This is a genomic window from Pseudomonas fluorescens, from assembly GCF_018614775.1.
GTDB classification, from domain to species: domain Bacteria; phylum Pseudomonadota; class Gammaproteobacteria; order Pseudomonadales; family Pseudomonadaceae; genus Aquipseudomonas; species Aquipseudomonas fluorescens_BY.
The window spans coordinates 1-44,861 of the sequence record NZ_JAGGOF010000060.1 but is presented as its reverse complement, the minus strand read 5'-3'; the positions used below and the strand labels follow the sequence as shown (position 1 = coordinate 44,861).

Here is a 44,861-nt window from a genome sequence, read left to right as displayed (position 1 = left end):
TATCCTGACACCGGGGGACATCGTCGATACATATCTGCGGCTAAATAAGCCTTACCCGAATAAGGTCGCCCTTTCGAAGTGGAAGACGCTTGCGCGCATAAGCCCTGTAATTCCAGCCTTTTTCCACTTCGCCTAGAGCTTCTTTTCGGGTTTATTCGCCCTGTAGCATGAACCGCGGCCTGGCCGCGCAAAGCATCTGGAGAATCACCATGTACCGTAAATCATTTTCGAACAAAACAAGTCTCGGTCTGGCAGCTATTGCTTTGGCCGGTGGCATGAGCCTGGCATCGTCTGCGGCTTTTGCTGTTGAGCCATTGCCCAAAGGCTATCAACTGGCATCGGCAGATAAAGCCGGCGAAGGCAAGTGTGGTGAAGGCAAATGCGGTTCCAGCCAAGCCAGCGACAAGTCTGCTACTGCCGAAGGCAAGTGCGGTGAAGGCAAGTGTGGTGACGACTCTTTCGCCCGCACAGATACCGACCATGATGGCCTCGTCTCTCTTAAAGAACTGCTGGCGGTAGCGCCTCAGGGGGGTGAAGAATTTAAAGCGATGGACACCAACCACGATGGTTTTCTTTCGGAAGGTGAGGTTTACAAGTTCAGAAGCAACCAGTACATCTCTAACGGCAAAAAAGTGCCAGCCGAGCTATTTACCCGCATGAGCAAAGCGCAGAACTGATTCCTCCCGTCGTAGCATTCGCCCTCCCCCGCGCCTGCAGCCAGGGAGGGCGATTTGCTTTCTGCGAAGCGCCCATGTTAGATGCGGATTGATTACACAGCGTTATAAGTAATGTTCTCCGCCCCTGATTTATCCACTGAACGCGACACTCTAAAGTTCATCCCACTGCTCACCTCATCATGTCGATGGGGCGCCAACAGGAGACTTTCCCATGCCTTTCATCAGCGTTCGTATCACTCGCGATGGCGTCACTAAGGAACAGAAATCTCAAGTCATCGCCGAGATAACCAAAACCATGCAAACAGTGCTCAACAAGACCCCGCACCTCACTCATATCGTCATTGAAGAGGTCGACACCGATAACTGGGGCTATGCCGGAATTACCACCACTGAGTACCGCCATCAACTGACGGAGTCTAAAAAATGACTCTTCCCGTCAGTATCGATTTTGTGTCGGATGTGGCGTGCCCCTGGTGCGCACTCGGCGCCACAGCGCTGGAACAAGCCATCGCGAATCTTGCCGGCGAAGTTGACGTGGAGCTGACCTTCAAACCTTTCGAACTGAACCCGGACATGCCGGCCGAGGGCGAGCACGCCATCAAGCACATGATGCGCAAATACGGTCGCAGCGCCGAAGAAGTCGCTTCCCGCAATGGAATGATCATCGCGCGTGGCAAAGCCATCGGTTTTCAGTTCGACCTGGAAAAGCGCAGCCATTTCTACAACACCTTCGATGCCCATCGCCTATTGCTCTGGGCCGTCCAAGAAGGCCGTCAGCTCGCGCTGAAGAAAATCCAGCTCCAGGCATATTTCACCAATGGTGAGAACCCCAGCGACCACGAAACACTGGTACGCCTGGCCGGTGAAGCAGGACTTTCAACCACCCGCGCCCGCGAAATTCTGGCTAGCGACGCGTTCGCTATCGAAGTCCGTGAACTTGAAAGTTTTTACCTTGAACGCGGAATAAACTCGGTCCCGGCCATGGTGCTGAACGGTCGTCAGTTGGTCTCCGGATCGCTTTCAGTCAAGGAATACGAACAAATCCTCAGGCAAGTAGCACGAGAGTGCGCCACAGCCTGACAAAGCGACTTACCAACACGATGCCCGGGCAAGCCCCACGGCACCGGTCACTCAACTTGTGTGGAGTACATTGTCATGTCGAACGCCCACTGTCCGCTGAACCGCACCGCTTATCTGCTGGTTGATCCGTACAACGACTTCCTCTCGGAAAACGGTAAGGTCTTCCCTTTGATCAAGCCGATTGCCGAGCAGGTCGGGCTGCTCGACAACTTGCGGGCCCTCGATCGCGCCGTTCGGGCGCAGCACATTCCGGTGGTCATCGTACCGCACCACCGCTGGGAACCCGGCGACTACGAAGGCTGGGATCATCCGACACCAACCCAATGCAAAATCATGCACATGCAGCACTTCGCACGCGGTGAATGGGGCGGCGAATGGCATCCCGATTTCGCGCCAAAGGACGGCGACATTGTTGTGCAGGAACATTGGGGCGCCAGCGGCTTTGCCAATACCGATCTTGATTTTCGCCTGAAGCAGAAAGGCATCACCCACGTCATCATCGTCGGCCTGCTCGCCAACACCTGCATCGAAGCGACCGCCCGCTACGCCTCGGAATTGGGCTACCACGTCACCTTGGTGCGTGATGCGACCGCCGCTTTCCGTGCGGAAATGATGCACGCCGCCCACCACTTGAACGGCCCGACTTTCGCTCATTCAATCGTGACCACCCAAGAACTGATTGCTGCGCTGACAGCGCAGGAGTAATGGCAGATGAACCTCACCGATTTCGCCAGTTTGCCGAGGTGGTGCGTCAAGGCCGCTTTCTGCAACTGGCGATCGACCCAGCGCAACCTTAACGTCAGCCGCGCCCGTGCATGGACCATCGGCTGCAGAAAATCGCCATTGGCCCGGTGGCAATTTTCGGCGCAAATAACTTTCCGATTTCCTACTCGGTGGCCGGTGGTGCCACCGCGTCGGCACTGGCCGCCGGCGCAACCGTGATCGTCAAGGCGCACAAGCGCTGCGCAGTGCCATGGTGAAACGTGTAAGCGAAGCTGCCGCGCGGACGATGCTGACACCGGGCATTATGGCCGGTGAGCTGATCAACATATCCCATCCGGCGTAACGCTCCATTTAGAGTGTTCTCACTGATGCGCTTGCTCAGGTCGCTTCGATGCGCAAACAAGTAGCGTTGCGCCGGGACAACCTGGTCGAGCAAGTGACGCACAATCTCCAGCGCCTGAACCGACAGCGGGACAATGTAAGGCGGTACATTTTGGTTCTGTTTACCTGGCTTTCGCATCGCTAACTGTAGTTGCTTAACCACCTCCGCCGGTATGCCCCATAACCTCTGCTCCAGATCGAACTGATCGGGTGTCGCCAAGCGCAGCTCGCCTGTGCGGACACCGGTCAGCAACAACAATCGAAGGCCAAGACGCGTTTGGTCTGCGCCGCCGTAGCTTCGAAGAGCAGCCATCAATGCCGGGAGCTCGTCCATTCGGAGAAACGGATTATGCGTCACAGGAGGTTTGGGAAGCGCGACAACATCAAGGTCTGAAGCCGGGTTGTGTTCCAGCCCCTCGATCTTCACCAGCGCATAGCGGAACAATTGGTTGAACCAGGTCCGACATTTTTCGGCCGTCGTTAAAGCCTTGCGCTGTTCGATTTTGCTCAACAAATTCAGCAGATCGTGACGAGTGACGTCGTAGATTGAGCGCCCAGTTAGTATGGGCAAAACGTCTTTATCGAAGATCCGCAAGATTTGTGAAAGCGTACTCTGGCGCCCCTCCTTCAGGCTCAGCTTGCGGAACTCTACCCACTGATTGAACACAGCCTCGAAGGTATGCTCTGTGGCGAAACGAACAGCACGGCGCTGCTGCTTACGGTGCTGGTAGGGATTGATGCCTTGGGCCACCAAGGCACGCGCCTCGTCACGCCGGTTACGCGCTTCTTTGAGGGAGATTTGTGGGTAGCAACCCAAGGACATGCGCTTCTGCTTGCCTGTCCAGTAGTAGCGGAAGAGCCAGATTTTTCCGCCGCAGGCCGTCACATTGAGCGTGAGACCGTCGCTGTCACCGAGGGTATAGTCATTGCCGGTAATTCGGGCATGCCGAACTGTCATTTCTGAGAGTGCCATCGCGAGCTCCTGAACAGAGTCAGGGCCAGATACTCATCCCGCTGTGCAAACTGCTCCAGCATTAAACCGATTCAGTGCTCGTCAGAATCCTGGACTCAATTCTGGACTTAGACGCACCGGATACTGCTGGATTTCAGTGGTTTCCACCAGAACGAAAAAAAAGCCTTTCGGCCCTTATTTCAATCACTTACAGAACTCAGTGGAACTCTGTAGCGCAATATTTGGAGCGGGAAACGAGACTCGCATCTGGCGTCCGACTCATTGAAATCTAAGGGGTTTCTTTTCTTGCTCGTGCAGGAAAAGACTTAATTCTGGACTTGTTTTCTGAGGGTATCAAGATACATCGCCGTCAGTTAATCGTGATGGCAGCGGCGGACCCGACATTAGCAACGGGCAGACGCTGGGCGGAGTTAAGAGCGGGGATTGGAAGGATATTTCTGGGCCACCGTCCAAGGCCTTAAGGGCCAAGGACGGTGAAGACTTCAAAGACCCGGTTTCCGGCGGATCATAAGGCTGCTCCGCTTAAGTGACCCGCATTACACCGATACGGGGCTTTTTGTGGACAGGCTCAATCTTGGGTGATCGCCGCACTCAAGCTGTATCTGCCCCAGCGTCATCAAACAGTTGCTTGTCGAGATTCAAGACCTTGTCCATTACGTCCTGAGGACTGCCCTTACCCTCAACGGTATGGGTCTTGTAGTTGAAATCGAGTGCTATCCAACCCTGCAACTTCGCCTCATAACTATTAGGATACTGTGCCTGCTCAATAGCGGGCAAATCCTTATATTGTTCAAGTGCTGCAGTAAAGAATTTCGTCAGCTTTCCAGTTTCATTGTATTCCGCGATCGAATTAGCAACAACCTTCTGCCGCCAAGCATATTCCTGATCGGACGATTCACTCCACGCCGCGCGACGCTCGTTAGTCGTAAAACTTCCACTCTCATCATAGATAATCAATGAGAGCTGATCGCTCGACATACCCGCAAATGGATTTCTACCACTGCCATTGACAAACTGCGTTGCATTTTTCGCACGAGCCAATAACACAGAATCCTGAGTGTCAGGCACTTCAGCATCATTGGATTTTTTGTTGATAAAATAACCATCACCGGAAATCTTGCTCAAAAGCTCACTCGCTTTCGCGCCAAGCTCTTTCCTACTCAAACTTGAATCTCTAGCCGCCGCACGCGCAGCACTCTCACTCAATTGTAGAGAGAGTGAAGAAAGGCGACTGGTATCCTTATGATTACCGACATCAGCGCTTTCAGTTGCCACCTGAGTCTTCGTTAGCGATTCATTTTGGCTCGCCGTCACATTGGAAACCTGCGAACCAGAAAACCCATTTGAATTAATTGAACCGACCAAGATAATATCCTCCCTGTTATTAGCCATTCCTGAAAACGTGGCTAGTAAATTCATTATCGGCAGCACTCAAAAAAACTGTAATGATTCACGATGAATGGACGAACAAAACCGGTGCAGGCCCAGCGGCACGGGCAGTCTTTGCGCAAGCAGCCACACCGCTAGGCCCGGCTTGGGCCTTACTTCATGGTAAATTCAACAGACCAGGCGTATGTGGAGATATTGGTCGACGTTACTTTCGCCGTACACACTGCGCCACCGCTAGGTGTTGCCGTATTGTTCCATTTTGGAATAGTCGAACCTCCTGGACCAACTGTTCCAACGTAGGTTGCCAGGAACGTGCAAGTCTTCCCGCCAATGGTGTAGCGCAGGTTCGCATAGTTAGCAATAGGCGAAAGATTGCTCTGAACGGTATAGGTATCAGCACCACCCGCCTTGACAGTAGTCACTGGTTTCGGGATCGAATTTACATTAGTCGTGGCTTCATTATTTGTAATAATCGTATACGTAGCATCGGCTGTTCCAAGATTCTTGAAAGTAACAGCTACCGGAGGACCTGCCAGAGCTGAACCTGCCGCCAACATACCAACAGTCAGTACCGACAAAACAGATTTCGACATTTTCATGCACTTATTCCTTTTGATTTAAATTCCATACCTGCATTTTTCATGGAGCAGCGAAGCCTCTCCACACCACAACAACTCGATAAAGAGCAGACCTCACACGTCATGAAAACGTGAAAGTCCAGGCACACCCTTCCCACCGAAAAATCAGCACTGACATCTAGTTGATTAGAGGAATAATGCTTAAGGCGTATGACGTGCTTATTGCATCCCGCACACACGACAAATCCAAGTGACACACACTACGATATCCCTATCAACAGCTGGACTGTACCATGAACCTTTACACTTCAACCACCAACTCCTGCACCTTTGTCAGAACGGCGCGGGCCTCAACTCAACATATCCTGGCGCCAGATTGTCTACCTCAACACCGCCAGGCATGGCCCGCCCTGTGGTTACCACCACCTGGCTTGTTTTGTCAGACAAGGTAGGGCGATAGTTCACAACCGACTGCCCATGATTGTCGCTAGACAGCGCCTCAAGCGGCAACACCAGACCGCGATCACGGTGATAGGTGACAATCTGCAGCCTTGCACTCATTCCAAGTCGCAATCGCCGCAATTGCTCGCTCTCGATATTCTGAATAGAGGCAATCACCTCATAAAATGCCCCACCGGACACGGCCTGCGCGTCGACACCCTGCACACCGACGCTGTCAATCTGACCATGCAGCACCACGCCATCGAAACCATCACCAGTGATTTCCACCGGCAGTCTCTCATGGAGTTGGTGAACGTCGCTTTCCTCAACCCGTGCAACAACCTGCACCTGCTCGAGATTGATCAGTTCGAACAAGGGGACGCCTTGTCCAACACGCTGGCCTTTTTGTACAAATGGTAGATTAGCGCCACTTCCCTGAGGCGTACGAGAACGAATCACCACGCCGGCGAATGGTGCGAGCACGTCTCGCTGTGCCTGCTGCTCAAGCAGTGATTGATAACGTGACTGGGCGTTGGCCCATTGCATCCGGACTATCTGAAGGTGTTCTTCGCCACCTTTTTTCAAGACTTCGCCGAGTTCCGACTGGGCAGCCGACAGATCTAGCCGTTGCGACCTGACCTGCTGCTCAACTGCCTCCAACTCCATCCGCGGCACAATCCCTTGGTCGAGAAGAACTTTGGTTTCTGCCAATCGGCGTTCGTTATCTGCCAAGGTGGACTGGACGCTGGAAAGCGTCCGTTTTGCCCGAGCGACATCCTGCCCCTGGGACCAGCTCTCGACTTCCAACACATTGCGCCTGGCGATCAACTGCTCGGTCAAGGCGGAACGCAACTGGATGTCCAGTTGTGTCGTGTCCAGGCTCAGCAAGCGTTGTCCACGCTCAACACGCTGACCTTCCTTTACCGCAACGTCCGCGACAATCCCCTCGAAAGGCGACGACATGATTTGTTGCATCGCAGCCTCGATACGTCCGACAAGCCCCAGTCGACTTTCCAAGGGCTGATAGCCCACCTTGAACCAACTGGCCGCCGCGACCTGCTCCCGAGGAAGTAGAGGTATTACAACCAACACCGCAACGACCACAACCGCCATACAAGCCGCCACCAGGAGCAATCGCATATTGTGCCGACAAGCCAATCCGACTTCTTTAATCATTAAGGGCAATATCCCAGCTCGACAATGTGGTGCCCAATGCCTGATCCAGCAGAGTTCTTGCATTCAAGTAGGCGATGAGCGCATCAAGGCTCGTATTTTGTGCGTTACGAAAATCAGTCTCATAGCTGATAACTTGAAAATTGCTGGAGCGACCCACCTGTAACTTCTGTCGTTCGATATCAAGCTTTCGGCGCGATAGATCCCGCGCACGCAACGAGATTTCATACTGGCGCCAGCGCGTGTCGACCGTGCGAACCGCGTTCGTGACATCTCGCTCCAGGGTCTGTCGAGCCTCAACTGCATCAATCCCTTGGTTCTCCAGATTCACCTGAGCACGGACCACCTCCTGCCGACGATTGAGATCGCCAATCGGAATTTCAACCTGAATCCCCGCATACCCCTCCCAGCGACGATCCGAACGCTGCCCCTCTCTATCAGGGTAACGATCACTGACCTGGCTTGCTCCGCCGACCAATGAGACATCCCATAACTGGTTATTGCGGGCAACCGCCAGGTTGATGCCGGCCTGTTCATGCGCGATCAACTGTCCTAGGTATGCAGGCTGCTGCTCCAATGCTGTATCAAGTGCCTGCACTCGACTGAGCTGAACAGGCGTTGCATCCAGTGCTTCTACCGCCTGAATACGCGACTCCAGATCTAATGCCAAAAGCTGAAGCAACTCCAGACGATAGGCATCCAATTGATTTTGGGCCTCTTGTACACCCAGCTCCTGAGTAGCGTAATCGGCCTCGGTTTGCACAATCTCAAATTCAGCCATACGGCCGGCAGTAATCATGGCTTTGTTGACGTTCAGTAACTGCTGCGAACGACTCAATGCCTCTGTCGCGATACGCAACTGCTCTTGAGCGCGAAGTACATCACGGTAAGAGGTGATGATTTGCGTGACGGTTTGCGCCACCGTCGCTTTCAAGGCAAGACGGTTCGTCAGCTCGGAAAGCCTTGCTGAACGCATCGGCGCTGTCGTGATCTCCACTCCAGCCCCCCGAAGCAAGGGCTGTATGAGCGTAAACGTCGCACCATCGCTGCGGGTACGCCCGTCATTATTGCTATCGGTCAACTGATTGGCCCAAGAGAGACCGAGCCGTGTACCGAACTCCCCCAACAGCGTGGTCGTAGGCGATAGCTGCCGATAGCGTGAACCATCGCTTTCATTGCGCTCACCCCGATAGTCGCCCCTCAATACCAACTTGGGCGTGAACAGGTCCTCAGCGACGCGCAGATCGAACTTCTGCGCGACACGCTCAAGGTAGGCACTACGGATGGAGCGGTTACTTCGCAACCCCAGATAGACAGCATCGGCCAACGTCAGATTGATCGTTTCGGCCCGCAACGACACCGCGACACCTGGCATCGACGCCTGAGACGGCGTGAGCGCGGCGAACACCGTCGACGCAGATAGCATCCACAGCAGCCCCAGCAAAAACGAAAATCGCTTGTGCTCAATCATCTCGCAAGGCCTGAACCGGTTGCAGGCGAGACGCAGTCACGGCGGGATAGAGGCCGAAGAATAGGCCGATCAATAGGGAGCTCCCCACCCCCAGCGGCAGAGATTCAATGGCCAAGGTAAATGGCCACCCTGAAAACCATACGAACAAAAAAGCTGAAAGCAGTCCGACGGCCGCCCCGGCCAGTGAGCCCGTCACTGACAAACAGGCCGCCTCCAGAAGGAACAACATCCGAATGTCGCGTGCCCGAGCACCGAGGGCCATTCGCACGCCAATCTCGCGACGACGCTCAGAGACATTCATGAGCATCACATTCATCACGCCAGCCCCTCCGACCAGGAGGGAAATCCCCCCAAGGCCGGCCAACAGATAGGAAAATGTGTTGGATTGATGTGTAAGGCTGTCGATCAGCTGTTGCGGCACAAGAACCTCAACGTCATGCCCCTTGAGCACCCCTTCCAGATAAGCACGTAAGTCCTGTGCACTTTTCGCGATCAGTCCACCATCGTGCACCTTGGCAATCACACTACTGATTTGTGGAGAAGGCTGAAGTCGTCTCATGCTCTCTATCGGTATAAACAGTGCTTCATCTACCTGAATCGGGATCAAGGGGTTCGGAGCCTGAGGTCGTGCAATACCTATCACTTCAAACAGATACCCTTCGATCTGAAGCTGCATACCCGCGACCAGCGGCCTGCCCGATCCACCGATTCCCAGTTCATGAGCAACCTTGGCCCCTGCGACGATGTAGGTGGTCTGGTGATCGAAATCGGAGATAAAGCGTCCTTGAGCAAGTTTGAGATCCAGGGTTTCGGCCAATCCTCCGGTCGTCCCCAAAACCACCGCGTCGACTGTTCGCCCTGCGTAACGAACTTGACCTGAATGGAATGTCGTTGGGGCCACTTGGGCGATGGCAGGAAGTTTTTTTAGAAGCGACTGAGTATCAAGCGTGGGCGGCATCGTTTGACTGTTGAGCGGAGAGAATGGAAACGACGCCACAATGCTCTGAGCCCCCATCCCCTTGAAAGCCGTCATCGCTTCGTTCGCGGCGTTCTGACCGATGTTGAGCAGCGCAACAATCGCCGCGCAGCCAACTGCAATACCCAGCATCGCCAACCACGAACGCCGCCCCAAGAGACGCAGGCTGTCCAGGGACTCAATCAACGCGTGCAGAAGACCCGGACCTTGACGATGAGGCGAACTTTCAAGCATCCGTCATTGCTCGCCTGTTTGCAGTTTCTTTCAGAATCCCACCCTCTACCTGCAAACAGCGCTCAAGGCGTTCGGCCAACTGCGCATCGTGAGTCACCATGACTAATGTCACCGCCTTCTCATCGTTGAGACCGAGCAGCAGTTTTATCACGTCATGGGCCGTTGAGCGGTCCAAATTACCTGTCGGCTCGTCGGCAAGAATCAATGAAGGATTTCCCACTAAGGCTCGCGCAATCGCCACACGCTGACGTTGCCCACCGGATAGGTCGGCGGGCCGATGATCTGCTCGATCACCCAACCCCACACGCCCAATCTGGATCCGCGCGCATTCACGCGCTTCGCTGCGCGTAAAGCCCCGGTAGAAAAGAGGCAGGGCAACGTTATCGAGCGCAGTCAGGCGAGGAAGCAGATTGAAACTCTGGAACACGAAACCGATCTCACGGTTGCGTAGCTGAGCACGCTCGTCAGCCGTCGCCTCGACCATGTTGCGGCCAGCGAACCAGAACTGGCCAGATGCCGGACGGTCAAGGAGTCCTAAGATGTTCAGCAGCGTGCTTTTGCCGGAACCGGATGTACCGAGAATCGCGCACGTTTGCCCACGCTGAATATTGAGCGTCACATCACGCAGAACGGGCATGTTTTGCCCCGCCATAGGATAAGACTGGCAGACATCGCTCATGGCGATGAGCGAATGTGTCGACTGTGTCGACTGTGGCTCCATGCCGGACCTCTTTTCTCCATTGATCCAGCCGTCTGGCCAGAGTTTTCGCGAAGCGACACATCAGGGGGAGGTGCTTCTTGAGGCGAGAGTATTTACCACAAAAATCGGAAAGAAGGAAAAAGCATATCAACGTACTGGCAAGGCACCCACTCGCTTCGATATCCCATCGCCATGAGTGAAGGCATTCCTAAGCACAAAAAAAAAGCCACTCATCTGAGTGGCTTTTTTGTGAATCTTGGAGCGGGAAACGAGACTCGAACTCGCGACCCCGACCTTGGCAAGGTCGTGCTCTACCAACTGAGCTATTCCCGCGTCTTGGTGTGGCGCATTCTATAGATTCAGATTACGCCGTCAACCCTTTGATTCAAAAAAGTTTATTTGGGGTCTACGTCCGTCCGCAGATGCGGCCAGGCGGCGCGCAGGTACTGGACCATCGACCACAACGTCAGGCCTGCCGAAACCAGCAGCAACGCATAGCCCAACAGGACCCAGAAGCTGAAGTCCGACGGGTTGGCCAGCAGGACCACCAGCGCCATCATCTGCGCGGCGGTTTTCCATTTGCCCAGGTTGGACACCGCCACCTGGGCGCGGGCGCCCAGTTCGGCCATCCACTCACGCAGCGCCGAGACGACGATTTCGCGGCCGATGATCACCGCCGCTGGCAAGGTCAGCCAGAGGTTGCCATGTTCCTGCACCAGCAGCACCAGGGCCACCGCGACCATCAGCTTGTCGGCCACCGGATCGAGGAACGCGCCGAACGGCGTGCTCTGCTCCAGGCGTCGGGCCAGGTAGCCGTCCAGCCAGTCGGTTGCGGCGGCGAAGGCGAAGACCGAGGCCGAAGCCGCGTAGCTCCAGTGGTACGGCAAATAGAACAGCAATATGAAGATCGGGATCAGCAGGACACGTAGGACGGTAATCAGATTTGGGATATTCATCGGCACAACTGGCTGCAAAGTTAACGGGCATTCTACTCGCTGTGCAGGTTTGCATAAATCGACTCAGCGAGCTTTTTACTGATACCGGGTGCTTTGGCTATCTCTTCGATGCTGGCACGAGACAGCTCCTGCAATCCACCAAAATGTTTCAACAGGTCGCGACGCCGCGTCGGGCCGACCCCCGCCACGCCTTCCAGGGTAGAGGTACGGCGGGTCTTGCCACGGCGGGCGCGGTGTCCGGTGATGGCGAAACGGTGCGCTTCGTCGCGGATCTGCTGGATCAGGTGCAACGCCGGAGAATCGCCTTTCAGGGTGAATTCATGGGCCGCATCGTTCAGGTACAGGGTTTCGAAGCCGGCCTTGCGCGTCGCGCCCTTGGCCACGCCCAGCAGGATCAGGTCGGGGACCATCAGCTCATTGAGCACGTCGCGGGCCATGGACAGTTGGCCTTTGCCACCGTCCACCAGCAGGATATCCGGCAGCTTGCCCTCCCCGTCCTTCAGCTTGCCGAAGCGCCGCATCAGCGCCTGGTGCATCGCCGCGTAGTCATCCCCCGGCGTAACGCCTTCGATGTTGTAGCGGCGGTAATCGGACTTGATCGGGCCTTCCGGGCCGAACACCACGCAGGAGGCCACCGTCGCCTCGCCGCTGGAATGGCTGATGTCGTAGCACTCCAACCGTTGCGGTGGCTCCGCCAGATTGAGCACCTCGGCGAGGGCATCGAACCGCGCGGCCACGTGCTGGCGGTTGGCCAAGCGCGCACCCAGGGCCTGTTCGGCGTTGGTTACGGCCAGTTGTTGCCAGCGCGCGCGAGTGCCGCGAACGCGGTGGCTGATGGTCAGTTCACGACCGCGAAGCGTATCAATGGCTTCGATCAGCGCCGGGAAGTCTTCATGGACCACGTTGACGATCAATTCGGCAGGCAGGTCGCGTTCCGGGCTGCTGACGTAATACTGGCCCAGAAAAGCCGCCATCACCTCGGACACGTCTTCCTCGATACCCACCTGCGGAAAGAAGTTCTTGCTGCCGAGCACGCGACCGCCGCGCACGCTGATCAAGTGGACGCAAGCGCCACCCGGGTTGATGAACGACGCGATCACGTCGACATCGCCGCTGCCGCCCTCCATGCTCTGCTGGTCCTGCACGCGGCGCAGCAACCCGATCTGATCGCGCAACTCGGCAGCCCGCTCGAACTCCAGGTTGACCGCCGCGTCTTCCATCGCCGCCGACAGCTCGTCGGTCAATGCGTTGCTACGGCCTTCCAGGAACATCACCGAGTGACGCACGTCCTCGGCGTAGACTTCAGGCTCGACCAGCCCCACGCAAGGCGCCTTGCACCGCTTGATCTGGTATTGCAGGCAGGGTCGGGTACGGTTCTTGTAGTAGCTGTCTTCACACTGGCGAACAAAGAAGGTCTTCTGCAACAGGCTCAGGCTTTCACGAATCGCCCCGGCGCTGGGATAAGGTCCGAAGTATCGGCCCTTGGCCTTCTTCGCCCCTCGATGGATGCTCAGGCGCGGAAACGCCCCGTCGGACAGGAACACGTACGGGTAGGATTTGTCGTCGCGCAACAGGATGTTGTACGGCGGCCGCCATTCCTTGATCAGCGTCTGCTCAAGCAGCAGCGCTTCGGTTTCGTTGGCGGTGATGGTGGTTTCGATCTGCGCGATGCGTCCCACCAGGGCAGCGGTCTTCGGCGCCAGGCCAGTCTTGCGGAAATAACTCGCCAGGCGTTTCTTGAGGTTCTTGGCCTTGCCGACATAGAGCAGGCGCGCGTCGCTGTCGAACATGCGGTACACGCCCGGGCGGCCGCTGCAGGTAGACAGGAAAGCGCTTGGATCAAACAGTTCGGTCATTGTCAGGCGCTGGCATCGACCATGCCGTGGCGCACCGCCAGCAGCGTCAACTCGACATCACTGCTGATCGAAAGCTTCTCGAAGATACGGTAACGGTAGGTATTGACGGTCTTGGGCGACAGGCACAGCTTGTCGGAGATGATCTGCACCTTCTGGCAACCGACAATCATCAGGGCAATCTGGATTTCCCGTTCCGACAACGCGTCGAAGGGCGAGTCGTTGGTCGGCTGGAACGACTTGATTGCCAACTGCTGGGCGATCTGCGGGCTGATGTAGCGCTGCCCGGCAAAAACCAGACGAATGGCCTGGACCATTTCGTTCAGGCCGGCGCCCTTGGTGAGATAGCCCGCCGCGCCCGCCTGCAACAACCGGGTGGGGAACGGATCTTCTTCACAGACAGTCACCGCGACCACCTTGATGTCCGGGTGGCTGCGCAACAGTTTGCGCGTGGCTTCCAGACCGCCGATGCCAGGCATCTTGACGTCCATCAACACCACGTCGGGCTTGAGTTCACGCGCCTTGATCAGGGACTCTTCCTCGGACTCGGCCTGGCCTACGACCTGCAGACCATCGATATCAGCCAGCATTCGTGTAATGCCCGTACGGACGAGATCATGGTCATCGACCACTAACACCCTAATCAAGCAGACACCTCACGATTTGGTCTTATTTGGGTTGGTCAACACCTTAGCAAAAAGCATCCGGCAGACCTAGCGCAAAGGGGCATATAAAAATTACAACAAGTCTTATAGACACCTGAGCCGGAGCGTCAAGCGCTGGCGTCTCGCTCCATCCTCAGGAAACACTCGTCCTCGCCGACGACCCGCAGCCCCATGCGTTCATACAGCGCCCTGGCGGGGTTGTTCTTGAACACCGTCAGACGCAACGCCGGGCGTCGCTCCAGCGTCACCAGGTCCCAGACCTGTCCGATCGCCCAGGTTCCGGCGCCCTGCCCCCTACACGTCTCGGCTATCTGTAGCTCCCGGATATACAACGCCCGGGCATCGCGACTGAGGCTGACAAAACCCATGTCCTGATCGTCGCGACAGATAATCCAGCTCTGGCGAATGATCCACGCCAGGTCGAACGCCTCGTCCTGCCACAGCAATTGATGCTGCAAATAATAAGGGAGCATATTGACGCAGGTCAGTTGCCGGGCGAAACCGATGTCTGCGGCCGTTGCCGCACGCCATTGGAAACTCATGAGTACCTCGTCAAGACATTGCCACCGGAACGACTTGCCCGGCCCAGCCCTCAACGGTGCGGCGGGCGATCACCAACAGATCGCCCGTGCCCGGCGCTGCCGCGATCTGCGAACCGTCCGGCGCCCAGATGGCGCTGCGACCGGCCGACTCCCAGCCTCCGGTGGCGCCACCATGATTAGCCATCAGCACCGTCATGGCATGTTGCCTGGCATAACCTTGCAACAAGGTCGTATCGGGCACGTAGCCACCTTCGGTGATCAACACGCCTGCTGCATACAGCGTAGCGCCTCGCCCGGCTGCCGCTGCGGCATGGCTGGCGTGGGAAAAGTCCGCGCACACGGCCAGCGCGATGCGGTCCTGATCCATTTCCAATAATGAGCCGCCATGGCCCGGGGCGAAGGCAATTTCTTCTCCCGGGTGCAAGTGCTGCTTGCTGTACACCCCAAGGGAACCGTCAGCGCCCAGTACCAGGGCGCCAATCAATGCCGGTGCATCGACCGACAACCGAATCGGCATGCCAACCACAGCGGTCAAGCCAAGCGCCTGCGCCAGCTCACGCAACGGTTGCAACAGCGCATCCTCCGGCAGGATCGCCAGATCCACAGCCAGGCCAAGCTCGTACCCGGTCAGTGACAGCTCGGGAAACACCAACAACTGCACATTCCGTTCGGCGGCCGCCTGCATGAAGCGCTGATGGCGGATAACGTTTGCCCGGACATCCCCCGCGATGGAGATCGACTGGGCCGCGGCAAAAACTGGAACGGTCATGGTGCTTCCCTGAAAGATGGCTTAAACCAAAGTTTGTCATAACGCCCGACGGACTCAAGCCAGATGAACAATCCCATGGCGTCGATAGCATTTTCTGATTGAACCGGCGCACCGGCCTCGAGTAAGCTCGGGACCATTCAACGGAGACAGACCATGTTCAACGCCCCTTCACCGCTTCAAACCACCGGCGCCCCGCGCTCGGTAGCGGCTGCCTGGGCGAACAGTGTCCAGGCTCCGGTCAGCTTTTATTTTGGGTATTGGTTTAGCCACTGGCGCGCCTGATACCCAACCGGCGCCCACTTTAAACGGGTCGCCCTCCAGAGTTCTCAAAACCCCCGGTCGGCTTCCCGACCGGGGGTTTTGTTTTTCAGCGCCACACACATTCGCACCACCCGACGCCTTTGAGGATTGAACCATGAACTACGCCACTTATTACCGTTACGACTTTTGCGCCTGGCGATTTAGCAACCCCCGTTCGGGACAGCCTGCCGCCTCCGATCGGTCACCTATCGGTGGCATGCCAACACTCCGGGCCCCTAAGGCCAACTGTCGAACACCCCACTAGGGCCGGCGCGGGAACGAACCCGCAGCTCGCCCAGGAAGCCAGATCATGAATTCGTCCGTATCCGCTTTGCCGCTGTCCACGCTCAACCCGGCCAATGAAGCCCTGACCCTGCGTCTGCCCAGCTCATTGCAGCTCAAACACCAGTTGCCGCTCAGCCATGCGTTGAGCCAACAAGTCGACACCCATCGCCAGGCCATTCGCGCGATCCTCGACGGCGAGGACAGCCGCCTGCTGGTCATCGTCGGCCCCTGCTCCATCCACGACCCGAAATCCGCTCTCGAATACGCCGCCAACCTCGCTCGCATGGCTCACGAAGTGAGCGACAGCCTGTTGCTGGTGATGCGCGCCTACGTGGAAAAACCCCGCACCACCGTCGGCTGGAAAGGTCTGGCCTACGACCCCGGCCTGGATGGCAGCGATGACATGGCCGCCGGCCTGACGCTGTCCCGGGAGCTGATGCGCGAGATGCTGCAGCTCGGCCTGCCGGTCGCCACCGAGCTGTTGCAACCCATGGCCGCCAGCTACTTCGACGACTTGCTCAGTTGGGTCGCCATCGGCGCCCGCACCACCGAATCGCAGATCCACCGGGAAATGGCCAGCGGTCTGGGCCTGCCGGTCGGTTTCAAGAACGGCACGGACGGCGGCGTCGGCATTGCCTGCGATGCCATGCGCTCTGCGGCCCATCCCCATCGGCATTTCGGCGTCGACAGCCAGGGGCATCCGGCGATCATCCAGACCCAGGGCAACCCCGACACTCACATGGTGCTGCGCGGCGGCCATCGCGGGCCGAACTATGACCGACAGAGTGTCGCGCAGGTCCACAGCGACCTGACCCGCCTGAAGATTCCGACACGGATCATGGTCGACTGCAGCCACGCCAACAGCGGCAAGGACCCGTTGCGTCAGCCGCAGGTATTCAACGACGTGCTGGACCAACGGCTGCAAGGAAACCACTCGCTGATCGGCATGATGCTGGAAAGTCACCTGTTCGAGGGCTGCCAGCCGGTAGGCCCGTCGATGCGCTACGGCGTATCGGTCACCGATGGCTGCCTGGGCTGGGAATCCACCGAGCAGCTGTTACGCGAGGCCCATCGTAAATTGCAGTCGGCCGTCTGAGATCCTGGCTGGCGCCAGTCGGCTCAGTCACAGACCTGTGGGAGCAAAGCTTGNNCGAGCAAGCTTTGCTCCCACGGGGTTTATGTCCAAGCCAGGGTTATTCTCAGCCTTGCGCCCCGGAACGAACCTGCACCGTCACCTCCCCCGAACGCTGGCTGACGTCGTCCAGCCGTTCGATCTGATAGAACAGCTGCACCGAGCGCCCACGCTGAACCTGCCAGAACGCCGCCGGCACGACAAAGGTCACCGGCTGACCTGCCGTGGCCTCGGTGATCTCCCGCTCATCGACGTAAGCATGGCTGCCATTGCACTGCAGCCAGATCAGCTCTCCGGGCTCAAGTCCGGCGCCATAGATAACCACCGTCACACCCTTCGAAAAATCATCGACCTCCAGCAGGCCATCGTTCAACGCCTCGATCCGCGGCAGCTCCAGCGCCGGACGTACCAAGGGACCGATGTGCAGCGCCAGGGCCTCGGCGCGGCGCACCGAATGACCGCGCCTGACGACATACGTCAAGGCCAGTTCATGGCCGACATGGCCGGCGAATTGCGAATGGTCCAGCCAGAACGACACCTCACCACCAACGGCATGGGCTTCTATTTCCAACATGTCCCGCCAAAGTGGTTTGTCATCCCGGCTGGCAATCAGGATCAGCCGATCTCCGACCGCCATTCGGGAATAGGGTCGAACGGTCATGCGCGTCCCTTCCGGTACCCGCCCGGGATCCAGCGCGCCACCCACTGCATCATCGGCGACGACAGGCAGCAACTGCGGCGAGGCATCGCCAATCTCCAGTTGCAAGGGTTCCGAGACCAGCGTGGTCGGTAGCCGCCTGCCCGTCACCCGGCAGGACACTTCCAGTGAACCGCCATCCAGCTCGGCGATATGCGGTTCGCGTACGACAAACACGACGTGTCGTCCGACCTGCCGCTCGGTCACGAACCCTCGCACTTCGTGTCGGTAGGGCTCGGCGTCCGAGTTGAGTCCGTGCCAGCACAGCAGCACTTCATCCCCGCAGGTCATCAGTGGATAGGCCCGCAGGGTAATGACCACCTTGCGCCAGGCAGGGTTGATCACCCCGCCCTTGGCCGCAGCCACGGAAGGCGCCGGAAGTTTCGCAGACGATGCAAGCAGGGCTCGCTGGGGAGATCGGTAGGTGTTCATGTAAAGCTCCAGTCCTTGGATAGAGGCAGCGTTTTCACATAACGGCGCCCGATGCCCCATTAAAACCCCATCGGCGCAAACGTTCAGTCAGGCAAAAACGACGCTGAGCGTCGTCCTCGGCGCCCAGGGCTGTAGCTGCAAACGCCATGAGTTATCGGAAGCATCCGACGACTTCGTACGCCAGCGGTGGAATAGCCGATTCTTCCCGCTTCTTTTAATCCGCTTTCCGTAATTCAGCGCGGTTTCTTCCTACACCGCCCAACAAACGCCTGGATTAGAGTGAGGACGCAAACTCAACGTGAACCTCCTCGAAAAGGGTACGAACATGCAACGGAATGCAACCACACGATTTCCCATCCTGCTGGTCCATGGGTTGTTCGGGTTTGACCGGATCGGCGGTTTTGAACTGTTCCATGGCATCAAGCAGGCATTGCGTATTGCCGGTGCCCGGGTCTTCATCCCCTGCTTGTCGGCCACTCACTCCAATGAGGCCCGCGGCGAACAATTGCTGGCACAGGTCGAGCGGATCCTCAGTGGTACCGGCGCGACCAAGGTCAACCTGATCGGGCACTGCCAGGGCGCACTCGCCGCACGCTATGCCGCCGCGCTGACACCCGAACGGGTGGCTTCGGTGACCTCGGTCAGCGGCCCCAACCAGGGTTCCGAACTGGCCGACTTCCTGCACAAAGCCCTCACCCCAGGACGGTTGCCGGGACATGTGGCCGGCCATATCGCTACGTTGTTCGCCGACTTTCTCTCATTGCTCGGTGGCGAGAGGCAGCTCCCCGGCGCGGCCATCGCAACCCTGGGTGCGCTGACCACCGAAGGCGTCGGCGCTTTCAATGATAAATACCCTCAAGGTCTGCCCAGGCACTGGGGAGATCAGGGTCCGGAAAAGGTCAACGGCGTGCGCTACTACTCGTGGAGCGGCACGTTACCCGTCACTAACGATGGGGGCCCCGATGCGGAGCTGCCCTTGCATGGGTTCTGCCGGGCCTTCTCCGAATATTTCATTACCGAAGCCGGGCAGAACGATGGCATGGTCGGGCGCTTCAGCTCGCACCTGGGCAAGGTCATTCGCTCCGACTATCCCATGGACCACCTGGACGCCATCAATCAGGCGGTGGGCAAATACCGCAGCGGTACCGACCCGATTGCGCTGTACCTGCGGCATGCCGAGCGCCTGCGCAAAGCCGGCCTTTGATCGACAGGCCCAAGGTTTTGACGCATTTTTGACAACACCCGCTTAACGAATCCGGTAGGCTCAACACCTTTAAAATATCGAAAGGAGATTTTCCCCATGGCCAAAGCCACTGCCCGTCACATCCTGGTGTCCAGCGAAGAAAAGTGCAACGAACTGAAAACCCAGATCGAAGACGGCGCCGACTTCGCCGAAGTCGCCAAGGCCAACTCTTCCTGCCCGTCCAGCCGTCAGGGCGGCGACCTGGGTTCGTTCGGTCCAGGCCAGATGGTCAAGGAATTCGACACCGTGGTGTTCAGCGCCCCGATCAATGTGGTCCAGGGTCCGGTTAAGACCCAGTTCGGCTACCACCTGCTGGAAGTCACCAGCCGCCAGGACTGATCCCGGTTTGTCGATATGACGGCCCGCCCTTCGGTGGGCCGTTGTGTTTACGTCACATGAAGGGGCTGGCGATCAGCGCCCCGCTCGCGTACAAATCGTGCGTATCGATCACCCGGCTCTAAGGCTGACAATGCGACTGGCGTTCCCTTCACTGCTGCTGACTGCCGTGGCCCTGCTGACAGGTGCCGCCGCTGTGGATGCCGCACCGCAACATGCCTTGACCGTCTATGGCGAACCGGCCAGATATGCCGAAGGCTTCGGCCACTTCGCCTATGCCAACCCCCAGGCGCCCAAGGGCGGCACAATGCGCCGTTCGGCCGTTGAAATCGGCCACTTCGATCATGTCCTGCCCTACATCGACAAAGGCATCGGCGTCAGCCAGATCGACGGCATGCTGTATTCGCCACTGGCCCAGCGCTCGCTGGACGAGCCCTACACCGTCTATGGCCTGGTGGCCGAGAAGATGGAGCGCTCGGACGACGGCCTGTCCCTGCGTTTCTACCTGAACCCCAAGGCCCGCTTCGCCGATGGCAAACCCATCACCGCCGCGGACGTGCGCTACAGCTTCGAGCTGTTGATGAGCCAGGGCAGCCTGCGCTATCGCACCCAGTTCGCCGCCGTCAAAGGCGTCGACATCGAAGACGAACGCACCGTGCGCTTCGACTTCAAGAACAACGAAAGCCGCACCCTGCCCCTGGACATCGCCACCTTGCCGGTGCTTCCCGAACACTGGTGGAAGACCCGTGACTTCGGCAACGGCGGGGGCTATGAGCCGCCGCTGGGCAGTGGTCCGTATCGGGTGAGCAAGGTCGATTCCGGCCGCAGCATCACTTTTGAGCGCAACGCCGATTGGTGGGGCAAGGACCTGCCGGTCAGCCGCGGGCTCTACAATTTCGACCATTTCAGCATCGAGTATTTCGGCGACACCGACGTGGCCCGGCAGGTGCTGCGCGGCGGCGCCTACGACTACAACCGCGAGTTCTCCGCCACCGCCTACTCAATTGGCTACGACAGCCCGGCCCTGCACGACGGTCGCCTGCAAAAAGCCCACCTCGCCACCGAAGCACCACAGACGGCCCAGGGTTTCGTCTTCAACCTGCAACGCCCGCAGTTCCAGGATCGACGTGTGCGCCAGGCCCTGGCGCTGCTCTGGGACTTCGAGTGGAGCAACCGCCAGATGATGCGCAACCTCTATGTGCGTCAGCAGAGCTTCTTCTCCAACACCGACCTTGCTGCGCGGCAACTGCCTGATGCGGCCGAGCGGGCGATCCTCGAACCGTTGCGTGGCCAGGTCCCCGACGAGGTCTTCAGCCAAGTGTTCGAAGCACCGAAAACCGACGGCAGCGGCGTGATCCGCGACAAGCAACTGCAAGCCCTGGCCCTGCTCGAACAAGCCGGTTGGAAGCCCGACGGCGACCGCCTGGTCAATGCCGACGGCGAACCGTTGAGCTTCACGTTCCTGAATACCCAGAACGGTATGGACCGCCTGTTGCTGCCCTACAAGCGCAACCTGGCGCAGATCGGCATCGACATGAGCATCCGCCGCATCGACTCGTCCCAGTACGTCAATCGGCTGATGAGCCGCGACTACGACATGATCGTCACCGGCTACCCCGTCAGCACTTCGCCGGGCATTGAACTCTACAATTACTTCGGTTCGGCAGCGGCCAACGACCCGGGCGCCAACAATTACATGGCCTTGAAGAATCCGGCGGTGGACAGCCTGATCGACGGACTGGTCAAGGCCACCACCCAAAGCGACATGCTCCGCCATGCCCACGCGCTGGACCGGGTGCTGCAATGGAATTATTACTGGATCCCCAACTATTACCCGCCGGGCAGCTCGACCGTGTGGTGGAACCGCTTCGGTATTCCGAAGGTCCAGGCCAGTAATGACGAAGCCATCGAAAGCTGGTGGGAAATCAGCACCACGCCGCTGACCAACGAGCAGATGACCGCCGAGCGGATCAAGCGTGGCGCACCCGGAGGACGGCACTGATGTGGGCTTATATCGCGCGGCGCCTGCTGCTGATCATTCCGACGCTGGTGATCATCCTGCTGGTCAATTTTGCCATCGTCCAGGCCGCGCCAGGCGGGCCGGTGGAACAGGCCATCGCTCACCTGCAAGGCATCGGCGGCGCCAGCGTCGGCAGCTCGGGCAATGCCATGACCGGCAGCTCCCGGGCCAGCCGCGGCCTGGACCCGCAGTTGATCAAGGACATCGAGAAACAATACGGCTTCGACAAACCGGCCCATGAACGCCTGTGGCTGATGCTCAGCAGCTACGCCCGGCTGGACTTCGGCAAGAGTTTCTTCCGCGGCGCCACGGTCACCGACCTGATCCTGGAAAAGATGCCGGTGACCATTTCCCTCGGACTGTGGGCAACGCTGATCACCTACCTGGTATCGATCCCCCTGGGCATCCGCAAGGCGGTGCATCACGGCTCGGCCTTCGATGTGTGGAGCAGCACGGCGATCATCATCGGCTATGCCATGCCGGCGTTCCTCTTCGCGATGTTCCTGATCGTGGTGTTTGCCGGTGGCTCGTCACTGAACTGGTTTCCGGTACGCGGGCTGGTGTCGGAAAACTTCGAGTCGCTGTCGACGCTGGGCAAGGTCGCCGATTACTTCTGGCACCTGGTGCTGCCGGTCACGGCGCTGGTGATCGGCGGCTTCGCCACCCTGACGATCCTGACCAAGAACTCGTTCCTCAATGAAATCACCCGCCAATACGTCGTCACCGCGCGGGCCAAGGGCATGAGCGAACGACGGGTGCTGTACGGGCATGTGTTCCGCAACGCGATGCTGCTGGTGGTGTCGGGCATTCCCCAGGCGTTCATCAGTGTGTTCTTTGCCGGGTCGCTGCTGATCGAGGTGATTTTCTCCCTCGATGGCCTGGGTCGCATGAGCTACGAGGCGGCGGTGTCCCGCGATTATCCGGTGGTGTTCGGCTCGCTGTTCATCTTCACGCTGTTCGGCCTGCTGATCAAACTCATCGGCGACCTCTGCTACACCCTGGTGGACCCGCGCATCGACTTCGCCGCGAGGAACGCCTGATGTTCACGTTGTCCCCACTGGGCCGCCGACGCTTCGAGCGTTTCAAGAAAAACCGCCGGGGCTGGTGGTCACTGTGGCTGTTCATCGGCCTGTTCGTCCTGACCCTGGGCGGCGAACTGATCGCCAACGACAAGCCGTGGGTGGTGAGCTATCAGGGCTCGCTGTATTTCCCGGTATTCAAGCGCTATACCGAACAGGAATTTGGTGGGCAGTTACCGTTCCAGGCCGACTACCGCAGCAGCTACGTGCAGAACCTGATCCACAAGGACGGCGGCTGGCTAGTGTTTGCGCCGATCCCGTTCAGTGACGACACGCCCAACTACGACCTCGCTCAACCAGCCCCGAGCCCGCCCACTTCAGTGAACTGGCTGGGCACCGATGATCAGTCCCGGGACGTGCTGGCCCGGGTGATCTTCGGTGCGCGGGTGTCGATCCTGTTCGCCCTGGCGCTGACCGCCATCAGCGCGCTGATCGGCATCGCCGCCGGTGCGTTGCAGGGCTACTACGGCGGCTGGGTGGATCTGCTGGGGCAGCGTTTGCTGGAAGTCTGGTCCGGACTGCCGGTGCTCTACCTGCTGATCATTCTGTCCGGCTTCGTCGAGCCGAATTTCTGGTGGCTGCTGGGAATCATGGCTTTGTTTTCCTGGCTGGCGCTGGTGGACGTGGTACGGGCCGAGTTCCTGCGCGGGCGCAACCTCGAATACGTGAAAGCCGCGCGCGCCCTGGGCCTGTCCGACCGCAAGGTGATCGTGCGGCATATCCTGCCCAACGCGATGAATGCCACCCTGAGCTACCTGCCATTCATTCTCACCGGGGCAATCTCCACCCTCACCGCTTTGGATTTCCTCGGCTTCGGCATGCCGGCCGGCAGCGCCTCGCTGGGCGAGCTGATTGGCCAGGGCAAGCAGAACCTGCAGGCACCGTGGCTCGGGCTGACGGCATTTTTTACCCTGGCATTGATCCTGTCGCTGCTGGTGTTCATTGGGGAGGCACTGCGCGATGCATTCGATCCACGATCCTGAAGCCCGGATGAGCGAAAACCTGGTCGAGATCCGCGACCTGAGCGTGGCCTTCAACGACCACACCGTGGTGCGCAACCTGTGCCTGGACATCCGCCCCGGCGAATGCCTGGCGCTGGTGGGCGAATCGGGTTCCGGCAAGTCGGTGACGGCCCATTCGATCCTGCAATTGCTGCCCGCAACCGGCACCCGCACCACCGGCAGCATTCGCTATCGCGGCCAGGAACTGGTGGGCGCCGAAGCGAAGGCGTTGCGCGAGCTGCGCGGCAACCGCATCGCAATGATCTTCCAGGAACCCATGACCTCGCTGAACCCGCTGCACAGCGTCGAAAAGCAGATCGGCGAAACCCTGATGCTGCACCGGGGCCTGGGCGGTAAAGCAGCCCGCCAGCGCATCCTCGAACTGCTCGCCCTGGTGGGCATCCAGAAACCTGCCGAACGGCTCAAGGCCTATCCCCATCAACTGTCCGGCGGCCAGCGGCAACGGGTGATGATTGCCATGGCCCTGGCCTGCGAGCCGGAGCTGTTGATCGCCGACGAGCCGACCACCGCGCTGGACGTGACCGTGCAGCGCAAGATTCTGCTGCTGCTCAAATCCCTCCAGCAGCGGCTCGGCATGTCCTTGCTGCTGATCAGCCACGATTTGAACCTGGTGCGCAGCATCGCCCAGCGGGTATGCGTAATGAAGGCCGGGGAGATCGTCGAGCAAGCGCCCTGCGAGACCCTGTTCAGCGCACCGAAACATCCCTACAGCTGCGAACTGCTGCACGCCGAACCAGAGGGCGAAGCCTTGCCCCGGGACGACCGCGAGGACGTGTTGCAAGTGCACGACCTGAGGGTGAGCTTCCCCCTGGGCGGCGGGCTGTTCCGCCGCAAGGAATACCTGCGCGCCGTGGACGGGATCAGCCTGAACATCCAGCGCGGCAAGACCCTGGGCATTGTCGGCGAGTCCGGTTCCGGCAAGTCCACACTGGGCCAGGCGATCCTGCGACTGATCGAATCCGAGGGCAGCATTCGCTTCCAGGGTGAGGCTCTCGATCAACTGTCGCAAAAAGCCCTTCGCCCTTGGCGCAAGCAGATGCAGGTGGTGTTCCAGGACCCATTCGGCAGCCTCAGCCCACGGATGTCGGTGCAGCAGATCATCAGCGAAGGCCTGGAGGTCCACAGCCCGTCCAGCCCCAAGGAATGCGAAGCCCAGGTGATCCAGGCCCTCGAGGAAGTCGGCCTCGATCCCCAGAGCCGCCACCGCTATCCGCACGAATTTTCCGGTGGCCAACGCCAACGCATCGCCATCGCCCGGGCACTGGTGCTCAAGCCGGCGCTGATCCTGCTGGATGAACCCACCTCGGCCCTGGACCGCACCGTGCAGAAACAAGTGGTCGCCCTGCTCCGCCAGCTCCAGGAAAAGCACGGCCTGACCTACCTGTTCATCAGTCACGACCTGACGGTGGTGCGCGCCCTGGCCCATGACATGATCGTGATCAAGGACGGCAAGGTGGTCGAGCAAGGCGCCAGCCACGCGCTATTCGAGTCACCCCGACATCCGTATACCAGGGAGTTGCTGGCGGCGGCGCATCCTGGATAACCGGGCCAGCCTTCAGCCGACGACTCAGGCGCCGCGTCGCTGGTCCAGGGTGTTGGCGAACTCGCCCATCACCGTCACGACCTGTTGCGCGCCCCGATGAATATCCAGGATCACCTCGCCTGCCTGGTTGGCCAGCGTAACCCCCTGTTCCGCCTTGAGGGTGCTGGACTGCATGCTGGTGACGGCCTGCCTGGCGAGTTCGCGGTTCTTGCCGACCACCTCAGTAATGGCGACGGTGGCCTGGCTCGTACGCCGGGCCAGGTTGCGCACTTCATCGGCTACAACCGCAAAGCCGCGCCCCTGCTCGCCCGCGCGGGCGGCTTCGATGGCCGCGTTGAGGGCCAGCAGGTTGGTTTGTTCGGCAATACCCCGGATGGCGTCGACGATACTGCCGATTTCCTCGGACTGTGCGCTCAGGGCCCCAATGCCCGTCGCCACAGCTTGAAGCTCATCGGCGATGCTTTGCACGACGGTCACGGTTTTTTGCACGACCGCCGTGCCCAACCGAGTGTGCTCATCGGTCTGCCGGGACGTCTCGAAGGCCAGCTGCGCCGCCTTCGATTCAGTTTGGCGTTGCTCGATCTCCCCCGTGCAATCGGTGGCGAACTTGACCACCCCATACAAATGGCCTTGGGCGTCATACAGCGGATTGTAGGTTGCTTGCAGCCAGACGGTGGCGCCGCGTTTGTCGACCCGCTGGAATAGACCACTCATGTACTCGCCCCGGTTCAGTGCGGCCCAGAAACCACGATAGGCTTCGCTTTGTGTTTCGCTGGGCTGGCAGAAGAGACGGTGGTGCTGGCCGCGCACTTCTTCCAGGCCATACCCCATCACCTTCAGGAAATTCGCATTGGCCTTCACCACCTGCCCGCTCAGGTCGAACTCGATGACCGCCATCGAACGGTCGATCGCCTGGATGAAGCTGGACTCGACCTGGGAACGAAGCACGCGATCATTGATATCGCGCACGATGCTGATGATGCGCTGCACGCCCGCACCCGCCTGTCGCACCGGGACGTAATCCGCTTCCACCCACAACCCGTGTCCGTCGCGGGTCGACTGCAAAAACCGCTCGCTGACACTGTCACCTCGGGCCAAGCATTGCCACAGCGTCGCGTACTGTCGACTGCAAGCATGCGCCGGCTCGCAAAATGCCTGGTGAGGCTTGCCCAGAACCTCGTCAAGCGAGTACCCGGTCATCTGCAGGAACAAGGGGCTGGCGTCGAGTACTTCCCCTGTCGGTGCGAGCTCGAGCACGGCCATGGAGCGATGCAGGGCATTGCGCTCCATTTCAAGACAAGCCTGCCTGGACTGTATTTCCTGCAGGGCCTGCTGATGCTTGCGACGACGAATGAACATGGGCACCGCTCCGGAACAATGGTTGCGTGGGTCGAGCCATCTGAAGGCACGGACGCCTTTTCGCTGGAGAGATGCCATTAAGCCATGATCGCTGAAGTAATTGTACAGTTTTTTGTGAATGTACAAGTTTAAGCGACCAACGCCATTCCTTTTATCGACCAGCGTGTTTCATTTCCAACCCATGTGCCAGCGCGTACTGTCACGCAGCTCGCGCCAGTCCAGAAGCGCCACGCGTCCGCTGTGGACCGCCTGCAATTCAACTTGCAGCGGCGTGCCGGCCTCGTCACTGATGAGCTTGATCACCAGAAAATGCTTTTCCCGATTGACTGGCGCGCAGGCTGTCCACTTCGAGAGGCTGAGTTTACGGGGATTGAACGCGTTCATAGGCTCGCCAAAAAATGTACAAAGACAAATAACTGTACAATGCAGCCGTCATCCATACCACGACTAAAATCGCTCGCGCGCTGTCAAGGATCGTCCATGGGGCCGGGGCACGAGCGGCCTGATCAGGCGGTTCTGCGGCATACTACCGGCGGCAACACCCCATCAGAGGACGCCCCATCCCACCGCTTTCTGGAAATGGCCGATGCACTCCACCGAAAACCTGAAGGACTACAAGCGCGTACGCACGCTGGCAATCCGTTCGTTGTTCGAGATCATCGAGCAGTCCAGCGAAGGCACAGTGATCGTCGACCGTGACGCGAACATCGTCTGGATGAATGAACGCTACGCCCGGCGCTTCGGCCTTGGCTCGGCGCAGGAGGCGATTGGCCGGGCCTGCGAAAGCGTGATCCCCGGCAGCCTGTTGCGCGAGGTGGTGCGTACCGGACAGCCGATCCTGCTGGACATGCAGGACATGCCCAAGGAACCACTGGTGGTCATGCGCCTGCCGATCCATGACAGTGCTGGCGCGGTCATCGGCGCCATCGGTTTTGCCCTGTTCGGCGAGCTGCACCGCCTGTCGCCCTTGCTCAAGCGCTACCAGAGCATGCAGGAAGAACTGGCCTCCACCCGTTCGCTGCTGCGGGCGCGGCAAACCAAGTACAACTTCGCCCACTTCATCGGCACCAGCAGCGCCGGGCTGGAGGTCAAGCGCCGCGCCCGACGCAGTGCCAGCACCGACTCGCCGGTGCTGCTGCTCGGCGAAACCGGCACCGGCAAGGAGTTACTGGCGCAGGCAATCCACAGTGCCTCGCCCCGTGCGCACAAAGCGTTCGTCAGCATCAACAGCGCGGCGATTCCCGAGTCGTTGCTGGAGGCCGAATTCTTCGGCACCGCACCCGGCGCCTTTACCGGCGCTGACCGCAAGGGCCGGGTCGGCAAACTGCAGATTGCCCAGGGCGGTACGTTGTTTCTCGATGAGATCGGCGACATGCCGTTGCCGCTGCAAAGCAAACTGCTGCGGGTGCTTCAGGAAAAGGAGTACGAACCGGTGGGTTCCAACGAGGTGCTGCAGAGCGATGTGCGGGTGATCGCGGCCACGTCCATGGATCTGGAGGCGGCGATCAAGCGCGGCGAGTTTCGCGCCGACCTGTATTACCGCCTCAACGTGCTGCCGATCCAGGTCCCCCCACTGCGCGAGCGCCTGGATGACCTGCCCGCCCTGAGCGACGCGATCCTGGAAGAACTGCGCAGCCAACACGAACTGAACCAGGACGCCCTTGACCTGCTGGGGCAACACGCCTGGCCAGGCAACATCCGCGAGCTGCGCAACGTGCTGGAACGGGCCGCGCTGCTCAGCGACAACCTGCTGCTGACCGCCGCCGACATCCGCGCGGCCATCGGTACGTTCATGCCAGTGAGCCGCTCGGCCAGCCCGACGCTGGAACCGCTGCCGCAGGAAACCTACAGCCAGGCCCGGGCGCGATTCGACCGGCAGTTGATCGAAACCACCCTCGCGCAATGTGGGGGCAAGGTGATTGAGGCTGCGCAGCGGCTGGGGCTGGGGCGGTCAACGTTGTACAAAAAGATGGTGGCGTTGGGGATTGCAGAGTCTCAATAGGGAGACTTTATTCTCATTTTTTAGACGCCGACTTTTTTGAGTGCTTCGCACTCTTCGCGAGCAAGCCCGCTCCCACAGGATCTGATGAAACCCTGTGGGAGCGGGCTTGCTCGCGAAGAGGCCATTCGAATCACAAATTCTCAAAAAAGAGACAGAAACCCTTGCATCACCTAACAAAAATAATAATATTTATATATTTCAACAAGTTACCAACCTGGCACAAAACTCGCTAAAGCCCCTCCCACCGCTTCACCACAAAAATAACAATCCAGGAGACACACCATGAGTGTGATCATTGCCTTGGCAGCCCTCACGCTGCTGATGGTCGCCGCCTACCGTGGCTACAGCGTTATCCTCTTTGCCCCCATCGCCGCCCTCGGCGCCGTCCTGCTCACCGACCCTTCCGCCGTCGCCCCTGCCTTTACCGGGGTGTTCATGGAAAAAATGGTCGGCTTCATCAAACTGTATTTCCCGGTGTTCCTGCTCGGCGCGGTGTTCGGCAAGCTGATCGAGCTGTCGGGCTTCTCTCGCTCCATCGTTGCGGCGGCGATCCGGCTGCTGGGCACCCGCCAGGCGATGCTGGTGATTGTGCTGGTCTGCGCCTTGCTGACTTACGGCGGAGTGTCGCTGTTCGTGGTGGTGTTCGCGGTGTACCCGTTCGCTGCCGAGATGTTCCGCCAGAGCAATATTCCCAAGCGGCTGATCCCGGCCACCATTGCCCTCGGCGCGTTCTCCTTCACCATGGACGCCCTGCCCGGCACGCCGCAGATCCAGAACATCATCCCCAGCACCTTCTTCAACACCACGGCCTGGGCCGCGCCATGGCTGGGGGTGATCGGCACGCTCTTCGTGTTCAGCGTCGGCATGCTGTTCCTCCAACGCCAGCGCAACAAGGCCCAGCGCCTGGGCGAAGGCTACGGCACCGAGCTGCGCAACGAGCCTGAAACCGCCGAAGACATCAGCCTGCCGAACCCGTGGATCGCCGTTTCACCGCTGCTGGCGGTCGGCATCATGAACCTGTTGTTCACCCGGTGGATTCCCCAGTGGTACGGCAAGACCCACAGCCTGGCATTGCCAGGCATGGCGGCACCGGTGACCAGCGACATCGCCAAGCTCACCGCGATCTGGGCCGTGCAGGCGGCGCTGCTGGTGGGCATCATCATGGTCCTGGTGTTTGGCTTGCGCGCCATTCGCAGCAAGTTGGCCGAAGGCAGCAAGAGCGCGGTGGGTGGTGCGTTGCTGGCCGCGATGAACACCGCTTCGGAATACGGTTTCGGCGCGGTGATTGCTTCGCTGCCAGGCTTCCTGGTGTTGGCCGACTGGCTCAAGAGCATCCCCAACCCGTTGGTCAACGAAGCCGTGACCGTCACGCTGCTGGCGGGCATCACCGGTTCTGCCTCGGGCGGCATGAGCATCGCCCTGGCGGCGATGTCCGAAAGCTTCATCAGCGCCGCCCACGCCGCCAACATTCCCCTGGAAGTGCTGCACCGCGTGGCGGCCATGGCGAGCGGCGGCATGGACACCCTGCCCCACAACGGCGCGGTGATTACCTTGCTGGCGGTCACCGGGCTGACCCACCGTGAAGCCTATAAAGACATTTTCTGCATTACGCTGATCAAGACCCTCGCGGTTTTCGTGGTAATCGGCGTGTTCTATGCCACTGGCATTGTGTGAGGTTCCTATGACAACAACGCTTTCGGGCAAGACTGCCCTGGTCACCGGATCTACCAGCGGCATCGGCCTGGGCATCGCCCTGAGCCTGGCCAAGGCCGGCGCCAACCTGATCCTCAACGGCTTTGGCGATGCCTCGGCGGTGATCGCCGAGGTGCGGCAGTTCGGTGGGCGGGTCGGCCACCATCCGGCCGATGTCAGCGACCCGGTGCAGATCGCCGACATGCTCGCCTACGCCGAACGTGAGTTCGGCGGCGTCGACATCCTGGTGAACAACGCCGGCATCCAGCACGTGGCCGCCGTGGAGGACTTCCCGGTGGAACGCTGGGACTCGATCATCGCCATCAACCTGTCCTCGGTGTTCCACGCCACCCGCCTGAGCTTGCCGGGCATGCGCGCCAAGGGCTGGGGACGGATCATCAACGTTGCCTCGGTGCACGGCCAGGTCGGCTCGGTGGGCAAGGCTGCCTATGTCGCGGCCAAGCACGGGGTGATCGGCCTGACCAAAGTGGTCGGCCTGGAAACCGCCACCAGCAACGTCACCTGCAATGCGATATGCCCCGGCTGGGTGCTGACGCCGCTGGTGCAGAAACAGATCGACGGTCGCATCGCCAGCGGCATCGATCCGCAACAGGCGCAGCATGACCTGTTGGCCGAGAAGCAGCCTTCATTGGAGTTCGTCACCCCGCCGCAGTTGGGCGAGTTGGTGCTGTTCCTCTGCAGCGAAGCCGGCAGCCAGGTGCGCGGCGCGGCGTGGAACATTGATGGTGGGTGGCTGGCTCAGTAACCGGTGAGGAATCCTGTGGGAGCAAACTGTGGTGTCTGATACCTGGAAGCCCAGCTCGCTCTATAGTTTGTGTGCACATAAAGAATAAGAGGCCCCCATGTCCGACATCCTCTGGCAACCCGCTCCCGAACGCATCGCCCAGTCGCGCATGAACGCCTTCCGCCAGTTCGTCAACGGGCGACATCAGTTGCAACTCAATGATTACCCCGCCCTGCACGCCTGGAGCATCGACCGGCGCGAGGCCTTCTGGCAGGCCATCGTCGACTTTTTCGACATCCGCTTCCACCAGGCGCCCAGCGCGGTGCTGGTGGAAAGCGCGCAGATGCCCAGTGCCCGCTGGTTTGCGGGAGCGACCCTGAACTTTGCCGAACACCTGCTGCGCCGCCGCGATGCAGCCGTCGCGGTGGTTGCCATCGACGAAAACGGCGGCCAGGAGCAATTGACCTGGGCCGAACTCGCCGCCCACGTAGCCGGCCTGCAACGCAGCCTGCGAGCCGCCGGCGTCACCCTGGGCGATCGTGTAGCCGCGTGCATGCCCAACACCTGGCAGACCCTGGTGGGCATGCTCGCCACCACCAGCCTGGGAGCGATCTGGTCCTGTTCGTCGCCGGACTTCGGTACCCAGGGCGTCATCGACCGGTTCGGCCAGATCGAACCCAAGGTGCTGATCACCTGCGCCGGTTACCGTTACGCCGGCAAGGTCATCGACCAGCGCGCCAAGGTCAACGAAATTCTCCAGCGACTGCCGTCACTGCAGCAACTGATCGTGCTGCCCTATGCCCAACCTGAAGCATGTCCGGATGACTTCATGACGGCGGCCCACGTCGCGCTATGGGCTGATTTCTACCGCAGCGGCGGCGAACCGGAATTCACCGGCGTGCCCTTCGATCACCCGCTGTACATCCTCTACTCCAGCGGCACCACCGGCGTGCCCAAGTGCATCATCCATGGCACCGGCGGCGTGTTGCTGCAGCACGTCAAGGAGCATGGCCTGCACGTCGATCTCGGCCCTGATGACCGGCTGTTCTACTACACCACCTGCGGCTGGATGATGTGGAACTGGCTGGTGTCGGCCCTGGCCGTGGGCAGCACGGTGGTGCTCTACGACGGCTCGCCGTTTCATCCAGGCCCGGAACGCCTGCTGGACCTGATCGACGACCAGCGCATCAGCGTGTTCGGCACCAGCCCCAAATTCCTGGCGGCCCTGGAGAGCCAGGGCCTGAAGCCTCGGCAGAGCCACGACCTGGACAGCCTGAAAACGATCCTGTCGACCGGCTCGGCGCTGGCCCCCCACAGCTACGATTACGTGTACCGCGACGTCAAGCCCGATGTCTGCCTGGCGTCGATGTCCGGCGGCACCGACATCGTCTCGTGCTTCGTCAATGGCAACCCGTTGTCAGCGGTGCACCGGGGCGAAATGCAAGGCAAGAGCCTGGGCATGGCGGTGCAGGTCTGGAACGAGGCTGGCAACGCGGTCATCGGCGAAAAAGGCGAGCTGGTGTGCACCCGGCATTTCCCGGCGATGCCCATTGGCTTGTGGAACGATCCCCACGGGGAAAAACTCCGCGCCTCGTACTTTGCCCAGTTCCCCGGCGTCTGGGCCCAGGGCGATTACGCCGAGGAACTGCCTCACGGCGGCCTGTTGATCCATGGGCGCTCCGACGCGGTGCTCAACCCGGGCGGCGTGCGCATTGGCACCGCGGAAATCTATCGGCAGGTGGAAAAGGTCGCGCAGGTGCTGGACAGCGTCGCCATTGGCCAGCAATGGCAGGGCGATGTGCGGGTGGTGCTGTTCGTGCGCTTGCGAGACGGTGTGGCACTGGATGAGGGCTTGGCGCAGCAGATCCGCCAGGTCATCCGCGCCAACACCACGCCGCGTCATGTCCCGGCGAAGATTTTGGCAGTGAACGACATTCCGCGGACCATCAGCGGCAAGGTGGTGGAGCTGGCAGTGCGCAATGTGGTGCATGGCGAGGCGGTGAAGAACACCGATGCGCTGGCGAACCCGCAGGCGTTGGAGCAGTTTCGGGATCGGCCGGAGCTGGCTACCTGAGCTTGAGAAATGTGTTGGCTGTCAGGGCCTCTTCGCGAGCAGGCTCGCTCCCACATGGCCTTTGTTGCACTGGAGTTCCACTGTGGGAGCGAGCCTGCTCGCGATGAACGATAACGCGCAATAACGTCAATCCATCAACCCCCACTCCCCCGCCTTCGGATCAGCCGGCGGCGGGGCGCCCGACTCGGCATGCAGCTTCAGGCGCAAGCGCAGATTGTTCGCCGAGTCGGCATTCTTCAGCGCCTCTTCTTCATCGATAGCACCCTCGACCACCAAGTTGAACAGCGCCTGGTCAAAGGTCTGCATGCCCAGTTCTTCCGACTTCTCCATGATGCCCTTGAGTTCACCCAATTCATTGCGCCGGATCAGGTCGGCCACCGTGGGCGAGCCCAGCATGACTTCCACCGCCGCCCGACGCTGGCCGGTCACGGTGCGCACCAGGCGTTGGGAGATGAAGGCCTGGAGGTTGTTGCCCAGGTCGTTGAGCAACTGCGGCCGGCGCTCTTCCGGGAAGAAATTGATCACCCGGTCCAGGGCCTGGTTGGCGTTGTGGGCATGCAGGGTGGAAATCACCAGGTGCCCGGTGTCAGCGAAGGCCAGGGCGTGTTCCATGGTTTCCCGATCACGGATTTCGCCGATCAGCACCACGTCCGGCGCCTGGCGCAGGGTGTTTTTCAGGGCGGCGTGGAAGCTGCGGGTGTCGACACCGACTTCGCGCTGGTTGATGATCGATTTCTTGTGCCGGTGGATATACTCCACCGGGTCTTCGATGGTGATGATGTGGCCGCTGCTGTTGCGATTGCGGTAATCGATCAGCGCCGCCAGGGAGGTCGACTTGCCAGAACCTGTCGCGCCGACGAACAGCATCAGCCCTTGCTTCTGCATGATGGTGTCCAACAGCACGTTAGGCAGCTTCAGGTCTTCGAAGCGCGGGATCTCCAGCTTGACGTTACGGATTACCATGGACACGTCATTGCGCTGCTTGAAGACATTGACCCGGAACCGCCCGACGCCGGCCAGGGAAATCGCCAGGTTCATTTCCAGCTCCCGATCGAACTCAAGGCGTTGTTCGGCGTCCATCAAAGACTCGGCGAGCCCGGCGATGTCGCCAACCTTGAACGCCTGGTTGCCCAACGGCTTGAGCACACCCTCGAACTTCGCGCAGGGTGGCGCACCGGTGGACAGATAAAGGTCGGAGCCATCCTGGCTCGCCAGGATGCGCAACAAGGGATCGATTTCCATGGCCTGAAACTTCCGCGAGACACCAATGAAACAAGCTGACCCGAGCATGAACCCCTTCAGACCAGCCCGCGCTTATCTTCTTCAGAGGATAGTAGACGCCCCGGCACAGATACGATATCCAGGGATTCCGTGATGAACGCAACACCCGCCGGCAGCGACACCCAGGGCCTGATCGCCCGTCTGGACTGGACCTCGAGCCCTCTCGGCGCCATGCCGACCTGGTCTCAGAGCCTGCGCACCGCCGTGGACATGATGCTTCACTCGCCCCTGCCGATGGCCTTGCTCTGGGGCGAGGAACTGACCCATCTCTACAACGACGGCTTCGCCCGACTGATCGGCGACAAGCACCCCCGCACGTTCGGCCGACCGACCCACACCGCCTGGGCCGAACTCCGGGCCGCGACCGAAACGATTTATCAGCAGGTATTGCAAGGGCATTCCCATACCTGCCGCGATCAGCAATGGCGCGTGCCCTTCGCCGGCCGGCTGTGCGATGTGTGGCTCGACCTGACCTACAGCCCGGTGCGCGACGAAAGCGGCCACGTTGCCGGCATTCTGGTCACGGCCATCGAGACCAACGAGCGACGGCGCCTGGCTCAGGAGTTCGAGCGCCGCTCCGAGGCCAGCCTCAAGGCCCAGCACGAAAGCGAAGAACGCCTGCAACTGGCCCTGGCCGCCGCCGATGCGCTGGGCACCTGGGATTGGGACATCCGCGAAGACCGCTTTGTTGCCGACGCACATTTTGCCCGCCTGCATGGCGTGGATCCGAACCTGTCGCGCCAGTTGCCCATCAGCGCCTACCTGGAGGGCGTGCACCCCGAGGACCGGGCCATGGTCGCCCGCAGCATCCGGCAATGCATCAGCCAAGGAACCGAATACGCCGAGGAATACCGCCTGGTGCAGCCCACGGGCGAGATGCGCTGGGTGTTTGTCCGGGGCCGCTGCTACAAGGATCGCCACGGTCGGCCCAAGCGCTTTCTCGGCGCGGCCCTGGACCTCACCGAGCGCAAGCGCGCCGAGCAGGCGTTGCGCCAGAGCCAGACCGAGCTGCAGCTGATCATCAACGTCATGCCGATCCTCATCAGCTACGTGGACCGAGACGAGCGTTTCCGGCTGAACAACAGCGCCTACCTGGACTGGTACGGCCTGACCCCACAGGAACTCTACGGCAAGACCATCCGCGAAGTGCTCGGCGAGGAAGCCTATGCCGCACGCGCCGAACAGATTGCCGCGGCGCTGTCGGGCAAACCGTGCAGCTTCGCCGTACAGTCCGCCCACCGCGACGGCCGGCCGCGCCACGCATTGACCAACTACCTGCCGCGCCGGGGAGCCGATGGTTCGGTGAACGGGTTCTACATCTTTGTGATCGACGAAACCGAGCGCAAGAAAACCGAGGAAGCCCTGCGCAACCTCAACGAAACCCTGGAGGAGCGGGTCATCGCCCGCACCCAGCAACTGGCCGAGGCCAACCAGCGCCTGCAAAACGAGATGATTGAACGCGAGCGCGCCGAAGAAGCCCTGCGCCATGCGCAGAAGATGGAAGCCGTCGGGCAGCTTACGGGTGGCATCGCCCATGACTTCAACAACATGCTCACCGGCATCCTCGGCAGCCTCGACCTGATGCAACGCTATATTGCCAGCGGCCGCACCGACGAGATCGGGCGTTTCACCGAAGCGGCGGTGTCCTCGGCCAACCGCGCCGCGGCCCTGACCCATCGTCTGCTGGCTTTTTCCCGGCGCCAGTCCCTGGACCGCAAGCCACTGGACCCCAACGATCTGGTGCACTCACTGGAGGACCTGCTCAGGCGTACCACCGGCGAGCACATTGTGCTGCACCTGCAACTGGCCGGTGAGTTGTGGCCAGTCAGCACCGACGCCAGCCAGCTGGAAAACGCCCTGCTCAACCTGGTGATCAACGCCCGCGACGCGATGCCCGATGGCGGTGAATTGATCGTCGAAACCGCCAACGTCTACCTCGACGGCAGCGACATCAACAGCCTGGAGCCGGTCAAGGCCGGGGATTACGTGATGATCGCCGTCAGCGACAACGGCAGCGGCATGACCCCGTCCGTGTTGGCCAAGGCCTTCGATCCGTTCTTCACCACCAAGCCGATCGGCCAGGGCACCGGCCTGGGCTTGTCGATGATCTACGGGTTTGCCCAGCAGTCCGGTGGGCACCTCAACCTGGACAGCGTGCCAGGCCAGGGCACGCGGGTGCAGCTGTACCTGCCACGGCTGCACATGACGCCCGCCGAGCAGCCTTCGACGCCTGGAACGGTCGAGGTGCCGGCGGCAATCGCCGGGGAAACCGTGTTGCTGGTAGAAGATGAACCGGCGGTGCGCATGCTGGTGCTCGACCTGTTGGAAGCCCTGGGCTACACCGCCCTCGAAGCCCGCGACGCGAAGACCGCCCTGCCGCTGCTGGAGTCTGGCCAGCGCATCGACCTGCTGGTGACCGACGTCGGCCTGCCGGGCATTAACGGCCGGCAACTCGCGGAAATTGCCCGCCAGCATCGCCCCGGCCTGAAGGTGCTGTTCATGACCGGCTACGCGCAGAAAGCCGCCGAGCGCCAGGGCTTTCTCGACCAGGGCATGGACATGGTCGCCAAGCCGTTCACCCTCGATCTGCTGGCGAACAAGATTCGGGCGATGATCAACCATGTCAGCTGACTTGAGGCATAATCGCCGCCCCGTTACGTTCAGGTCAGCGCTGCAATGAAAGCCCAAGCCCGCCATATCCTGGTGAAAACCGCCGAAGAAGCCGAACAGCTCAAGCAACGCATCGCCAAGGGCGAGGCCTTCGACGTGCTGGCAAAGAAATACTCGACCTGCCCCTCCGGCAAACGTGGCGGCGACCTGGGTGAAGTGCGGCCGGGGCAGATGGTCGGCGCGATCGACGCGGTGATTTTCAAGAAGCCGCTGCGGGTGGTGCATGGACCGATCAAGAGCAAGTTCGGCTATCACCTGGTGCAGGTGTTTTATCGGGATTGATGCCGCATTCAGCACTGATCAAATGTGGGAGCGAGCCTGCTCGCGAAGCGGTGGGTCAGTTGATATTGATGTTGACTGACACACCGCCATCGCGAGCAGGCTCGCTCCCACAGGAGGTCAATATTGATTATGAGCGGGGAATCAACGCCCCTGGCACCTGAATCACCCGGCTCGCCAGCAGATGCCCGGCTTCGGCGGCCTCCACTGGGCTCCCGCCCATCAAGCGACTCGCCAGGTACGCCGCGCTGAACGAATCCCCCGCCGCAGTGGTGTCCACCACCCGTTCGACCCGCTGGCCAGGCACTTCATACGACTGGCCATCGCAGCGGATCAGGCACGCCTCGGCCCCGCGCTTGAGCACCACTTCCGGGGTGCCAAGCTGTTCGTAGGCGGCGAACACCGCTTCGCTGTCGGCATGACCGAACAACGCCTGCTCGTCGTCCACCGTCAACAACGCCAGTTCCACGTAGGGCAAGACGCTGCGATACGCCGCGCGGGCCGCGTCAATCGAAGCCCAGAGCCTGGGCCGGAAGTTGTTGTCGAACACCACTTGGGCCCCGCGCAGGCGTGCCTGGATCAGGGTGTCGATGAGCTTGCCGCGCCCCTGCTCCCCCAGCACTGCCAGGGTGATGCCGCTGAAATACAGCACGTCGTATTCCGCCAGCGCCGCCAGGATCGGCGCGGCGGCCGGGGTGGTGAAGCAATCGCGCACCGCCGCCTCGTTGCGCCAGTACAGGAACCGCCGCTCGCCGGCGGCGTCGGTCTGGATGCAATACAAACCCGGCAGGCGCCCGGGCAGGCGCTGGACCCGATCCAGGCCAACGTTTTCTTCGGCCCAGCTGCGGCACATGGCGTCGCTGAAGCTGTCGTCGCCCAGGGCGGTTACGTAGTCCACCGCGCCCCTCTCGCCCAGCGCGCGGGACAGGTACACCGCCGTGTTCAGGGTGTCGCCGCCGAAGCTTTGTTGCAGGCTGCCGTCGGCGCGTTGTTGCAGTTCGATCATGCATTCGCCGATCAGGGCGATGCGGGGTTTCGGGTTACTCATGGGTGATCCTGATGATTTGGTGGTGTCTGGCAGACCGTCATCGCGAGCAGGCTCGCTCCCACATTTGAAATGCATTCCCCCTGTGGGAGCGAGCTTGCTCGCGATAGCCGCAACCCGGTCTCAAGCTAGAAACAGGTCTCCATGCTCACGACCACCCGCAACCCCTCATCCACCAGGCACCCCACCCGCCACTTGTCGAACGTCAGGCATGGATGCGAAGTGCCGAACGCAATAATGTCGCCAATCCGCAACTCAACCCCCGGCGCCACGCTCATGAACGCATGCTGGTCCATCACCGCCGTCACCTTGCAGCCGCTCACGTCGTCTCCCGCCACTGAGTCCGAACCCGGTTTATAGCGCTTGAGCGGCACCGGCAGCCCGGCGTCATAGGCCACGTCACGCTTGCCCAGGGCGATCACCGCGAAGCCCGGCTCCGGCAGCGATTGCACATGGGCCCAGACTTCCAGGGCCGGGCGCAAGCCTTCGTGCAAGTCACTGCGCCGCTCCAGCACGCAGCACTGGGCCTCCTTGTAGATCCCATGGTCATGGGCCACGTAGCTGCCGGGGCGCAGCACGCTGAGGAAACGCCCGTGGGCATTCTGCGCCTCGAAGGATTCGGCAATCAGGTCATACCAGGCCGAACCCGATGCGGTGATGATCGGCCGGTCGATGGCAAACGCGCCGCTGTCCTGCAGTTGCACCGCCAGGCGCACCAGGGACGCGGCGAACGCGCGGATGCCACTGATGGCGTGGTCGCCGTGGATGACCCCTTCGTAGCCTTCGATACCGGTCAACGCCAGCGCCGGTTGCGCGCGGATCGCTTCGGCCAGGGCCAGGACTTCGGCCTCACTCCGGCAGCCACAGCGGCCACCGACCACGCCGTACTCGATCATCACATTGAGCCGCACGCCGCGAGCGGCGAAGTACGCGCCCAGGTCAGCCACGCTGTCGGGATGATCGACCATGCAATGGAATTCGAACGCCGGATCGGCGAGCAGATCGGCGATCAGCGCCATGTTCGGCGTGCCCACCAGTTGGTTGGCCATCAACACCCGGCGCACGCCATGGGTGTAGGCGGCACGGGTCTGCACGGCGGTGGCAAGGGTCAGGCCCCAGGCGCCGGCCTCAAGCTGGCGGCGAAATAACGCCGGGGTCATGCTGGTCTTGCCGTGGGGTGCCAGTTCGGCACCGCTGTCACTGACGAACGTTTGCATCCAGCGGATGTTGTGTTCCAGGGCGTCGCGGTGCAGCACCAGCGCCGGCAGGCTGACGTCCCGTAGCAGATGCGCGCCAACGCTGGCGGCGCCCTTCTCTACAGTGGCATTCAAAATGGCAGCAGGCATGTTCGAACTCCTCACGCGCGGCCGCTAGCAGCCGCTGCGTCTATTCATTGATGCGACGGGCCAGGTGGTTGGCGCTTTCGATCAGCACCCGGCGGTAGTCGGCGTAATTGTTCCTGGCGTCGGCCCGCGGGGCGACGATGCACAGGGTTGCAATAGCGACGCCGCTGGGGTCTTTGACCGGCGCGGCGAAGCAGTGGGTGAAGGTGTCGGCCACGCTGTCAAAGGAGAAAAACCCGTCGAGGCCGGCCTGGCGGATTTCCTTGAGAAACTGCTCCAGGGGCAGGCGCTCGCCGTCCGGCAGGATGAAGTCGTCGGGGTCGATCAGGTCGACGATCTGCTGGTCGCTCAAGTGCGCCAGCAGCAGGCGACCGGACGCCGTCCAGGGGATTGGTGCGTTCTCACCAATGTCCGATGAAATACGGAAATGCCGCTCGCCTTCCTTCATCAGCGCCACGGTGTATTTGCGCCCGTTGAGCAGGCACATCTGCGCGGTCTCCCGGGTCTGGCGGACGATCTCCTGCAAGGCGTGATCGGCCTCGCGGCTCAGGTCGAAATGGCGCAGGTGCGCCTGCCCGAGAAAGTACAACTGGCGGCCGAGGTAGACGTGCCCGTCCTTGCCCACCGGTTCGAGGATGCGCCGCTCCAGCAGCGACGCCACCAGTTCATAGACCGTGGACTTGGGGCTGCCAATGCCGCTGGCGATGTCGTTGGGGCGCAGCGGCTGGCCGATTTCCTTGAGGAAATCGAGGATATCGAACGCCCGATCCAGTCCCCGGGCCCGGCGCTTGATGGTGTCTTCGGTCATGTCTTTGGTTCCTGATCATTCCCACGCTCTGCGTGGGAATGCCGCCATGGACGCTCTGCGTCCGCAGTTATATGACGCAGAGCGTCACGGGATGCATGCCCACGCAGAGCGTGGGAACGATCAATCATCACTTCTTCTTGTAGGCCACACAATCAATCTCAACCTTGCAATCGACCATCATGCTCGCCTGCACGCAGGCCCGGGCCGGGGCGTGTTCGGGGCTGAAGTATTCGCTGAACACCTTGTTGAAACTCCAGAAGTCCCGCGGGTCGTCCAGCCACACGCCGCAGCGCACCACGTCTTCCAGGCCATAGCCGGCCTCTTCGAGAATGGCGATCAGGTTTTTCAGGGTCTGGTGCGTCTGCTCGACGATCCCCCCGACGATGATCTCGCCGTCCACCGCCGGCACCTGGCCGGACACGTGCAGCCAACCATCGGCTTCCACGGCACGGGCGAAGGGCCGTGGCTGTCCGCCGCCTGCGCTGCTGCCGGTGCCGTAACGGGTAATGCTCATGGGTGTTTCTCCTTATGATTAAAAGCGGGTGTTCTTGAGAAATTCCGCCAGCCGTGGTGACTGCGGACGCTCGAACAATTCTTTCGGTGGACCCTGCTCTTCGATGCGGCCCTGGTTCATGAACACGATCTTGTCGGACACCTCGAAGGCGAAGCGCATCTCGTGGGTCACCAACAGCATGGTCATGCCGTCTTCGGCCAGGCCCTTGATCACGTTAAGCACCTCGCCTACCAGTTCCGGGTCCAGCGCCGAGGTGACTTCATCGAACAGCATCAGGCTGGGGTTCATGGCAATCGCACGGGCAATCGCCACACGCTGCTGCTGGCCGCCGGACAACTGGCCGGGAAAGTGATCGCGCCGTTCCAGCAGGCCGACCCGTTCCAGCCATTTCTCGGCCAGCGCCGCCGCCTCGTCCTTGTGCAGTTTTTTCACCTTGAGCAGGCCCAGGGTGACGTTCTGCAACGCCGTCAGGTGCGGGAACAGATTGAATTGCTGGAAGGCCATGCCGGTCATGGCCCGGTGCCGGGCGATGACTTTCTCGGGGTGACGCACGCGCTTGCCGCCGACCTCGTCATAGCCGATGGACTCGCCGTCGAGCACGATCCGGCCGCCCTGGAAGTCCTCCAGCATGTTCACGCAGCGCAACAGCGTGGTCTTGCCCGAGCCGCTGGAGCCGATCAGCGTGACCACGTTGCCGCGCTGCATGCTCAGGTCCACGCCCTTGAGCACTTCGAGCGGGCCGTACTGTTTGCGCAGGCCGCGAATGTCCAGCAGCGGTTGGGTGTTGGAAGGAGTCGAAACGTCAGTCATGGCAAGGCCACCCGCTTTTCAATGCGCCGCCCGAGGAGCTCGATGGCGTAATTGATGATGAAAAAGAGAAACCCGGCGAACAGGTAAAACTCCAGGGTCATGAAGGTCCGGGCGATGATCTGCTGGGTGCTGAGCAGCAATTCGGCGACGCCGATCACCGACAACAGCGTCGAGGCCTTGACGATCTCGGTGGAGGAATTGACCCAGGTCGGCAGGATCTGCCGCAACGCCTGGGGCAACAGCACGTAGCCCAACGCCTGGAAGAACGTCAGGCCGATGGCCTGGCTGGCTTCCATCTGCCCACGGGGCAACGCCTGCAAGGCACCGCGCACGATCTCGGCCACATGGGAGCCGCAAAACAGCGTCAGGCCGAGGACACCGGCCTGGAACGCGCTTATCTGCCAACCCAGCGCCGGCGCCATGTAGAAACAGGCCAACACCAGCACGAACACCGGCGTGCCGCGAATCAGGTCGACGTAGAAACGAAACGGCGCGCGCGTCCAGGCTCGACCGTAGGTCAGCACCAGCCCGGCGATCAGGCCAATCAACGTACCCAACACGATGGCCAGGGCCGAACACTGCACGCTGGTCAAAAAGCCGCCCCACAAGGTGTCCCGGGCGACCCACAACTCATGCAACCAACTGGGTGATTCGTACATGGAACACTCCTAGCGGCGGATCGCCAGACGCTGCTCGAAATAACGCAGCAACAGGGCAATGAGGTAACAGGCCGCGACATACAGGGCCGTGGTCACCAGCCAGGTTTCGATCACCCGGTAGCTCTCCACGTTGATCTTGCGGGCGTAATAGGTCAGCTCCGGCACGGCAATCGCCGCCGCCAGGGAGGTGTCCTTGAACAGCGAGATGAAGTTGTTCGACAAGGCCGGCAGCACGTTGCGCAGCATCACCGGCACGGTGACGTAGGCCTTCACTTGCCACTCGCCCAGGCCTATCGCCAGGCCTGCTTCGCGCTGACCCTTGTGAATGCTCATCAGCCCGCCACGGAACACCTCGGTGAGGTAGGCCCCGGCGTACAGCGAGAGGGTGATGACGAACGACGGCAGCTTGTCCAGGCGTATGCCCAGGCTCGGCAGGGCAAAGTAGATCAACAGGATCAGCACCAGGATCGGCGTATTGCGGATCACCGTGACGTACACCGATGCGAGCAGCCGCAAGACCCGGTGCTTGCTGAGCAGCGCGAACGCCATCGTCAGGCCGATCACGCAACCGATGGCGATCGACACCAGCGCCAGCGAGAGCCCCAGGCCGAGCCCCGCCAGCAAGGTGTCGAAGTCGCGCCAGACGGCAGCAAAGTTCAACTGATAGTTCATGGTCGGCAATACCTTCGACGGGACGCCCGCAACGGGCATCCCGGGCTCACAGGGTCATTTGAATTCCACGGGAAAACCGATAGCCGGCGACGGCAGGTCCACGCCGAACCATTGCTTGAACGACGCGGCATAAGTGGGGAATTCCACGCCGGTCATGGCTTCATGCAAGGTGGTGTTGACGAAGTTCAGCCAGTCCTGGTCGCCGCGCTTGACCGCGCAGGCGTAGGTTTGCGGGCTCCAGGCGTAGGCCGGGCTGCGATAGCGCCCGGGGTTCTGCACCATCAGGTACTTGACCGAGGACTGGTCGGTGGCGGCGGCATCGGCGCGACCGGAATTCACCGCCTGGTACATCAGGTCGACGCTGTCGTACTGGTCGACCTTGGCCTTGGGCAGTGCCTGATGCACCAGCTCTTCGGCGTAGACGTTCTGCAACACCGCCACGGTGACACCGTCGCCGGCGGCCTTGAGGTCGTCGATCTCCTTGTACTTGCTGTTGGCCGGGAGCAGCAGGCCGACCCCTTCGCGGTAGTACGGCAAGGTAAAGGCCACCTGCTGGGCACGGCTGGCGGTGACGGTGATGAACTGGCAGCTCATGTCGACCTTGTCGGTCAGCAGATTGGGAATCCGCGCATCGGACGACTGCACCACGAACTCGACTTTCTCCGGGTCGTTGAACAGGCCCTTGGCGACCATCCGCGCAATGTCGATATCGAACCCCTGCAACTTGCCATCCGCTCCCTGGAAATGCCACGGCGCATTGGTGCTGCCCGTGCCCACGATCAATTTCCCGCGTTGCAGCACGCTGTCCAGCTTGCTGTCCGCCGCCTGAGCGACACCTGCCGCAGCCATCGTGGCCACGAAGAGAAAAACACACGCTTTGAACAAGGAAGGTCGGCGTTGCATGGCAAGCACTCCAGGATGGGTTTATTCCGCTATACCGGAACATGGTATGTAACAACGGAATAGACAGCAGAAAGTGTGCCACAGCCTAGATGGGCGTGGGTGGGAAAAATGGAATGTGAATGGAATCAGGGGGATGGGAAAACGGGTCATGCGGGAACAGTGCGGAGGTTGTCTGGCGATTGCTACCGTTGGCTACGGCTTGCGGGTAGCAAGGCCCCAAACCGGTGCCACGCCATACGCCACGCCCTCTGTGGGAGCGAGCCTGCTCGCGATAGCGGTGTATCAGGCAATATTAAGGGTGTCTGAGTTGACGCCTATCGCGAGCAGGCTGAACT

At 60.6% G+C, this 44,861-nt stretch carries 40 protein-coding genes, 1 tRNA gene and 3 pseudogenes; 19 read left to right on the top strand and 25 right to left on the bottom strand.

The features are described from left to right. Positions 1–209 precede the first annotated feature (209 nt). The 5 genes and pseudogenes from J7E36_RS16735 to J7E36_RS25315 form a co-directional block, all read left to right on the top strand. Positions 210–677 carry an HvfA family oxazolone/thioamide-modified RiPP metallophore gene (locus J7E36_RS16735; protein ID WP_215004919.1) on the top strand — a complete coding sequence of 156 codons (468 nt, stop codon included), beginning with the start codon at positions 210–212 and terminating at the stop codon, positions 675–677. A 211-nt stretch (positions 678–888) separates the two neighbouring features. After that, a complete protein-coding gene (locus J7E36_RS16730; RefSeq protein ID WP_215004917.1) occupies positions 889–1,104 on the top strand; it encodes a tautomerase family protein in 216 nt (71 codons plus the stop codon). Further along, positions 1,101–1,757, top strand: coding sequence for a DsbA family oxidoreductase (locus J7E36_RS16725; RefSeq protein ID WP_215004914.1), 657 nt, complete (start codon positions 1,101–1,103; stop codon positions 1,755–1,757). The genes J7E36_RS16730 and J7E36_RS16725 overlap by 4 nt, the downstream gene beginning before the upstream one ends. 75 nt (positions 1,758–1,832) lie before the next feature. Next, on the top strand, positions 1,833–2,462 hold the full coding sequence (locus J7E36_RS16720) for an isochorismatase family cysteine hydrolase (protein ID WP_215004911.1): 630 nt from the start codon (positions 1,833–1,835) through the stop codon (positions 2,460–2,462). A 17-nt stretch (positions 2,463–2,479) separates the two neighbouring features. Then, positions 2,480–2,713: pseudogene (locus tag J7E36_RS25315) on the top strand (aldehyde dehydrogenase (NADP(+))); the annotation flags it as partial. A gap of 62 nt (positions 2,714–2,775) precedes the next feature. Here the strand turns inward: J7E36_RS25315 and J7E36_RS16715 are convergent. Continuing rightward, positions 2,776–3,834: pseudogene (locus J7E36_RS16715) on the bottom strand (tyrosine-type recombinase/integrase); the annotation flags it as partial. 350 nt (positions 3,835–4,184) lie between these two features. On the opposite strand from J7E36_RS16715, the pseudogene J7E36_RS16710 reads away from it, so the two are divergent. Further along, a pseudogene (locus J7E36_RS16710) lies at positions 4,185–4,364 on the top strand (IS4 family transposase); the annotation flags it as partial. 61 nt (positions 4,365–4,425) lie between these two features. Here the strand turns inward: J7E36_RS16710 and J7E36_RS16705 are convergent. From J7E36_RS16705 to J7E36_RS16650, 12 genes are all read right to left on the bottom strand, one after another. Continuing rightward, positions 4,426–5,253 (bottom strand): hypothetical protein, encoded by an 828-nt coding sequence (locus J7E36_RS16705; protein ID WP_231286390.1) that lies wholly within the window; start codon positions 5,251–5,253, stop codon positions 4,426–4,428. Positions 5,254–5,375: 122 nt separating this feature from the next. Next, a complete protein-coding gene (locus tag J7E36_RS16700) occupies positions 5,376–5,822 on the bottom strand; it encodes a hypothetical protein (protein ID WP_215004908.1) in 447 nt (148 codons plus the stop codon). A 312-nt stretch (positions 5,823–6,134) separates the two neighbouring features. Next, on the bottom strand, positions 6,135–7,418 hold the full coding sequence (locus J7E36_RS16695) for an efflux RND transporter periplasmic adaptor subunit (RefSeq protein ID WP_231286389.1): 1,284 nt from the start codon (positions 7,416–7,418) through the stop codon (positions 6,135–6,137). Then, positions 7,411–8,886: a TolC family protein gene (locus J7E36_RS16690; protein WP_215004905.1), complete on the bottom strand. Its 1,476-nt coding sequence runs from the start codon at positions 8,884–8,886 to the stop codon at positions 7,411–7,413. The genes J7E36_RS16695 and J7E36_RS16690 overlap by 8 nt, the downstream gene beginning before the upstream one ends. Next, positions 8,879–10,096 (bottom strand): ABC transporter permease, encoded by a 1,218-nt coding sequence (locus tag J7E36_RS16685; protein ID WP_215004902.1) that lies wholly within the window; start codon positions 10,094–10,096, stop codon positions 8,879–8,881. The genes J7E36_RS16690 and J7E36_RS16685 overlap by 8 nt, the downstream gene beginning before the upstream one ends. Beyond that, positions 10,089–10,817: an ABC transporter ATP-binding protein gene (locus J7E36_RS16680; RefSeq protein WP_215004899.1), complete on the bottom strand. Its 729-nt coding sequence runs from the start codon at positions 10,815–10,817 to the stop codon at positions 10,089–10,091. The genes J7E36_RS16685 and J7E36_RS16680 overlap by 8 nt, the downstream gene beginning before the upstream one ends. A 236-nt stretch (positions 10,818–11,053) precedes the next feature. Continuing rightward, positions 11,054–11,129 (bottom strand) — tRNA-Gly (locus J7E36_RS16675). Positions 11,130–11,191: 62 nt separating this feature from the next. Then, complete coding sequence (pgsA, locus tag J7E36_RS16670; protein ID WP_215004896.1) at positions 11,192–11,752, bottom strand: CDP-diacylglycerol--glycerol-3-phosphate 3-phosphatidyltransferase; 561 nt, start codon at positions 11,750–11,752, stop codon at positions 11,192–11,194. A 32-nt stretch (positions 11,753–11,784) separates the two neighbouring features. Beyond that, on the bottom strand, positions 11,785–13,608 hold the full coding sequence (uvrC, locus tag J7E36_RS16665) for an excinuclease ABC subunit UvrC (RefSeq protein WP_215004894.1): 1,824 nt from the start codon (positions 13,606–13,608) through the stop codon (positions 11,785–11,787). Positions 13,609–13,610: 2 nt separating this feature from the next. After that, entirely contained in the window at positions 13,611–14,252 is a 642-nt protein-coding gene (gene gacA / locus J7E36_RS16660) for a response regulator transcription factor GacA (RefSeq protein ID WP_215004891.1), read from the bottom strand. 125 nt (positions 14,253–14,377) lie between these two features. Then, a complete protein-coding gene (locus tag J7E36_RS16655; protein WP_215004888.1) occupies positions 14,378–14,812 on the bottom strand; it encodes a GNAT family N-acetyltransferase in 435 nt (144 codons plus the stop codon). 10 nt (positions 14,813–14,822) lie between these two features. Further along, complete coding sequence (locus J7E36_RS16650) at positions 14,823–15,581, bottom strand: carbon-nitrogen hydrolase family protein (protein ID WP_215004885.1); 759 nt, start codon at positions 15,579–15,581, stop codon at positions 14,823–14,825. 610 nt (positions 15,582–16,191) lie between these two features. On the opposite strand from J7E36_RS16650, the gene J7E36_RS16645 reads away from it, so the two are divergent. Continuing rightward, positions 16,192–17,262: a 3-deoxy-7-phosphoheptulonate synthase gene (locus J7E36_RS16645; protein ID WP_215004883.1), complete on the top strand. Its 1,071-nt coding sequence runs from the start codon at positions 16,192–16,194 to the stop codon at positions 17,260–17,262. A gap of 103 nt (positions 17,263–17,365) precedes the next feature. Here J7E36_RS16645 and J7E36_RS16640 read toward each other — a convergent pair whose 3' ends face one another. Further along, entirely contained in the window at positions 17,366–18,427 is a 1,062-nt protein-coding gene (locus tag J7E36_RS16640) for a hypothetical protein (RefSeq protein ID WP_231286388.1), read from the bottom strand. A 325-nt stretch (positions 18,428–18,752) separates the two neighbouring features. On the opposite strand from J7E36_RS16640, the gene J7E36_RS16635 reads away from it, so the two are divergent. The 6 genes from J7E36_RS16635 to J7E36_RS16610 all read left to right on the top strand — a co-directional run bounded on the left by J7E36_RS16635 (position 18,753) and on the right by J7E36_RS16610 (position 25,670). Beyond that, the gene (locus J7E36_RS16635; RefSeq protein WP_215004881.1) at positions 18,753–19,631 is read left to right on the top strand and encodes an esterase/lipase family protein; all 879 of its coding nucleotides are present in this window, start codon (positions 18,753–18,755) and stop codon (positions 19,629–19,631) included. Positions 19,632–19,727: 96 nt separating this feature from the next. Next, positions 19,728–20,009, top strand: coding sequence for a peptidylprolyl isomerase (locus tag J7E36_RS16630; protein WP_215004879.1), 282 nt, complete (start codon positions 19,728–19,730; stop codon positions 20,007–20,009). 130 nt (positions 20,010–20,139) lie between these two features. Next, positions 20,140–22,008 carry an extracellular solute-binding protein gene (locus J7E36_RS16625; protein WP_215004877.1) on the top strand — a complete coding sequence of 623 codons (1,869 nt, stop codon included), beginning with the start codon at positions 20,140–20,142 and terminating at the stop codon, positions 22,006–22,008. Beyond that, complete coding sequence (locus tag J7E36_RS16620; RefSeq protein ID WP_215004875.1) at positions 22,008–23,066, top strand: microcin C ABC transporter permease YejB; 1,059 nt, start codon at positions 22,008–22,010, stop codon at positions 23,064–23,066. The genes J7E36_RS16625 and J7E36_RS16620 overlap by 1 nt, the downstream gene beginning before the upstream one ends. Beyond that, a complete protein-coding gene (locus tag J7E36_RS16615) occupies positions 23,066–24,088 on the top strand; it encodes an ABC transporter permease (RefSeq protein ID WP_215004874.1) in 1,023 nt (340 codons plus the stop codon). The genes J7E36_RS16620 and J7E36_RS16615 overlap by 1 nt, the downstream gene beginning before the upstream one ends. Before the next feature lie 7 nt (positions 24,089–24,095). Then, positions 24,096–25,670 (top strand): ABC transporter ATP-binding protein, encoded by a 1,575-nt coding sequence (locus J7E36_RS16610; RefSeq protein ID WP_215004922.1) that lies wholly within the window; start codon positions 24,096–24,098, stop codon positions 25,668–25,670. Between the two features lie 24 nt (positions 25,671–25,694). Here the strand turns inward: J7E36_RS16610 and J7E36_RS16605 are convergent, their stop codons facing one another. Both J7E36_RS16605 and J7E36_RS16600 read right to left on the bottom strand, forming a co-directional pair. Further along, positions 25,695–27,029: a methyl-accepting chemotaxis protein gene (locus J7E36_RS16605; RefSeq protein ID WP_215004871.1), complete on the bottom strand. Its 1,335-nt coding sequence runs from the start codon at positions 27,027–27,029 to the stop codon at positions 25,695–25,697. Positions 27,030–27,197: 168 nt separating this feature from the next. Next, positions 27,198–27,413, bottom strand: a complete 216-nt coding sequence (locus J7E36_RS16600; RefSeq protein WP_215004868.1) for a TIGR02450 family Trp-rich protein — start codon at positions 27,411–27,413, stop codon at positions 27,198–27,200. A gap of 202 nt (positions 27,414–27,615) precedes the next feature. On the opposite strand from J7E36_RS16600, the gene J7E36_RS16595 reads away from it, so the two are divergent. The 4 genes from J7E36_RS16595 (at position 27,616) to J7E36_RS16580 (ending at position 33,542) form a co-directional block, all read left to right on the top strand. Next, positions 27,616–29,031, top strand: coding sequence for a sigma-54 interaction domain-containing protein (locus J7E36_RS16595; RefSeq protein ID WP_215004865.1), 1,416 nt, complete (start codon positions 27,616–27,618; stop codon positions 29,029–29,031). 282 nt (positions 29,032–29,313) lie between these two features. Then, positions 29,314–30,705, top strand: coding sequence for a GntP family permease (locus tag J7E36_RS16590; protein ID WP_215004862.1), 1,392 nt, complete (start codon positions 29,314–29,316; stop codon positions 30,703–30,705). Between the two features lie 7 nt (positions 30,706–30,712). Then, entirely contained in the window at positions 30,713–31,489 is a 777-nt protein-coding gene (locus J7E36_RS16585; RefSeq protein WP_215004859.1) for a 3-hydroxybutyrate dehydrogenase, read from the top strand. A gap of 97 nt (positions 31,490–31,586) precedes the next feature. Further along, entirely contained in the window at positions 31,587–33,542 is a 1,956-nt protein-coding gene (locus J7E36_RS16580; protein WP_215004856.1) for an acetoacetate--CoA ligase, read from the top strand. Between the two features lie 126 nt (positions 33,543–33,668). Here the strand turns inward: J7E36_RS16580 and J7E36_RS16575 are convergent, their stop codons facing one another. Continuing rightward, the gene (locus J7E36_RS16575) at positions 33,669–34,784 is read right to left on the bottom strand and encodes a PilT/PilU family type 4a pilus ATPase (RefSeq protein WP_215004853.1); all 1,116 of its coding nucleotides are present in this window, start codon (positions 34,782–34,784) and stop codon (positions 33,669–33,671) included. 132 nt (positions 34,785–34,916) lie between these two features. Here J7E36_RS16575 and J7E36_RS16570 point away from each other — a divergent pair, with 132 nt between their 5' ends. Both J7E36_RS16570 and J7E36_RS16565 read left to right on the top strand, forming a co-directional pair. Beyond that, complete coding sequence (locus J7E36_RS16570) at positions 34,917–37,454, top strand: PAS domain-containing protein (protein WP_215004850.1); 2,538 nt, start codon at positions 34,917–34,919, stop codon at positions 37,452–37,454. Positions 37,455–37,499: 45 nt separating this feature from the next. Beyond that, entirely contained in the window at positions 37,500–37,775 is a 276-nt protein-coding gene (locus J7E36_RS16565; RefSeq protein WP_019690952.1) for a peptidylprolyl isomerase, read from the top strand. Between the two features lie 127 nt (positions 37,776–37,902). Here J7E36_RS16565 and J7E36_RS16560 read toward each other — a convergent pair whose 3' ends face one another. The 8 genes from J7E36_RS16560 to J7E36_RS16525 form a co-directional block, all read right to left on the bottom strand. Next, positions 37,903–38,820, bottom strand: a complete 918-nt coding sequence (locus J7E36_RS16560) for a sugar kinase (RefSeq protein ID WP_215004847.1) — start codon at positions 38,818–38,820, stop codon at positions 37,903–37,905. A gap of 125 nt (positions 38,821–38,945) precedes the next feature. After that, entirely contained in the window at positions 38,946–40,163 is a 1,218-nt protein-coding gene (locus J7E36_RS16555) for an amino acid deaminase (protein WP_215004844.1), read from the bottom strand. Between the two features lie 40 nt (positions 40,164–40,203). Further along, entirely contained in the window at positions 40,204–40,968 is a 765-nt protein-coding gene (locus J7E36_RS16550) for an IclR family transcriptional regulator (protein ID WP_215004841.1), read from the bottom strand. A gap of 127 nt (positions 40,969–41,095) precedes the next feature. Further along, positions 41,096–41,482 carry a RidA family protein gene (locus J7E36_RS16545; protein WP_215004838.1) on the bottom strand — a complete coding sequence of 129 codons (387 nt, stop codon included), beginning with the start codon at positions 41,480–41,482 and terminating at the stop codon, positions 41,096–41,098. Positions 41,483–41,500: 18 nt separating this feature from the next. Further along, complete coding sequence (locus J7E36_RS16540) at positions 41,501–42,292, bottom strand: amino acid ABC transporter ATP-binding protein (protein ID WP_215004835.1); 792 nt, start codon at positions 42,290–42,292, stop codon at positions 41,501–41,503. After that, positions 42,289–42,951 (bottom strand): amino acid ABC transporter permease, encoded by a 663-nt coding sequence (locus J7E36_RS16535; RefSeq protein WP_215004832.1) that lies wholly within the window; start codon positions 42,949–42,951, stop codon positions 42,289–42,291. Before J7E36_RS16535 ends, J7E36_RS16540 begins: the two co-directional genes overlap by 4 nt. Positions 42,952–42,960: 9 nt before the next feature. Beyond that, positions 42,961–43,623: an amino acid ABC transporter permease gene (locus J7E36_RS16530; RefSeq protein ID WP_215004829.1), complete on the bottom strand. Its 663-nt coding sequence runs from the start codon at positions 43,621–43,623 to the stop codon at positions 42,961–42,963. Positions 43,624–43,677: 54 nt separating this feature from the next. Then, on the bottom strand, positions 43,678–44,526 hold the full coding sequence (locus tag J7E36_RS16525; protein ID WP_215004825.1) for a transporter substrate-binding domain-containing protein: 849 nt from the start codon (positions 44,524–44,526) through the stop codon (positions 43,678–43,680). Positions 44,527–44,861 lie beyond the last annotated feature (335 nt).

Coding starts and splice junctions, on each gene's coding strand:
- J7E36_RS16630 (WP_215004879.1), top strand. CDS start 19,728: ATGGCCAAAGCCACTGCCCGTCACATCCTGGTGTCCAGCGAAGAAAAG.
- J7E36_RS16700 (WP_215004908.1), bottom strand. CDS start 5,822: ATGAAAATGTCGAAATCTGTTTTGTCGGTACTGACTGTTGGTATGTTG.
- J7E36_RS16625 (WP_215004877.1), top strand. CDS start 20,140: ATGCGACTGGCGTTCCCTTCACTGCTGCTGACTGCCGTGGCCCTGCTG.
- J7E36_RS16590 (WP_215004862.1), top strand. CDS start 29,314: ATGAGTGTGATCATTGCCTTGGCAGCCCTCACGCTGCTGATGGTCGCC.
- J7E36_RS16690 (WP_215004905.1), bottom strand. CDS start 8,886: ATGATTGAGCACAAGCGATTTTCGTTTTTGCTGGGGCTGCTGTGGATG.
- J7E36_RS16610 (WP_215004922.1), top strand. CDS start 24,096: ATGAGCGAAAACCTGGTCGAGATCCGCGACCTGAGCGTGGCCTTCAAC.
- J7E36_RS16575 (WP_215004853.1), bottom strand. CDS start 34,784: ATGGAAATCGATCCCTTGTTGCGCATCCTGGCGAGCCAGGATGGCTCC.
- J7E36_RS16540 (WP_215004835.1), bottom strand. CDS start 42,292: ATGACTGACGTTTCGACTCCTTCCAACACCCAACCGCTGCTGGACATT.
- J7E36_RS16720 (WP_215004911.1), top strand. CDS start 1,833: ATGTCGAACGCCCACTGTCCGCTGAACCGCACCGCTTATCTGCTGGTT.
- J7E36_RS16605 (WP_215004871.1), bottom strand. CDS start 27,029: ATGTTCATTCGTCGTCGCAAGCATCAGCAGGCCCTGCAGGAAATACAG.
- pgsA (WP_215004896.1), bottom strand. CDS start 11,752: ATGAATATCCCAAATCTGATTACCGTCCTACGTGTCCTGCTGATCCCG.
- J7E36_RS16560 (WP_215004847.1), bottom strand. CDS start 38,820: ATGAGTAACCCGAAACCCCGCATCGCCCTGATCGGCGAATGCATGATC.
- J7E36_RS16585 (WP_215004859.1), top strand. CDS start 30,713: ATGACAACAACGCTTTCGGGCAAGACTGCCCTGGTCACCGGATCTACC.
- J7E36_RS16550 (WP_215004841.1), bottom strand. CDS start 40,968: ATGACCGAAGACACCATCAAGCGCCGGGCCCGGGGACTGGATCGGGCG.
- J7E36_RS16695 (WP_231286389.1), bottom strand. CDS start 7,418: ATGATTAAAGAAGTCGGATTGGCTTGTCGGCACAATATGCGATTGCTC.
- J7E36_RS16620 (WP_215004875.1), top strand. CDS start 22,008: ATGTGGGCTTATATCGCGCGGCGCCTGCTGCTGATCATTCCGACGCTG.
- J7E36_RS16735 (WP_215004919.1), top strand. CDS start 210: ATGTACCGTAAATCATTTTCGAACAAAACAAGTCTCGGTCTGGCAGCT.
- J7E36_RS16535 (WP_215004832.1), bottom strand. CDS start 42,951: ATGTACGAATCACCCAGTTGGTTGCATGAGTTGTGGGTCGCCCGGGAC.
- J7E36_RS16650 (WP_215004885.1), bottom strand. CDS start 15,581: ATGACCGTTCCAGTTTTTGCCGCGGCCCAGTCGATCTCCATCGCGGGG.
- J7E36_RS16705 (WP_231286390.1), bottom strand. CDS start 5,253: ATGAATTTACTAGCCACGTTTTCAGGAATGGCTAATAACAGGGAGGAT.
- J7E36_RS16680 (WP_215004899.1), bottom strand. CDS start 10,817: ATGGAGCCACAGTCGACACAGTCGACACATTCGCTCATCGCCATGAGC.
- J7E36_RS16565 (WP_019690952.1), top strand. CDS start 37,500: ATGAAAGCCCAAGCCCGCCATATCCTGGTGAAAACCGCCGAAGAAGCC.
- J7E36_RS16570 (WP_215004850.1), top strand. CDS start 34,917: ATGAACGCAACACCCGCCGGCAGCGACACCCAGGGCCTGATCGCCCGT.
- J7E36_RS16685 (WP_215004902.1), bottom strand. CDS start 10,096: ATGCTTGAAAGTTCGCCTCATCGTCAAGGTCCGGGTCTTCTGCACGCG.
- uvrC (WP_215004894.1), bottom strand. CDS start 13,608: ATGACCGAACTGTTTGATCCAAGCGCTTTCCTGTCTACCTGCAGCGGC.
- J7E36_RS16725 (WP_215004914.1), top strand. CDS start 1,101: ATGACTCTTCCCGTCAGTATCGATTTTGTGTCGGATGTGGCGTGCCCC.
- J7E36_RS16555 (WP_215004844.1), bottom strand. CDS start 40,163: ATGCCTGCTGCCATTTTGAATGCCACTGTAGAGAAGGGCGCCGCCAGC.
- J7E36_RS16525 (WP_215004825.1), bottom strand. CDS start 44,526: ATGCAACGCCGACCTTCCTTGTTCAAAGCGTGTGTTTTTCTCTTCGTG.
- J7E36_RS16600 (WP_215004868.1), bottom strand. CDS start 27,413: ATGAACGCGTTCAATCCCCGTAAACTCAGCCTCTCGAAGTGGACAGCC.
- J7E36_RS16645 (WP_215004883.1), top strand. CDS start 16,192: ATGAATTCGTCCGTATCCGCTTTGCCGCTGTCCACGCTCAACCCGGCC.
- J7E36_RS16580 (WP_215004856.1), top strand. CDS start 31,587: ATGTCCGACATCCTCTGGCAACCCGCTCCCGAACGCATCGCCCAGTCG.
- J7E36_RS16545 (WP_215004838.1), bottom strand. CDS start 41,482: ATGAGCATTACCCGTTACGGCACCGGCAGCAGCGCAGGCGGCGGACAG.
- J7E36_RS16730 (WP_215004917.1), top strand. CDS start 889: ATGCCTTTCATCAGCGTTCGTATCACTCGCGATGGCGTCACTAAGGAA.
- J7E36_RS16595 (WP_215004865.1), top strand. CDS start 27,616: ATGCACTCCACCGAAAACCTGAAGGACTACAAGCGCGTACGCACGCTG.
- J7E36_RS16635 (WP_215004881.1), top strand. CDS start 18,753: ATGCAACGGAATGCAACCACACGATTTCCCATCCTGCTGGTCCATGGG.
- J7E36_RS16615 (WP_215004874.1), top strand. CDS start 23,066: ATGTTCACGTTGTCCCCACTGGGCCGCCGACGCTTCGAGCGTTTCAAG.
- J7E36_RS16530 (WP_215004829.1), bottom strand. CDS start 43,623: ATGAACTATCAGTTGAACTTTGCTGCCGTCTGGCGCGACTTCGACACC.
- J7E36_RS16655 (WP_215004888.1), bottom strand. CDS start 14,812: ATGAGTTTCCAATGGCGTGCGGCAACGGCCGCAGACATCGGTTTCGCC.
- J7E36_RS16640 (WP_231286388.1), bottom strand. CDS start 18,427: ATGAACACCTACCGATCTCCCCAGCGAGCCCTGCTTGCATCGTCTGCG.